Source organism: Mammaliicoccus lentus, assembly GCF_002902755.1.
GTDB lineage: Bacteria > Bacillota > Bacilli > Staphylococcales > Staphylococcaceae > Mammaliicoccus > Mammaliicoccus lentus.
Genome location: NZ_PPRS01000004.1, coordinates 1 through 57671 on the forward strand (window position 1 = coordinate 1; position 57671 = coordinate 57671).

Annotated in this window: 59 protein-coding genes, 1 pseudogene and 1 other annotated feature (1 of these 61 running past the window's edge); of the genes and pseudogenes, 48 read left to right on the plus strand and 12 right to left on the minus strand. The window is 34.6% G+C overall.

Going from position 1 to position 57671, the window contains the following annotated elements:
* Positions 1–129 precede the first annotated feature (129 nt).
* Both CD135_RS13125 and CD135_RS13130 read left to right on the plus strand, forming a co-directional pair.
* Positions 130–1296 (plus strand): FUSC family protein, encoded by a 1167-nt coding sequence (locus CD135_RS13125; RefSeq protein ID WP_239725038.1) that lies wholly within the window; start codon positions 130–132, stop codon positions 1294–1296.
* Between the two features lie 23 nt (positions 1297–1319).
* Positions 1320–2021, plus strand: coding sequence for an FUSC family protein (locus tag CD135_RS13130; RefSeq protein WP_258027581.1), 702 nt, complete (start codon positions 1320–1322; stop codon positions 2019–2021).
* Positions 2022–2176: 155 nt separating this feature from the next.
* Here the strand turns inward: CD135_RS13130 and pdxR are convergent, their stop codons facing one another.
* Positions 2177–3568 (minus strand): MocR-like pyridoxine biosynthesis transcription factor PdxR, encoded by a 1392-nt coding sequence (gene pdxR, locus CD135_RS01475; protein ID WP_103268653.1) that lies wholly within the window; start codon positions 3566–3568, stop codon positions 2177–2179.
* A gap of 107 nt (positions 3569–3675) precedes the next feature.
* Between pdxR and pdxS the strand changes: the two genes are divergently transcribed.
* Positions 3676–4563, plus strand: a complete 888-nt coding sequence (gene pdxS / locus CD135_RS01480; RefSeq protein ID WP_103268654.1) for a pyridoxal 5'-phosphate synthase lyase subunit PdxS — start codon at positions 3676–3678, stop codon at positions 4561–4563.
* A 1-nt stretch (position 4564) separates the two neighbouring features.
* Positions 4565–5143 carry a pyridoxal 5'-phosphate synthase glutaminase subunit PdxT gene (gene pdxT / locus CD135_RS01485; protein ID WP_103268655.1) on the plus strand — a complete coding sequence of 193 codons (579 nt, stop codon included), beginning with the start codon at positions 4565–4567 and terminating at the stop codon, positions 5141–5143.
* Between the two features lie 45 nt (positions 5144–5188).
* Here pdxT and CD135_RS01490 read toward each other — a convergent pair whose 3' ends face one another.
* Positions 5189–6409 (minus strand): NupC/NupG family nucleoside CNT transporter, encoded by a 1221-nt coding sequence (locus CD135_RS01490; RefSeq protein WP_064204252.1) that lies wholly within the window; start codon positions 6407–6409, stop codon positions 5189–5191.
* 175 nt (positions 6410–6584) lie between these two features.
* Here CD135_RS01490 and CD135_RS01495 point away from each other — a divergent pair, with 175 nt between their 5' ends.
* The 30 genes and pseudogenes from CD135_RS01495 to tuf all read left to right on the plus strand — a co-directional run bounded on the left by CD135_RS01495 (position 6585) and on the right by tuf (position 37617).
* On the plus strand, positions 6585–7046 hold the full coding sequence (locus CD135_RS01495) for a CtsR family transcriptional regulator (protein WP_016999399.1): 462 nt from the start codon (positions 6585–6587) through the stop codon (positions 7044–7046).
* Positions 7047–7060: 14 nt separating this feature from the next.
* Positions 7061–7597, plus strand: a complete 537-nt coding sequence (locus tag CD135_RS01500) for a UvrB/UvrC motif-containing protein (protein WP_016999400.1) — start codon at positions 7061–7063, stop codon at positions 7595–7597.
* A 1-nt stretch (position 7598) separates the two neighbouring features.
* Positions 7599–8606, plus strand: coding sequence for a protein arginine kinase (locus CD135_RS01505; protein ID WP_016999401.1), 1008 nt, complete (start codon positions 7599–7601; stop codon positions 8604–8606).
* 19 nt (positions 8607–8625) lie between these two features.
* Positions 8626–11091, plus strand: a complete 2466-nt coding sequence (locus CD135_RS01510) for an ATP-dependent Clp protease ATP-binding subunit (protein WP_103268656.1) — start codon at positions 8626–8628, stop codon at positions 11089–11091.
* 155 nt (positions 11092–11246) lie between these two features.
* A complete protein-coding gene (gene radA / locus CD135_RS01515) occupies positions 11247–12617 on the plus strand; it encodes a DNA repair protein RadA (protein WP_016999403.1) in 1371 nt (456 codons plus the stop codon).
* 21 nt (positions 12618–12638) lie between these two features.
* Positions 12639–13697: a PIN/TRAM domain-containing protein gene (locus CD135_RS01520; protein ID WP_103268657.1), complete on the plus strand. Its 1059-nt coding sequence runs from the start codon at positions 12639–12641 to the stop codon at positions 13695–13697.
* Between the two features lies 1 nt (position 13698).
* Complete coding sequence (gene ispD, locus CD135_RS01525) at positions 13699–14385, plus strand: 2-C-methyl-D-erythritol 4-phosphate cytidylyltransferase (protein ID WP_103268658.1); 687 nt, start codon at positions 13699–13701, stop codon at positions 14383–14385.
* Positions 14378–14857, plus strand: coding sequence for a 2-C-methyl-D-erythritol 2,4-cyclodiphosphate synthase (gene ispF, locus CD135_RS01530; RefSeq protein WP_016999406.1), 480 nt, complete (start codon positions 14378–14380; stop codon positions 14855–14857). Before ispD ends, ispF begins: the two co-directional genes overlap by 8 nt.
* A 16-nt stretch (positions 14858–14873) precedes the next feature.
* Positions 14874–16331 carry a glutamate--tRNA ligase gene (gltX, locus tag CD135_RS01535; RefSeq protein WP_103268659.1) on the plus strand — a complete coding sequence of 486 codons (1458 nt, stop codon included), beginning with the start codon at positions 14874–14876 and terminating at the stop codon, positions 16329–16331.
* A 250-nt stretch (positions 16332–16581) separates the two neighbouring features.
* Positions 16582–17223 carry a serine O-acetyltransferase gene (gene cysE, locus CD135_RS01540; protein ID WP_103268660.1) on the plus strand — a complete coding sequence of 214 codons (642 nt, stop codon included), beginning with the start codon at positions 16582–16584 and terminating at the stop codon, positions 17221–17223.
* A complete protein-coding gene (cysS, locus tag CD135_RS01545) occupies positions 17207–18610 on the plus strand; it encodes a cysteine--tRNA ligase (RefSeq protein ID WP_103268661.1) in 1404 nt (467 codons plus the stop codon). The genes cysE and cysS overlap by 17 nt, the downstream gene beginning before the upstream one ends.
* Before the next feature lie 13 nt (positions 18611–18623).
* Positions 18624–19013, plus strand: a complete 390-nt coding sequence (locus CD135_RS01550) for a Mini-ribonuclease 3 (RefSeq protein ID WP_037539268.1) — start codon at positions 18624–18626, stop codon at positions 19011–19013.
* Positions 19006–19752 carry a 23S rRNA (guanosine(2251)-2'-O)-methyltransferase RlmB gene (gene rlmB, locus CD135_RS01555; RefSeq protein ID WP_016999411.1) on the plus strand — a complete coding sequence of 249 codons (747 nt, stop codon included), beginning with the start codon at positions 19006–19008 and terminating at the stop codon, positions 19750–19752. Before CD135_RS01550 ends, rlmB begins: the two co-directional genes overlap by 8 nt.
* Positions 19752–20270, plus strand: coding sequence for an NYN domain-containing protein (locus CD135_RS01560; RefSeq protein WP_016999412.1), 519 nt, complete (start codon positions 19752–19754; stop codon positions 20268–20270). The genes rlmB and CD135_RS01560 overlap by 1 nt, the downstream gene beginning before the upstream one ends.
* Before the next feature lie 79 nt (positions 20271–20349).
* Positions 20350–20967 (plus strand): sigma-70 family RNA polymerase sigma factor, encoded by a 618-nt coding sequence (locus CD135_RS01565; RefSeq protein WP_103268662.1) that lies wholly within the window; start codon positions 20350–20352, stop codon positions 20965–20967.
* Positions 20968–21017: 50 nt separating this feature from the next.
* Positions 21018–21158 carry a 50S ribosomal protein L33 gene (rpmG, locus tag CD135_RS01570; RefSeq protein ID WP_081501334.1) on the plus strand — a complete coding sequence of 47 codons (141 nt, stop codon included), beginning with the start codon at positions 21018–21020 and terminating at the stop codon, positions 21156–21158.
* A 13-nt stretch (positions 21159–21171) separates the two neighbouring features.
* Positions 21172–21351: a preprotein translocase subunit SecE gene (gene secE, locus CD135_RS01575; RefSeq protein WP_016999414.1), complete on the plus strand. Its 180-nt coding sequence runs from the start codon at positions 21172–21174 to the stop codon at positions 21349–21351.
* A 14-nt stretch (positions 21352–21365) separates the two neighbouring features.
* Positions 21366–21914 (plus strand): transcription termination/antitermination protein NusG, encoded by a 549-nt coding sequence (gene nusG / locus CD135_RS01580; RefSeq protein WP_016999415.1) that lies wholly within the window; start codon positions 21366–21368, stop codon positions 21912–21914.
* 147 nt (positions 21915–22061) lie between these two features.
* Positions 22062–22484, plus strand: a complete 423-nt coding sequence (gene rplK, locus CD135_RS01585; protein WP_016999416.1) for a 50S ribosomal protein L11 — start codon at positions 22062–22064, stop codon at positions 22482–22484.
* Between the two features lie 115 nt (positions 22485–22599).
* On the plus strand, positions 22600–23292 hold the full coding sequence (rplA, locus tag CD135_RS01590) for a 50S ribosomal protein L1 (RefSeq protein ID WP_016999417.1): 693 nt from the start codon (positions 22600–22602) through the stop codon (positions 23290–23292).
* Positions 23293–23336: 44 nt separating this feature from the next.
* Positions 23337–23478 (plus strand) — a sequence feature (ribosomal protein L10 leader region).
* 43 nt (positions 23479–23521) lie between these two features.
* The gene (rplJ, locus tag CD135_RS01595) at positions 23522–24028 is read left to right on the plus strand and encodes a 50S ribosomal protein L10 (RefSeq protein WP_016999418.1); all 507 of its coding nucleotides are present in this window, start codon (positions 23522–23524) and stop codon (positions 24026–24028) included.
* A 42-nt stretch (positions 24029–24070) separates the two neighbouring features.
* Positions 24071–24433, plus strand: a complete 363-nt coding sequence (gene rplL / locus CD135_RS01600; protein ID WP_016999419.1) for a 50S ribosomal protein L7/L12 — start codon at positions 24071–24073, stop codon at positions 24431–24433.
* 82 nt (positions 24434–24515) lie between these two features.
* Positions 24516–25125 (plus strand): annotated as a pseudogene (locus CD135_RS01605) (class I SAM-dependent methyltransferase).
* Positions 25126–25332: 207 nt separating this feature from the next.
* Positions 25333–28887, plus strand: coding sequence for a DNA-directed RNA polymerase subunit beta (gene rpoB / locus CD135_RS01610; RefSeq protein ID WP_103268663.1), 3555 nt, complete (start codon positions 25333–25335; stop codon positions 28885–28887).
* A gap of 99 nt (positions 28888–28986) precedes the next feature.
* The gene (rpoC, locus tag CD135_RS01615) at positions 28987–32604 is read left to right on the plus strand and encodes a DNA-directed RNA polymerase subunit beta' (protein WP_103268664.1); all 3618 of its coding nucleotides are present in this window, start codon (positions 28987–28989) and stop codon (positions 32602–32604) included.
* Between the two features lie 135 nt (positions 32605–32739).
* Positions 32740–32994 carry a ribosomal L7Ae/L30e/S12e/Gadd45 family protein gene (locus CD135_RS01620; protein WP_064204243.1) on the plus strand — a complete coding sequence of 85 codons (255 nt, stop codon included), beginning with the start codon at positions 32740–32742 and terminating at the stop codon, positions 32992–32994.
* A gap of 91 nt (positions 32995–33085) precedes the next feature.
* Positions 33086–33508 (plus strand): 30S ribosomal protein S12, encoded by a 423-nt coding sequence (gene rpsL / locus CD135_RS01625; protein WP_016999424.1) that lies wholly within the window; start codon positions 33086–33088, stop codon positions 33506–33508.
* Positions 33509–33594: 86 nt separating this feature from the next.
* Positions 33595–34065 (plus strand): 30S ribosomal protein S7, encoded by a 471-nt coding sequence (gene rpsG, locus CD135_RS01630; protein ID WP_103268665.1) that lies wholly within the window; start codon positions 33595–33597, stop codon positions 34063–34065.
* A gap of 144 nt (positions 34066–34209) precedes the next feature.
* Positions 34210–36288 (plus strand): elongation factor G, encoded by a 2079-nt coding sequence (fusA, locus tag CD135_RS01635; protein ID WP_103268666.1) that lies wholly within the window; start codon positions 34210–34212, stop codon positions 36286–36288.
* 138 nt (positions 36289–36426) lie between these two features.
* The gene (tuf, locus tag CD135_RS01640; RefSeq protein ID WP_103268667.1) at positions 36427–37617 is read left to right on the plus strand and encodes an elongation factor Tu; all 1191 of its coding nucleotides are present in this window, start codon (positions 36427–36429) and stop codon (positions 37615–37617) included.
* 129 nt (positions 37618–37746) lie between these two features.
* On the opposite strand, the gene CD135_RS01645 is transcribed toward tuf, so the two are convergent.
* Genes CD135_RS01645 through CD135_RS01655 form a run of 3 tightly spaced genes read right to left on the minus strand, consistent with a single transcriptional unit; the run spans position 37747 to position 41278 of the window.
* Entirely contained in the window at positions 37747–38922 is a 1176-nt protein-coding gene (locus CD135_RS01645) for a M20 metallopeptidase family protein (protein ID WP_064204242.1), read from the minus strand.
* Positions 38906–40105, minus strand: coding sequence for an amidohydrolase (locus tag CD135_RS01650; protein ID WP_103268668.1), 1200 nt, complete (start codon positions 40103–40105; stop codon positions 38906–38908). The genes CD135_RS01645 and CD135_RS01650 overlap by 17 nt, the downstream gene beginning before the upstream one ends.
* Before the next feature lie 3 nt (positions 40106–40108).
* On the minus strand, positions 40109–41278 hold the full coding sequence (locus CD135_RS01655; RefSeq protein ID WP_103268669.1) for an amidohydrolase: 1170 nt from the start codon (positions 41276–41278) through the stop codon (positions 40109–40111).
* Between the two features lie 153 nt (positions 41279–41431).
* Here CD135_RS01655 and CD135_RS01660 point away from each other — a divergent pair, with 153 nt between their 5' ends.
* The 4 genes from CD135_RS01660 (at position 41432) to CD135_RS01675 (ending at position 45783) form a co-directional block, all read left to right on the plus strand.
* A complete protein-coding gene (locus CD135_RS01660) occupies positions 41432–42619 on the plus strand; it encodes a glycine C-acetyltransferase (RefSeq protein ID WP_016999431.1) in 1188 nt (395 codons plus the stop codon).
* A 216-nt stretch (positions 42620–42835) separates the two neighbouring features.
* Entirely contained in the window at positions 42836–43798 is a 963-nt protein-coding gene (locus tag CD135_RS01665) for an L-threonine 3-dehydrogenase (RefSeq protein ID WP_103268670.1), read from the plus strand.
* A 106-nt stretch (positions 43799–43904) separates the two neighbouring features.
* The gene (locus CD135_RS01670; RefSeq protein WP_103268671.1) at positions 43905–44999 is read left to right on the plus strand and encodes a branched-chain amino acid aminotransferase; all 1095 of its coding nucleotides are present in this window, start codon (positions 43905–43907) and stop codon (positions 44997–44999) included.
* Positions 45000–45069: 70 nt separating this feature from the next.
* A complete protein-coding gene (locus CD135_RS01675; RefSeq protein ID WP_103268672.1) occupies positions 45070–45783 on the plus strand; it encodes an HAD family hydrolase in 714 nt (237 codons plus the stop codon).
* Positions 45784–45910: 127 nt separating this feature from the next.
* On the opposite strand, the gene CD135_RS01680 is transcribed toward CD135_RS01675, so the two are convergent.
* Entirely contained in the window at positions 45911–46579 is a 669-nt protein-coding gene (locus tag CD135_RS01680) for a deoxynucleoside kinase (RefSeq protein ID WP_103268673.1), read from the minus strand.
* Positions 46569–47183, minus strand: a complete 615-nt coding sequence (locus tag CD135_RS01685) for a deoxynucleoside kinase (protein WP_064204238.1) — start codon at positions 47181–47183, stop codon at positions 46569–46571. Before CD135_RS01685 ends, CD135_RS01680 begins: the two co-directional genes overlap by 11 nt.
* Before the next feature lie 83 nt (positions 47184–47266).
* Here CD135_RS01685 and tadA point away from each other — a divergent pair, with 83 nt between their 5' ends.
* From tadA to CD135_RS01700, 3 genes are all read left to right on the plus strand, one after another.
* The gene (gene tadA, locus CD135_RS01690) at positions 47267–47734 is read left to right on the plus strand and encodes a tRNA adenosine(34) deaminase TadA (RefSeq protein WP_037539269.1); all 468 of its coding nucleotides are present in this window, start codon (positions 47267–47269) and stop codon (positions 47732–47734) included.
* A gap of 59 nt (positions 47735–47793) precedes the next feature.
* Complete coding sequence (locus tag CD135_RS01695) at positions 47794–48660, plus strand: Cof-type HAD-IIB family hydrolase (protein WP_016999438.1); 867 nt, start codon at positions 47794–47796, stop codon at positions 48658–48660.
* Positions 48661–48767: 107 nt separating this feature from the next.
* Positions 48768–49352, plus strand: coding sequence for an NADPH-dependent FMN reductase (locus tag CD135_RS01700; RefSeq protein ID WP_064204237.1), 585 nt, complete (start codon positions 48768–48770; stop codon positions 49350–49352).
* A gap of 101 nt (positions 49353–49453) precedes the next feature.
* Here the strand turns inward: CD135_RS01700 and folE2 are convergent, their stop codons facing one another.
* The 4 genes from folE2 to CD135_RS01720 all read right to left on the minus strand — a co-directional run bounded on the left by folE2 (position 49454) and on the right by CD135_RS01720 (position 52087).
* Complete coding sequence (folE2, locus tag CD135_RS01705; protein ID WP_016999440.1) at positions 49454–50332, minus strand: GTP cyclohydrolase FolE2; 879 nt, start codon at positions 50330–50332, stop codon at positions 49454–49456.
* A gap of 19 nt (positions 50333–50351) precedes the next feature.
* Entirely contained in the window at positions 50352–51020 is a 669-nt protein-coding gene (bshB2, locus tag CD135_RS01710) for a bacillithiol biosynthesis deacetylase BshB2 (RefSeq protein WP_064211524.1), read from the minus strand.
* 12 nt (positions 51021–51032) lie between these two features.
* Positions 51033–51392, minus strand: coding sequence for a YojF family protein (locus CD135_RS01715; protein WP_016999441.1), 360 nt, complete (start codon positions 51390–51392; stop codon positions 51033–51035).
* Between the two features lie 77 nt (positions 51393–51469).
* Positions 51470–52087, minus strand: a complete 618-nt coding sequence (locus CD135_RS01720; RefSeq protein ID WP_239705333.1) for a MurR/RpiR family transcriptional regulator — start codon at positions 52085–52087, stop codon at positions 51470–51472.
* 120 nt (positions 52088–52207) lie between these two features.
* On the opposite strand from CD135_RS01720, the gene CD135_RS01725 reads away from it, so the two are divergent.
* Genes CD135_RS01725 through CD135_RS01740 form a run of 4 tightly spaced genes read left to right on the plus strand, consistent with a single transcriptional unit; the run spans position 52208 to position 55602 of the window.
* Positions 52208–53743, plus strand: coding sequence for a PTS transporter subunit EIIC (locus tag CD135_RS01725; RefSeq protein ID WP_103268674.1), 1536 nt, complete (start codon positions 52208–52210; stop codon positions 53741–53743).
* 14 nt (positions 53744–53757) lie between these two features.
* Positions 53758–54426, plus strand: a complete 669-nt coding sequence (locus tag CD135_RS01730; RefSeq protein WP_064211522.1) for an N-acetylmannosamine-6-phosphate 2-epimerase — start codon at positions 53758–53760, stop codon at positions 54424–54426.
* Positions 54427–54428: 2 nt separating this feature from the next.
* On the plus strand, positions 54429–55163 hold the full coding sequence (nagB, locus tag CD135_RS01735) for a glucosamine-6-phosphate deaminase (protein WP_016999445.1): 735 nt from the start codon (positions 54429–54431) through the stop codon (positions 55161–55163).
* A 28-nt stretch (positions 55164–55191) separates the two neighbouring features.
* Positions 55192–55602 carry a hypothetical protein gene (locus tag CD135_RS01740; protein WP_228064689.1) on the plus strand — a complete coding sequence of 137 codons (411 nt, stop codon included), beginning with the start codon at positions 55192–55194 and terminating at the stop codon, positions 55600–55602.
* Between the two features lie 70 nt (positions 55603–55672).
* On the opposite strand, the gene thiD is transcribed toward CD135_RS01740, so the two are convergent.
* Positions 55673–56503 carry a bifunctional hydroxymethylpyrimidine kinase/phosphomethylpyrimidine kinase gene (gene thiD, locus CD135_RS01745; RefSeq protein WP_064204233.1) on the minus strand — a complete coding sequence of 277 codons (831 nt, stop codon included), beginning with the start codon at positions 56501–56503 and terminating at the stop codon, positions 55673–55675.
* A 106-nt stretch (positions 56504–56609) separates the two neighbouring features.
* Here thiD and CD135_RS01750 point away from each other — a divergent pair, with 106 nt between their 5' ends.
* The 3 genes in view from CD135_RS01750 to CD135_RS01760 are tightly spaced (at most 21 nt apart) and all read left to right on the plus strand, a layout consistent with a single transcriptional unit that may run on beyond the window.
* Positions 56610–57281, plus strand: coding sequence for a uracil-DNA glycosylase (locus tag CD135_RS01750; protein WP_257504544.1), 672 nt, complete (start codon positions 56610–56612; stop codon positions 57279–57281).
* Positions 57274–57612 (plus strand): DUF5327 family protein, encoded by a 339-nt coding sequence (locus CD135_RS01755; RefSeq protein ID WP_103268675.1) that lies wholly within the window; start codon positions 57274–57276, stop codon positions 57610–57612. The genes CD135_RS01750 and CD135_RS01755 overlap by 8 nt, the downstream gene beginning before the upstream one ends.
* A gap of 21 nt (positions 57613–57633) precedes the next feature.
* A protein-coding gene (locus tag CD135_RS01760; RefSeq protein ID WP_016999450.1) for a DUF423 domain-containing protein crosses the window boundary here: on the plus strand, positions 57634–57671 show its 5' end (the start). Its footprint extends 325 nt past the window's final position; the window shows 38 of its 363 coding nt (coding positions 1–38); it begins with the start codon at positions 57634–57636; the stop codon falls past the right edge of the window.

The window sequence follows — 57671 nt, forward strand, 5'->3', positions numbered from 1 at the left end:
GGGCTTACGTTCCGCGAGAGTAGGACGTTGCCGGGCAAATATTTATAAAATGGATGCGATGAGCCGCACTCGAGACCTGTTAGGTCTCTTTTTTTTGACTTAAAACTTAAAAGATAGGAGTTGTTATAAATGAAGAAATATTTCGAAGTGATGTTCAAAGTAAATATGCAAAATATAGCAATTAAAAAGGCAATTATGCAATCTATAATTGTTTTTACCATCTTGTCTACGAGTGTTATTGTCGGTCGATTTGATTTAGGTTTAACGGCTCTTTTAGGCTCATTTAGTCATATATACATTATAAATGGTTCATACCTATCGAGAATAAGAAAGGTTATTACTGTATCTATAATGTTAAGTATCTGTTTAATGCTAGGGAGCATTACTATTACAACGCCTTTCTTATATGCTTTTGTATTAGGTTTAATAGGCATGAGTGCGCATTTTATTCTTAAATCTTTACAAGTTCCAGGTCCATCATCGTTATTCTTTATATTAACTTATAGTATAGCTTCTATTATGCCCATAGCCCCTGAAGACTTCTTATTACGAGGTTCATTAGTTTTATGTGGTGGTCTAGTGAGTGCATTAGTAGTAATGGTTGATGCATTTTTTAATCATAAAAAGCCTGAAACTGAAAGTGTACTAAATATTTATAAAAACTTATCTTATTTAGTGGAGAATTTTAAAGGTGAACGATTTAATAAAGCAAGAAGTCAAACACTTAATACAATCAATCAAGCCTCGCTAACTTTAACTACTGCTAAAGCATTTTGGAATAATAAAAGAGATTATAATCACTTATTGTTACTTAAAGAAAAAGCTGATGAAATTTGGTCAGAATGCTTAGAATTATCATCAAGAGGTTATGAAAGTTTACCTAATGAAATAAGTGTCGCACTTAATTACATATGCGAAAGATTAGAAGGAAAATCAGACTTAAATTATGATATTAAGTATTATAACGGGGATGATCCTTATATTAATGAACTAGTTAAGCTTATCTATGATGCTGAAGCTTTGTTAAATGAAAATGAGCTTCAAATAGATAAGAAAATTATTCATCATAAACCTATGTATTCTAAAACAATTAAAGAAAATTTTTCTAAAGACTCTTTAGTTCTAATGCAATCTATGCAGTATGGTATTATCTTGTTCGTATCTGTTATTATAGCATTTGGGATAGGATTTGAACGTGCTTACTGGATTCCGGTATCATGTTGCTCAGTCTTATTAGGTACGTCTTCTTTATCTACGAACAAAGGGCATTTCAAAGAACACTTGGCACAATTATAGGTACATTAGTAGCTGTTGTTATATTGTATTTTGAACCAAGTACATGGCCTATTGTTATTTTAATAGCTATTCTTATGTCAGCAGCAGAATTGCTCATTGCAGTGAATTATACAATAGCTGTCACATTCATCACACCAAACGTATTATTAATGTCAGCAGCGATTACTAAACACTTTGATACTTATCTTATCTTGCCGAGAATAACTGATGTTATGATTGGTTCTGCTATTGGTTTGATAGGAGTGTTAATAGTAGGTAGAAAGCAAGCTTCCAAAAAGCTACCTAAAACAATAATTAATACATTAAGAATACAATCACAATTATTACATACACTATTTTCATCAAATAAATATCATATTAATTTAATAGATACTTTACTCATTAGAGAAATGCAAACAGAGATTATGAATACAAAAGCAATGTATCAAGCAGCACTAAATGAAATAGATAATGATGTTAAAAAAATTGAGTATGTTTATCCAATTATTTTCACAGTTGAACACTTAGCATTCACCCTCGAGCAAGCCTATAGAAGAGGTAATTTAAGCACCTTAACAGATGAAGAAATCGGCCTTTATTTAACAACTTATGAGAATATATGCAAAAAAGTAGAGTTTAATGTCAGATACGATATTATAGAACTTCCAAAATTAAAAGAATTCCAAAGCATAAGAAATGAACTCATGAAATTACAAAATTTAATAGGTTATAAAGCCGAGACATAAATACATGTCTCAGCCTCTCTTTCATTATAATGGCAGTAGCTGACTGGATTGAAAATGCGCTTATATCAAGCTTTTTTCAACCCTAGTCATCCTTGTCGGGGTGGGACTACGAAATCTTTTTATTAAAATGAGATTTCTGTCCCGCTCCTTTTTTATTATACTCCCATCAAACACTTTATTAATGCTTCAATATGTTCTTTAGCTTCGTCTATCTTAATCCCTCCAAAGCCTAATACAAAATGAGGAGTATGATCACTTTGTTTAAATCGATAGTGTGTTAAAGGTTTAATATCTATATCACATTTTTTTATACGGTGTAAGCATTCTTCTAAGGTTAAGCCATTAACTACCGTCAATATAAAATGCATGCCTGTTAATTCTCCTGACACTTTAAAATCATTTGGATATTTCATGAGTTCATTTAATATAATATCTCGCTTACTTCTATATATTTTTCTCATGCGATTTAGGTGTCTTTCAAAAAAACCTTCATTCATAAATCGGCTCAATATATATTGTGTATGTCTAGGCACAGTGCCACCTTCTATATTTGTTTTATTTTGATACTGTTGCATGAGTTTCTTAGGTAAGACGGCATACGCAACTCTTAGAGAAGGGGAAATCGACTTTGAGAACGTACTGACATAAATGACGCTATCTGTGTTGTCTAAGCTTTGTAATGCAGGCACAGGACGTCCACTATATCTAAATTCTGAGTCATAGTCATCTTCGATAATATATCGTGTCTGCTTTTCAGACGCCCATTTTATGAGTTGTGTGCGCCTCTTTAAATCCATAATGACGCCTGTAGGGAACTGATGACTTGGCGTAATATATACGACTTCTTTGTTTAATTTTTTAATTTGTTCAATATCAATACCGTTTTCAGTGACTGATATAAATTCGAAAGGTACGTGTTTTCTTTTCAATAAATCTCTTACTTGTTTATAAAGTGGATCTTCTATCATGTAAGTAGAGTTTGAAATAAGATCTGTGATGATAGAGAGTAATTGCTCAGTTGATGAACCTACAATAATTTGTTGGGGTGAACAATTAACACCTCTACTATGGAAGATATAGTGCCTGATTTCTTTTCTTAATTCATAATCTCCTTGCTTATGCCCACTGTCCAATAATGAAAGTTGTGAATAATCAAATGCCTCTTTAGAAAATTTCCTGAATTGATCTAGTGGAAAATGTTCTTTATCAATAGCACCTAATTTGAATGAATATTTGTATGTTTTTTCAGTTTGAATATCTTCGTCTGTAATTTTTGTTTTATATGTTACTGGCAAGTTCACAATGTCGTTTATGTAAAATCCTGAACGATTTTTACTATGTATATACCCTTCATCGCTTAAAAGTTGATATGCATGTTCTATTGTAGTTTGGCTAACAGATAAGTAATGACTGAGCTGTCTTTTTGAAGGTAATTTTTCATTATGTTGCATAACATTATTAATAATATTTTGTTTAATGTTTTCATAAAGTTGTTGATAAATAGGTACATCGATATTGCGATTTATATTAAACATTAGCATTTCCATAATAATCCCTCATTCTGACCACTTATATTTTTGTAAATCTGACACTTTTACCAGTTCAGAATTTAGTATAACCTACAAATAAGCGATTTAAAAGGAGGAAGTAATAAATGTCTAAGATTACAGGTTCAGATAAAGTTAAAAGAGGTATGGCAGAAATGCAAAAGGGTGGCGTTATCATGGATGTTGTTAACGCTGAGCAAGCTAAATTAGCTGAAGAAGCAGGAGCTGTCGCAGTTATGGCACTTGAACGCGTGCCTTCTGATATTAGAGCTGCAGGCGGTGTAGCAAGAATGGCTGATCCCCGAATTGTGGAAGAAGTAATGAATGCTGTATCGATTCCGGTAATGGCTAAAGGAAGAATTGGTCATATTACAGAAGCACGTGTATTAGAATCGATGGGTGTAGACTATATAGATGAATCAGAAGTATTAACACCAGCAGATGAAGAGTACCATTTGAAAAAAGATGAATTTACAGTTCCGTTTGTATGTGGTTGTCGTAATTTAGGTGAAGCTGCTAGAAGAATTGGTGAAGGTGCAGCAATGTTACGTACTAAAGGTGAGCCAGGTACAGGGAATATTGTTGAAGCGGTTCGTCATATGAGACAAGTAAATGCTGAAGTGCGTAAATTAATTGTTATGAACGATGATGAAATCATGACTGAAGCTAAAAACATTGGCGCACCATATGAAATATTAAAAGAAATTAAAGATTTAGGCCGTTTACCTGTTGTAAACTTTGCAGCTGGCGGTGTAGCAACACCTGCTGATGCAGCATTAATGATGGAACTAGGTGCTGACGGTGTATTCGTCGGTTCAGGTATTTTTAAATCAGAAGCACCAGAAAAATTTGCAAAAGCAATTGTTCAAGCAACTACTCATTATCAAGACTATCAATTGATTGCGGAACTTTCTAAAGAATTAGGACCAGCTATGCAAGGGTTGGATATTAATCAATTATCTTTAGAAGAACGTATGCAAGAGCGTGGTTGGTAAGATGAAAATAGGTGTATTAGGTTTACAAGGCGCTGTTAGAGAGCATTTAAAACATATTGAACAATCTGGACATGAAGGCATTACTGTTAAGACTGTTGATCAATTAAGTGGTTTAGATGGACTTGTATTGCCAGGTGGGGAATCTACTACAATGAGAAGGTTGATGGATTTATATGGCTTTACAGAAGCCTTAAGAAAAAGTGATTTGCCTATGTATGGTACATGTGCAGGACTTATTTTATTGGCTACTGAAGTAATAGGGCAAGAAAGCCATTTAAATAAATTAGATGTAACAGTAGAAAGAAATTCCTTCGGTAGACAAGTAGATAGTTTTGAAGAATACTTGGAAGTTAAAGGTATTGATGAGACATTGAATGCTGTATTTATAAGAGCACCTCATATTCAATCAGTACATAATGATGTAGATATTCTATCGACTGTTGAAGATAAAATTGTAGCTGTAAGACAAAATCAATACTTAGGTATTTCTTTCCATCCGGAATTAACAGATGATTATAAAATTATGAAATATTTTATTGAAGAAATTGTCGTTCAATATCATGCGCAAGTAATAAAATAAAAACAGGGTGAGACATTAATAAAAGTCTCACCCTGTTTCATTATATTATAAGAAAAATCCAGCGATAGTTGCTGATAAGAACGATACTAATGTCGCACCGTATAATAGTTTTAATCCGAAACGTGCAACGTTATTACCTTGTTCATCATTTAATGATTTAACAGCACCAGCGATGATACCGATAGAACCAAAGTTCGCAAATGAAACTAGGAATACTGAAATAATACCGTTTGCTCTTTCAGAAATTTCAGCTTGTGGTAAAATACCCATCGCAACAAACTCGTTTGAAAGTACTTTTGTTGCCATAATACTACCAGATTGGACTGCATCAGCCCACGGGATACCAGCTAAGAATGCAAATGGCGCAAATACGAATCCAATTAATGTTTGGAAGTCCCAAGAAATTGATCCGCCAGATACAAATGAGAAGATATTAGCAGTAACACCGTTTAATAAACCAATCATGGCTACATACCCGATTAACATTGCTGCAACAATAACTGCTACTTTAAATCCGTCTAAAATATATTCTCCAAGCATTTCAAAGAATGATTGTTTTTCTCCAGACTCTTCTATCATTATGTCGTCTTCTTTATCATCTACTGTATAAGGATTGACGATTGAAGCGATTATAAAACCGCCAAATAAGTTTAAGACGATAGCTGTAACCACATATCTAGGCTCAACCATTGTAAAATATGCACCGATAATAGATGCTGAAACTGTCGACATTGCTGAAGCAGTTAAAGTATACATACGGTGTTTAGGAATTAAAGGAAGTTGTTTTTTAATTGATATAAATACTTCAGATTGTCCTAAAATTGCAGAGGCAACTGCGTTATATGATTCTAGTTTACCCATGCCGTTAATTTTAGAAATAACGAACCCTAAGTATTTAATAATAAGTGGTAAAACTTTAATATATTGTAAGATACCAATTAGCGCTGAAACGAATACAATCGGCATCAGTACGTTAAGGAAATATACTGAAACAGGTTTGTTCGTTTTTGGATCGATATTTGCGACGCCTTCAAAGACGAAGTTAATACCCTCCATTGCTTTGTCAATGATATAACTAAAGCCGTTCGATATACCACCGATAACAGTTAATCCACCTGTTGTTTTTAATAGTAAGAATGCAAATAAAAATTGGATTACAATCATTAATCCTATGTATTGCCATCTTACTTTCATCTTATCAGAACTTACTACCCATGCTAGAAATAGGAATACTAATATTCCGATAATCCCGATAATAAAATGCATAACACACACACCTTTCCCAAGAATTATTCTCTTTAATAACCTATCTTATATCATAACTTATTTTTTATGAAAGCGGTACACAAAAATAATAATTTTTTTAAGAAACAAATTAATTGAAATAATAAACAGCAGAACATATAATATAGTCAAAGAAGGTCAAAAGAGGTGATGATTAATGCACAATATGTCGGATATCATTGAGCAATACTTAAAGCAGTTGCTTGAAGAAGCTCAAGGTGAGGTCGTCGAAATCAAACGTGCACATATTGCTGAGAAGTTTGATTGTGTACCTTCGCAATTAAATTATGTCATTAAAACACGGTTTACTAATGAACATGGTTACGCCATAGAAAGTAAAAGAGGTGGCGGTGGATATATTCGTATATCCAAAGTCGAGACAAATAGTCAGTCAGCGTTCATTAGACATTTAATAGATTTAGTTGGCGATGAAATCTCTCAAGCAAATGCATTTAGAATCGTTGATGGTTTGTACGAAAACAAATTAATAACAGATAGAGAAAAGAAAATGATTATACAAAGTATACACAGAGATACTTTACAAATAGAAATACCATTTAGAGATATTATTCGAGCAAATATATTGAAACGAATATTGGCAGTCATACATTATAATTAAAAAGGAGTGACAGTATGCTTTGTGAAATTTGTGGTAAAGAAGAAGCAACAATTCAATTAACATCTGCAGGAAAGAAGCATAAAACAGAGCAATGGATATGTAAAAGTTGTGCTTCAGAACATTTTTATTTTCAAGACGATCACGTAAATGATCAAAATTTAGACCAAGAATTTGTTGTGAATCAATTTTTACAATATCTTGTAGGTAAGCACGGTATAAACTTTAAAAAGGTTGAGCCTCAAGAAGAGAAGCGCTGTCCAACTTGTAGTATGACTTTAACTGATATAGCTAAAGTCGGAAAATTCGGTTGTCATGATTGCTATGAGACGTTTAAAGATGATGTTCCTCAAATCATCCGAAGAGTTCAAGCTGGTAGCGGTGAGCATACAGGTAAAATACCAGTTTCATCAAGAAGTAAAATACAACTTAAACAACAAATAGCTGAAAAAGAAAAAGTCTTACAAGGTTTGATAGAAGAACAAGCTTTTGAAGACGCAGCAGTTGTTAGAGATGAAATTAAAGCTTTGAAAGCAGAAGGCGAGGTCAAGTAGAATGGAAGAACATATAAATGAGCACATTAGTGATTGGATGAAAGAGAAGACAAATTCACCAATCATCATGAGCTCTCGTATTAGACTTGCTCGAAACCTTCAAGATGAAGTTCATCCGCTCAAATTTGAAGATGACAAAATAGGCAATAGGGTAATTGATAAAGTGAGCAAAGCTTTATCAGACTTAAAATTAGTTCGTTTATCAGATTTATCTGAACTTGAACAAAACAAATTGGTTTTTAAACATCTTATTAGTCCAGCATTAACGAAACAAGAATACGGTGCTGCTGTTCTATTAAACGAAGATGAATCGACAAGCGTGATGATAAATGAAGAAGATCATGTAAGAATCCAAGTGATGGGTAATAATCTTGTATTAAATGAACTATATGAAACAGCGTCTAAACTTGATGATGAGTTAGACAAGCATTTAACAATTTCATATGACGAACAACACGGTTTTCTAACAACTTGTCCTACGAACATCGGAACAGGTTTGAGAGCAAGTGTAATGTTGCATTTACCTGGATTGAGTATAATGAAGCGAATGAAAAGAATTGGCCAAGCGATTAATCGATTTGGTTATACAATTCGTGGTATATATGGTGAAGGTACAGGTGCTTTAGGCCATGTATATCAAATTTCTAATCAATTAACTTTAGGTAAAACCGAACAAGAAATAATAGAAGATTTGACGCAAATTGTAGAACAAATCATACACGAAGAAGAACAAATTAGAAATAGACTTAATCGCTTTAATCATATGGAAACAAAAGATAGAGTACATCGAGCAAAAGGTATACTCCAATCAGCACAATTAATGTCGGTTGAAGAAGCGTCACTTCGCTTAAGTGAAATGAAACTTGGTATTGATTTAGGTCATATCGAGAGGGAAAACTTTAATTTTGATCATTTAATGGTTACAATACAGACACCATTCTTTGAAAATGAAGAAGAAGACGTTTCAGTAAACGAAAAACGGGCAACATTTTTAAGAGAAAACATATAAATAAATAGGAGGTTAGTTTATGCTATTTGGTAGATTAACAGAACGTGCACAACGTGTTTTAGCACATGCACAAGAAGAAGCAATGAGATTAAACCATTCAAATATAGGCACAGAGCATTTACTTTTAGGTTTAATGAAAGAGCCTGAAGGTATCGCAGCAAAAGTATTAGATGCTTTTGGTATTACTGAAGAAAAAGTAACAAAAGAAGTAGAAAATTTAATTGGCCAAGGACAAGAGCAAGTTGGCGCAATTCATTATACACCTAGAGCTAAAAAAGTGATCGAACTATCTATGGATGAAGCAAGAAAATTAAATCACACATTCGTAGGTACAGAGCACTTATTATTAGGTCTTATTAGAGAAAATGAAGGCGTTGCAGCTCGTGTATTTGCTAATTTAGATTTAAATATTACAAAAGCAAGAGCACAAGTAGTGAAATCACTAGGTAGTCCTGAACAAGGCTCTAAAAACGCTCAAGCTACTAAAAATCAAGCAACACCAACATTAGATGGTTTAGCTAGAGATTTAACTGTAATTGCAGAAGACGGTACATTAGATCCAGTAATTGGCCGTTCAGATGAAATTACAAGAGTAATAGAAGTATTAAGTAGAAGAACTAAAAACAACCCTGTACTAATCGGTGAACCTGGTGTAGGTAAAACTGCGATTGTAGAAGGTTTAGCGCAAGCAATCATACAGAACGAAGTACCAGAAACATTAAAAGGTAAACGTGTCATGTCATTAGATATGGGTACAGTTGTTGCCGGAACAAAATATCGTGGTGAATTCGAAGAAAGACTGAAAAAAGTAATGGAAGTAATTCACCAAGCGGGCAACGTTGTGCTATTTATCGATGAGTTACACACGTTAATTGGCGCTGGAGGAGCAGAAGGCGCTATAGACGCTTCTAATATACTAAAACCTGCTCTAGCACGCGGTGAACTACAATGTATTGGTGCGACAACTTTAGATGAATATCGTAAATATATTGAAAAAGATGCAGCATTAGAAAGACGTTTCCAACCAGTTACTGTTGACGAACCTACTAATGAAGATTCAATTGCAATCTTGAAAGGTTTAAGAGATCGTTATGAAGCACATCACCGCATCAATATTTCAGATGAAGCAATTGAAGCGTCAGTAACTATGAGTGACCGTTATATCTCAGACCGTTTCTTACCAGACAAAGCAATTGATTTAATTGATGAAGCAAGTTCAAAAGTAAGACTTAGAAATTATACAACACCACCAAGTCTAAAAGAACTTGAAGCGGAATTAGAAACAGTTAAAAAAGAAAAAGATGCAGCTGTACACTCTCAAGAATTTGAAAATGCAGCTAATTTAAGAGATAAACAAACAAAACTTGAAAAACAATTAGAAGAGACTAAAAATGAATGGAAAAAAGTCCAAGGCGAGAAAAACACTTGCGTAACAGCTGAAGATATTGCAGTTGTAGTAGCAAATTGGACAGGTGTTCCAATTACGAAATTAAATGAAACTGAATCAGAAAGATTACTAAACCTAGAATCTATTCTTCATAATCGTGTAATTGGTCAAAATGATGCAGTACAATCTATCTCTAAAGCAGTTAGACGTGCGAGAGCTGGATTGAAAGATCCGAAAAGACCAATTGGTAGCTTTATCTTCTTAGGACCTACTGGTGTAGGTAAAACGGAACTTGCACGTACATTAGCGGATGCAATGTTTGGTGAAGAAGACGCAATGATTAGAGTAGATATGAGTGAGTTTATGGAAAAACACTCTGTCAGTCGTTTAGTTGGTTCTCCTCCAGGCTATGTTGGTCATGATGATGGTGGACAATTAACTGAAAATGTAAGACGTAAACCATATTCAGTTATATTATTCGATGAAATTGAAAAAGCTCACCCAGATGTATTTAATATCTTGTTACAAGTATTAGATGATGGTCACTTAACAGATTCTAAAGGACGTAAAGTGGATTTCAGAAATACAGTTATCATAATGACATCAAACGTAGGTGCACAAGAACTTCAAAATGCTAAATTCGTTGGCTTTGGCGCTGCTAAAGATAGTGGTCCAGACTATGAAACGATTAGAAAAACAATGATGGACGAATTAAAACAACAATTTAGACCAGAGTTCTTAAACCGTGTAGATGACATCATTGTATTCCACAAACTAGAAAAACCACATCTTAAAGAAATTGTTTCTAAGATGGCTAGCGATTTAACTAAACGTTTATCAGAACAAGGTATTCATATTAGCTTAACTGACTCAGCTCAAGAGAAAATAGCAGACGAAGGATTTGACCCTGAATATGGTGCTAGACCATTAACACGTTCAATCCAAAAAAATGTTGAAGATAATCTAAGTGAATTAATCTTGTCTGGTCAAGATTTAGTTGGTAAAGACGTTGTAGTAGATTATCGCGATGACGAATTTAAATTTGATTTATCAGATCATAAAGAAGATGAATCAGAAGAAGACACTTCAAAAGTATAAAATAGAAAATTTTAACTTAAATAATATAATGAGTCCGCAAACCATATATAATAAAGGTTTGCGGACTTTTATTGTTAGAAAAAAGTATATAAATTTGTTTTTCAAGTCTGCCAAGTTTAAAATATAACTATTCAATTAACACGGAGGTATCATGAATGGCGAAAAAGAAAGTAATATTTGAATGTTTAGCCTGTGGGTACCAATCGCCAAAATGGATGGGCAAATGTCCTAATTGTGGCGCATGGAATCAAATGGAAGAAACAATAGAACATAAAGAAACAAAAGGGCCTAAAAATACATTTAAATCAGATGTACCAGCACAAAAAATAGAAAAATTAAAAGACATTAAAGATGAAGACACACCTAGAATTTTAACGAAAATTAATGAATTTAACCGCGTATTAGGCGGCGGAGTAGTAGAAGGGTCGCTTGTATTAATAGGTGGAGATCCGGGTATCGGTAAATCGACACTATTATTACAAATTTGTGCCGCTCTATCACAACAGAAAAACGTACTTTACGTCTCTGGTGAGGAATCGGTAAGACAAACTAAATTAAGAGCAGAAAGACTCGTTGAAGATTCAGGCGAACTAAATGTATACGCTGAAACAAACTTAGAAATTATTCATAGTATGGTTCAAAAAGAAAAGCCAGATGTATTAGTAATAGATTCAATACAAACTATATACCATCCAGAAGTTACGTCGGCTCCTGGTTCAGTATCTCAAGTGAGAGAATGTACACAGAATTTAATGCATATTGCTAAGCAAATGAATATAGCAACATTCATCGTTGGACATGTTACGAAAGATGGACAAATTGCAGGTCCTAGATTGCTAGAACACATGGTGGATACCGTATTATATTTTGAAGGGGACACACATCACGCTTATCGAATATTAAGAGCAGTTAAAAACCGTTTTGGTTCAACAAATGAAATGGGTATATTTGAAATGAAACAAACTGGCTTAAACGAAGTGAAAAATCCTTCGGAAATGTTCCTAGAAGAAAGAACAAAACATGTGGCTGGCTCGACTATTGTTGCAACTATGGAAGGAACGAGACCGATATTAGTTGAAGTACAGGCATTAGTAACGCCAACAACTTTCCATAATCCAAGAAGGATGGCTACTGGTATAGACCATAATAGATTGAGCTTGTTGATGGCAGTACTTGAAAAGAAAGAAAATTTCTTACTACAGCAACAAGATGCATATATTAAAATCGCTGGTGGTGTTAAATTAAGTGAGCCAGCAGTTGACTTAAGTATTATAATAGCAATAGCATCTAGTTTTCAGGATAAACCAACAAAAGGAGACGATTGTTTTGTTGGTGAAGTCGGCTTAACTGGAGAAGTAAGAAGGGTTGCTAGAATTGACCAACGTGTTCAGGAAGCGGCTAAACTAGGTTTTAAACGCATCATCGTACCGAAAAATAATTTAAAAGGTTTAGAGTTCCCAGAAGGCACACAAGTTATTGGTGTTTCTACAACAAGAGAAGCATTGAAAATTGCCTTTAATGCATAGAAACCATTAGGAGGTTGACGTATGAAAATTTTAAAAGCCCTCATCATTCTATGTTATTTAGTTATAGGATCCTCGGTCGGTATTCTAGTTATTCCTGAGTTGATTAACGCTTTTAGTATACAACCTAAAGAGGTACTTACTAACCCATATATTGATGGTCTAATCGGGGCAGTCGTTATATTTCTGCTGTTTGGTTTTTTAATCGATAAAATTGTGTATATGGCTGATCAAGGTGAAAAATATTTGTTAAAGAGAAGTATTTTAGAAATATTTTTCGCAACTATTGGTGTTATGATTGGTCTAATGATTGCTGTAATGGTTTCGTTTATATTGGAAATGATTGGCGCTCCCGTATTGAAACATATATTACCTATTATTATTGCTGCTTTTTTATGTTATTTAGGCTTTCAAATTGGGTTACAAAAGCGTGAAGAAATTCTTAGGTTGTTCCCAGAGAATATTTCGAACTCATTAACAAGACAAACTACTGCGAGAAACGCTAAATTGTTAGACACTAGTGCCATTATTGATGGACGTATACTTGATGTCGTGAAATGCCAATTTTTAGACGGTGAAATATTAGTCCCTCAAGGCGTAATTGAAGAACTACAAGTTATTGCTGATTCAAAAGATAGTTTAAAAAGAGATAAAGGACAACGTGGTTTAGATATGTTAAATTCATTGAAGGATACTGATTTTCCTATTTCTATCATTGAACCTAATTCTACCCATAAAGATGTAGATGCACTATTGATTGTTTTAGCTAAAAAATATAACGCAAGTATTATTACGACAGATTATAATTTAAATAAAGTGTGTTCTGTACAAGGTATTAAAGTTTTAAATGTTAATGATTTGTCTGAAGCAATTAAACCAATTGTGCATCAAGGCGATCAGTTCGAATTACTTATTACTAAAATAGGAAAAGAAGATGGCCAAGGTGTTGGATATTTAGATGACGGTACAATGGTTGTTATTGAAAAAGGTAGAGAATATATCGGCAAAACAATAGTTGTAGAAGTAATGAGTCTATTACAAACGTCATCTGGAAGAATTATTTTTGCGAAGAAGGTGTCTTAGCGTGGGTTTTACAGTTATAATACCAGCTGCTGGTCAAGGGAAGAGAATGGGTAAGGATATTAATAAATTATTTTTAAAAATCAAAGGTGAAACGATTATAAGAAGAACAGTTTCAGTTTTTGAAAATATGAAGTCATGTGAACAAATCTTTATTGCTGCCCACCCTGAAGAGGTCAATATAATGGAAAAACATTTAAAAGACTTTCAAAAAGTGGCTGGTATTATACCAGGAGGTAAAGAACGACAGCATAGTATTTATGAAGTGTTAAAAGTATTAGTAAATACTGAAGTTGTTATTGTACATGATGGAGCTAGACCTTTTGTAACAGAAGAAAAAGTAGAACAACTATACGAAGATACTTTAGAGCATGGTGCTGTTATTTTAGCGGTTCAAGCTAAAGATACAATCAAAAAAGTGATAAATGGTATTGTAGAAGAAACTTATCAACGCGAAACGGTATGGCAAGTCCAAACACCTCAATCTTTTAAAAGAGAAATCATCTTAAAAGCATATCAATTAGCGGATTCGGAATCTTTTGTAGGTACAGATGACGCATCTTTAGTTGAAAGAGCTGGTTTTAAAGTCCACGTCCTCAGTGGAGATTACGATAATATTAAAATAACAACAACTGAAGACTTAGTGATAGCAGAATCAATAATAGAAAGACGAGGTATTCATGATGTTTAGAATAGGTTATGGATATGATGTACATGAATTCGATGAAAATAGACCGCTTATTATCGGTGGAATTGAAATAGAACATACTAAAGGGCTCAAAGGACATAGCGATGCAGATGTATTGTTACACGCTATTACAGATGCTATTTTAGGTGCTGCAAGTTTAGGTGACATTGGTAAGTTGTTTCCAGATACCGATCAAACATTTAAAGATGCAGACTCGAAAATATTATTAAAAGAGGCTTATCAACAAGTTTTAAAAAAGGGATACCAACTAGGAAATGTGGATGCTACAATAATTGCTGAGAAACCTAAATTTAGACCACATATTGATAACATGAGAGATAAGATTGCTACAATTTTCGAAGTATCAATAGAAGATGTTAATGTGAAAGCGACAACAAATGAAAAATTAGGATTTCTAGGAAGAGAAGAGGGCATACAAGCACAAGCTGTGGTATTATTAACAAATAAAGATTAAAAACAGGAGTGAGACGATGAGTAACAAAGTAAGAGTAAGATATGCGCCAAGTCCAACTGGTTACTTACACATCGGTAACGCAAGAACCGCATTATTTAATTATTTATTCGCTAAACATTATGATGGGGACTTTGTTATACGTATTGAAGATACAGATATAGCCAGAAACTTAGAGGACGGAGAGTCTTCACAATTTTCAAACCTTGAATGGTTAGGTTTAAATTGGGACGAATCTGTCAATAAAGACGGAGGATACGGCCCTTATCGTCAATCAGAACGTGGCCATATCTATAAACCACTTATTGATAAATTACTAGCTGAAGATAAAGCTTATAAATGTTACATGACACAGGAAGAATTAGAAGCAGAACGTGAAGAACAAATAGCTAGAGGTGAAATGCCACGTTATGGTGGTAAACACGCACACTTAACTCTAGAAGAACAGAAAGCTTTCGAAGCGGAAGGTAGACAAGCTAGTATTCGTTTTAGAGTACCTCAAAATAAAACATATACATTTAATGATATCGTTAAAGGTGAAGTATCATTTGATTCAAACGGTATAGGTGACTGGGTTATCGTTAAGAAAGACGGTATTCCAACATATAACTTTGCTGTTGCTATTGATGATCATTATATGGAAATTTCTCACGTAATCCGCGGGGACGACCACATTTCAAACACACCTAAACAACTTATGATTTTTGAGGCATTTGGATTTGAAACGCCAAAATTTGCTCATATGACATTGATTGTTAACGAAGAACGTAAAAAATTAAGTAAACGTGATGGACAAATTTTACAATTTATCGAACAATATAAAGATTTAGGTTACTTACCTGAAGCCTTATTCAATTTCATTGGATTGTTAGGTTGGTCTCCAGAAGGCGAAGAAGAAATTTTCTCTAAAGAAGAATTCATTAAAATCTTCGATGAAAAACGACTATCTAAATCTCCAGCATTCTTTGATAAGAAAAAATTAGAGTGGATCAATAACCAATACATGAAGGAAAAAGATTCTGAAACTGTATTTGAAATGACAATCCCTCACATGGTAAAAGCAGGATTATTACCAGAAAGTCCATCAGAAGCAGAATTGTCTTGGGCTAGAGACTTGGTTGCTTTATATCAAGAGCAAATGAGCTACGCAGGTGAAATTGTACCGCTATCTGAGTTGTTCTTCAGAGAATATTTAGATTTCTCTGATGAAGCTAAAGAAGTCTTAAACGGTGAACAAGTTCCTACTGTCATGACTGAGCTTATTAAACAATTTGAAAGTTTAGAGCCTTTTGATGAACCAGCTGAAATTAAGAAATCAATTAAAGCAGTTCAAAAAGAAACAGGTGTTAAAGGTAAACAGTTATTCATGCCTATTCGTGTAGCGGTAACTGGACAAACACATGGACCTGAATTACCTAATACAATAGCATTATTAGGTAGAGATAAAGTGTTAAGTAGATTAAAACGTATTATTTGATTTTTTGTAAATAAAAAACTATGATATTAAATACTTAAAGGCCAAGTAATTTAATAAATGTGAAATAAGAGAGCACATGGTTGGTGAAAATGTGCCACATTTATAAATGAATGCACCTTTATTGAATGAAAATTTATATATTTAAATGAGTGAGCATAGATATATGCTAAACAAGAGTGGAACCGTGCAAAAGGCACCTCTAGCAAAAATTGTTAGAGGTGCCTTTTTGATATCTGAGGGGGGGAAAGAGATGTTTAAAAGAGTCAAAGATGATATTCAAATGGTGTTTGATCAGGACCCTGCTGCAAGATCTTCATTTGAAATTGTTATGACTTACTCAGGGCTACATGCAATATGGAGTTATTTGATTGCTAATTGGTTTTTTAAGAAAAAAATGTATTTTATAGCTCGATCAATTTCACAAATTTCACGATTTTTTACTGGAGTGGAAATTCATCCTGGTGCTACGATAGGAAAGAGATTATTTATAGACCATGGAATGGGTATTGTGATTGGTGAAACATGTCGAATTGGTAACAATGTGACAATTTATCAAGGCGTTACCCTCGGAGGTACAGGTAAAGAGCGCGGAAAAAGACACCCAGATATAGGTGATAATGTATTGATTGCTGCTGGTGCTAAAGTACTGGGCAATATAGAAGTTGGCAGCAACGTAAACATTGGTGCCAATTCAGTTGTGTTAAAAGATGTTCCTGATTACTCAACAGTAGTAGGTATCCCAGGCAGGATTGTTAAGCAAGATGGTATGAAAGTTGGTAAAAACTTCAATCATACTAACTTACCAGATCCAATTTATGAACAATTAAAAGAATTAGAACGTCAACTTGAAAAGACGAAGAATGGAGAGATTGTTGATGATTACGTTATATAATACGCTAACAAGACAAAAGGAAGAATTTATACCAATTGAAGAGGGCAAAGTTAAGATGTATGTATGTGGCCCTACTGTTTATAATTATATTCATATTGGAAATGCAAGGTCGACAGTAGCCTTTGACGTTGTTAGACGCTATTTAGAATATAAAGGTTATGAAGTAGATTATGTATCTAACTTTACTGATGTTGATGATAAATTAATTAGAACAGCTAATGAATTGGGTCAAACAGTTCCAGAAATAGCAGATCGTTTTATTCAAGCATTTTACGAAGATACTGGGGCATTAAATTGTAAGAGAGGTACTTCAAATCCAAGAGTTATGGACCATATGGATGACATTATCGAGTTTATAAAAGTATTAGTCGATAAAGGTTATGCTTATGAAAGTGGTGGAGATGTTTATTATCGTACACGTCGTTTTGAAGGGTATGGCAAGTTGAGCCACCAATCTATTGATGACTTGAAAGTTGGAGCTAGAATTGAAACAGGTGAACAAAAAGAAGATGAACTAGATTTCACACTTTGGAAAAAAGCTAAATCTGGTGAAATTAAGTGGGACAGCCCATGGGGACCAGGACGCCCTGGTTGGCATATAGAATGTTCTGTCATGGCTCATGTACATTTAGGTGATACAATTGATATACACGCAGGAGGAACAGACCTTCAGTTCCCTCACCACGAAAACGAAATTGCACAATCTGAAGCACATAGTGATACAACATTTGCTAACTACTGGATGCATAACGGATTTGTAAATATTAATAATGAAAAAATGAGTAAGTCTCTTGGTAACTTTATTTTAGTGCATGATATTATTAAGGAAATTGATCCAGATGTTTTACGATTCTTTATGGTTGGTGCACATTATAGAAGTCCAGTTAACTATGATTTAGATTTAGTACAGGCAGCTAAAAAAGGTTTAGAAAGAATCAGAAACAGTTACAAATCTTTAGTGGATAGAGAAGAACATGCTTTGCTTAAAGAAGACGAAACGAATCAATATATCGAAGGTATCGACCAAGCGTTGAAAGATTTTGAAATGTATATGGACGATGACTTTAATACAGCTAACGCAATGACTGCTTGGTATGATTTAAACAAACTTGCAAACAAGTATTTATTAGAGAATGCGACATCAGTTAGAACGATTGAATACTTTAAAGAAGTTTACCAAATCTTTAGTGATGTTTTAGGTGTACCTTTATATGGTAAAGAACATGCTGAATTATTAGATGAAGAAATCGAACAACTAATTGAAGAACGAAACGAAGCTAGAAAATCTAAAAACTTCCAACGTGCTGATGAAATTCGAGATATGCTAAAAGAACAAAATATTATCCTTGAAGATACGCCTCAAGGTGTGAGGTTTAAACGTGGATAAGCAATCAATAAAAATGTTAAACCCCTTGTCATTAGCATATATGGGAGATTCTATACTAGATACTTATGTAAGAAAGTATATTATCCTGAAAATTAAAGGGAAGCCTAACCGTCTACATCAACTATCTAAACAATATGTATCCGCAAAAGGGCAAGCGTATGTTTTAAACGTTTTGCTAGAAGAAGATTTTTTCGATGAGGAAGAGTTAGCTATTATTAAACGTGGGCGTAATGCAAAAAGTTATACAAAAGCAAAGAATACGGATATACAAACATATCGTAAAAGTTCTGCGATAGAAGCGGTTATCGGTTATTTATATTTAAATGATGAGACAGAGCGTTTAGAATTGTTAATTAATAAAATGATAGAAATTACAGAAGAAAGGGTGAATACAAATGGATGATTCAATAATTGTCGGGAGACATGCTGTGAAAGAAGCGATTACTTCTGGCCATACAATTAACAAAGTGTTAATCCAAGAAGGTATCAATAAAAAACAAATTAACGATATTTTAAAGATTGCAAAATCAGAGAAAATCGTTGTTCAAACAGTACCGAAATCAAAAATAGACTACCTTACAGACGTCCCACACCAAGGTATAGCTGCACAAATAGCACCTTATCCTTATAAAGAATTAGAAGACTTTATATCTGAAACAAAAGATATTGAACATCAACCCTGTCTGTTAATGTTGGATGGATTAGAAGATCCTCATAATTTAGGTTCAATTATGAGAACTGCTGATGCAATAGGTATCGATGGAATTATTATTCCTAAAAGAAGGTCCGTTCAATTAAATGCTACTGTAGCTAAGGCTTCAACAGGTGCTATTGAGCATGTACCTGTTATTCGTGTTACGAATCTACCGAGTACAATGGAGCGTTTACAAGAAGTTGGTTATTGGATAGCTGGTACTGATGCTAAACATGCAACGGATTATCGACAAATGGATGTTAATATGCCATTAGTTATTGTGATAGGTAGTGAGGGAGAAGGTATGAGTAGGTTAGTTAAAGATAAGTGTGACTTCTATATTAAATTGCCTATGGTTGGGCATGTTAATAGCCTTAATGCGTCCGTTGCAGCCAGTCTTCTTATGTATGAAGTATATAGAAAAAGGCACCCGATAGGACAAGAATAATGAAAGATATCTATTTGATTATTGATGGTTATAATTTGATAGGACAATCAAAAGAATTATCCGAGACTGCGAAAGTCTCATTAGAAGAAGCAAGGGACAAATTGTTAATCACACTTATTAACTATAATACACAACATGACGGAGAGATGATTGTTGTCTTTGACGCTTATGGTGTTGAAGGAACAGAAACAATAGAAATAAAACACGGTGTCAAAATAGTATATACAAAAGGGAAAGAAACGGCAGATAGTTATATTGAAAGATTAACTTATGATTTGTATAGAAAGCATATTACACATATTACAGTTGTAACGAGTGATATGAGTGAGCAACACGCTATTTTTGGGACAGGTGCTTATCGGATATCATCGAGAGAGATGTGGTCAACAATAGCGAGGCAAGAATCTGTGGTAACGAAACATTTATCAGATATAGAAACAAAGACACCTAGAAATAGATTACATTTGCCTGATGAAGTACTACAACAATTCGAAAAATGGCGTAGAAACAATAAGTAATATTAAAAAATGCAGTTTGATTTAATAATAATTGAATCTGTAAAATGTGTTCAATACTTATGAACAAGGAATGAACAACATGCATGATACAATTAAAGAGAATCAAACTTTAAACTGGATTCAAACAATTCAAAGAGGCCAAGTCGATTGCTTTAATCAATTATTGGAAGTTTATGATCAAGATATAATGAAACGAATTAAAATGCTTAATATATCTAAAGAAGATTGTGAAGATATCGCACAGATAGTGAGATATAAATTGTATAAACAAGTGCTAACTTATGATATAGAGCAACCACAACCTTTTTCTCATTGTGTTAACGACATTATTAAAGATGCTAAAATAGATTTTATACGTAAAGCCACAAGTGAAAAGGAACAGTTTCATACAAAAATGCTCACAATTGATAGATCAAATAAATACGAAGTAGATTATTTAATTGATAAAGTTGTAGATAATAAACATCACTCATTTGAAGATATGATAATATTTAATCATTTTTGTTCGTCATTTATAAAAGAAATAGGGTTAAATGCTTTTGAATCTCGGATTGTAAACTGTACGATGCAAGGGAAAAGTAAAAAAGAAATATCGAAAGAGCTTAATGTACCTATCAAACACATATACAATGCACAATACCGGCTAAAAAATAGATTAAATAAGCAAGAAATCGTTTCTGTGTTGTTTGACAACTAGGTGTTTTGTTTTGTATATTAATCTAGGATTAGAATGAATAAGGTGAGAATATGAGAAAAGTCCCTTTAAATTGCGAAAAATGCGGAGCGAGAAATTATACAGTCCCTAAGAAAGAAACAGATAAACGATTAGAGCTAAAAAAGTTTTGTAAAACTTGTAATACGCATACATTGCATAAAGAATCCATATAAAGGAGGAAAATCAATGGCTAAAAAAGAAAACTTCTTTCAAGGCGTAAAATCAGAAATGCAAAAAACAAGTTGGCCGACTGGCAAAGAACTTGTTAAATATACAACAGTAGTAGTATGTACTGTAATCTTCTTCTTAATCTTTTTCTACGCATTAGATTTAGGAATTACAGAGTTAATTAATTTGATTAAATAGTAAGGAGTGGCAAAATGTCAGAAGATATAGGCGCTAAACGTTGGTACGCAGTGCACACTTATTCAGGTTACGAAAATAAAGTGAAAACAAACCTTGAGAAACGTGTCGAAACAATGAACATGGAAGAACAGATCTTTAGAGTTGTAATCCCTGAAGAAGAAGAAACATCAATTAAAGATGGTAAAGCTAAGACACAACTTAAGAAAACATTCCCTGGTTATGTATTAGTAGAATTAATTATGACCGACGAATCTTGGTATATTGTCAGAAATACGCCAGGTGTAACTGGCTTTGTTGGGTCAGCTGGCGCAGGTTCTAAGCCAAATCCTTTATTACCAGATGAAGCTAAATTCATTTTGAAACAGATGGGTATGTCTGAAAAAACCGTCGACGTAGAAGTAGAATTAGGAGAACAAGTTCGCGTTACAAGTGGACCATTTACGAACCAAATTGGTGAAATAAAAGAGATAGATGTTGAAAAGTATAAATTAACAGTACTTGTTGACATGTTCGGCAGAGAAACACCTGTTGAAGTAGAATTTGACCAAATTGAAAAGTTGTAAAAAAACACTTGAAAATTAATTATTTCAATGTTATTATTTAAAGGTCGCGCTCGGACTATGCGCAACCATTTCATTAGGAAATGAAGAGTGGGAGGGTAAAATATCATTACCCCATGACCACATCACGATATCAAGGAGGTGCACATCGTGGCTAAAAAAGTAATCAAAGTAGTTAAATTGCAAATACCTGCAGGTAAAGCAAACCCAGCACCACCAGTTGGTCCTGCATTAGGTCAAGCCGGTGTGAATATTATGGGATTCTGTAAAGAATTCAACGCTCGTACACAAGAGCAAGCAGGTTTAATCATTCCAGTTGAAATTACAGTATTTGAAGATCGTTCATTTACTTTCATCACTAAGACACCACCTGCAGCAGTATTACTTAAAAAAGCAGCTAAAGTAGAAAAAGGTTCTGGTGAACCTAACAAATCTAAAGTTGCTACAGTAACTCAAGACCAAGTACGTGAAATTGCTAACACTAAAATGCCTGACTTAAACGCAGCATCTGAAGAAGCAGCAATCCGTATCGTTGAAGGTACTGCACGCAGCATGGGAATTGTCGTAGAATAATTGAGATTTTAAAGTTTAAGCAGGCGGCTAATTCGCTGTCTGCTATTGCATTGTCTAATAGACGATGCACGTGGGAGGTAACATTCCGCTAAAACCACTAAAGGAGGAAAACAAAATGGCTAAAAAAGGTAAAAAGTATCAAGAAGCAATTGCTAAAGTTGATCGTTCTTCATTATACTCAGTAGAAGAAGCTATGAAATTAGCAAAAGAAACAAGCACTGTAAACTTTGATGCTTCTGTAGAAGTTGCATTTCGTTTAGGCATTGATACTCGTAAAAACGACCAACAAATCCGTGGAGCAGTAGTATTACCACACGGAACTGGTAAAACACAACGAGTATTAGTATTCGCTAAAGGCGATAAAATCAAAGAAGCAGAAGAAGCTGGAGCAGACTATGTAGGTGAAGAATACATCAGCAAAATCAACGATGGTTGGTTTGAATTTGATGTTATTGTTGCAACACCTGACATGATGGGTGAAGTTGGTAAACTTGGTCGCGTATTAGGACCTAAAGGTTTAATGCCAAACCCTAAAACTGGTACAGTTACAATGGATATCAAAAAAGCAGTCGAAGAAATTAAAGCAGGTAAAGTAGAATACCGTGCTGAAAAATCTGGTATTGTTCATGCTTCTATTGGTAAAGTATCATTCGATGAGCAGAAGTTAGTTGATAACTTCAAAACTATCCAAGATACATTAACAAAAGCTAAACCATCATCTTCTAAAGGTACTTATTTCAAGTCTGTTGCTGTAACAACAACAATGGGCCCTGGTATCAAAGTAGATACTTCAAACTTTAAATTATAATAATAAAAATATATTGACTTCACATCTGAAACGCGTTATAGTTTTGAATGTGTAATATTTAACCTAAGACAGTAGGAGTTCGTTTTTGGAACTTAAAAGGCTATCCTACCGAGGCTTAAATTGACTTGAACGTATAAATTTCAAGCACTTTTTGCCGTGGGTAAAAAGTGCTTTTTTGTTGAGATACCTCATCATAAAAGCACGATATAAATACTATGGAGGTGTAGAGATGTCTAATTCAAAAATCGTTGAAATCAAACAACAAAAAGTTGATGCTATTGCTGAACAATTAAAAAACTCAGTTTCAACAATTATTGTAGATTACCGTGGTTTATCAGTTGCGCAAGTTACAGAGTTACGTCAACAATTACGTGAAGCTGGTCTTGAATATAAAGTATACAAAAATACTTTAGTTCGTCGTGCTGCTGAAGCTGCTGGAATCGAAGGTTTAGAAGAATTCTTAACTGGTCCTAACGCAATTGCTTTCTCAAATGAAGAAGTTGTTGCACCAGCAAAAATTCTTGCTGACTTCGCTAAACAAAACGAAGCATTAGAAATCAAAGCAGGTGTTATTGAAGGAAGCGTAGTAAGTGCAGAACAAGTTAACACTATCGGTTCATTACCATCAAAAGACGGTCTTGTATCTATGTTACTATCTGTATTACAAGCTCCAGTTCGTAACTTTGCTTACGCAGTTAAAGCTGTTGGAGAACAAAAAGAAGAAAGTGCTGAATAATATCAGTACAAAATAAAAATTAATTATTGGAGGAAATATATCATGTCTAATGAAAAAATTATCGAATCAATTAAAGAAATGTCAGTATTAGAATTAAACGACTTAGTTAAAGCTATTGAAGAAGAATTTGGTGTAACAGCAGCAGCTCCTGTAGCAGCAGCTGGCGCAGCTGGTGGAGAAGCAGAAGCTGAACAAACTGAATTCAACGTTGAATTAACTGCAGCTGGAGATTCAAAAATTAAAGTTGTTAAAGCAGTTAAAGAAGTAACTGGTTTAGGCTTAAAAGAAGCTAAAGAAATCGTAGATAACGCTCCTAAAGTTGTTAAAGAAGGATTATCTAAAGAAGACGCTGAAGCTCTAAAAGAAAAATTAGAAGAACTTGGCGCATCTGTAGAATTAAAATAATTTCTGTATTAAATCAAAAACCCGTTATTATCATGATAACGGGTTTTTCTTTACTCATTAAATGTATTAAAGAGGTGGCATAATGAGTCATTATTATGATAATGATCCAAATGTGAAATCGGAAAGAAAACCTTTCGATTATCGCTATCGTGACATCAAACTCTCTCTTCAGACAGATCATGGCGTTTTTTTCAAAAGGAAAAATTGATTTTGGATCTGATTTATTGATTACTACATTTTTAAATTTAAATCCCCCAGGACCTAAAAAGAAAATATTAGACGTAGGCTGTGGATACGGACCTATTGGATTAACTTGTGCTAAAGTGCTACCACATAGTGAAGTAACGATGGTGGATGTAAATGAAAGGGCATTAGAATTGGCGAAAGATAATCGAAACTCAAATCAAATTAATAATGCCGAAATACAACAAAGCGATTGTATAGATGGTGTTATAGATTTACAATTTGATTTCGTACTAACTAATCCGCCGATTAGAGCTGGTAAAAATGTTGTACATCGAATATTTGAACAAAGTGATCAAGTTTTAACACACGGAGGAGAACTTTGGGTAGTCATTCAAAAGAAACAAGGTATGCCTTCTGCAAAAGAAAAAATGCAAAATATTTTTGGCAATGCAGAAATTATAGAAAAAAGCAAGGGTTATTACATTTTAAAAAGTGTAAAAGCTTGATTTTGCTATTTTGTTCTGATATAGTAATAGAATGTTAAAAAATTATATTCAATAAGTGTGTACTTTTGCGTCGCCCTTAATTGAATGTTAGAAATAAGTCGTACGAAATAGAAAATGGAATCATTGACTTTCCGTTTTCTTTTTGTCTTATTATCTTTGTTTTGTAAGACGCAAAGTTATATTCACAATATTTGAGGGGTGAATCTGTTGACAGGTCAACTTATCCAGTATGGAAGACATCGTGTTCGTAGAAGTTATGCGAGAATTTCCGAATCTTTAGAATTACCTAATTTAATCGAGATTCAAACGAAATCATATGAATGGTTTCTTAAAGAAGGTTTACTTGAAATGTTTCGCGACATTTCGCCAATCGACGATTTTACAGGTAACTTATCTTTAGAATTCGTAGATTATCGTTTAGGTGAATCAAAGTATGATTTAGAAGAATCTAAAAACCGTGATGCGACTTATTCCGCGCCATTACGCGTTAAAGTTCGTTTAATTAATAAAGAAACAGGCGAAGTGAAAGATCAAGAAGTATTTATGGGTGATTTCCCATTAATGACTGACACTGGTACTTTCGTTATTAATGGTGCAGAACGTGTAATTGTATCACAACTTGTACGTTCACCATCCGTATACTTCAACGAAAAAGTTGATAAAAACGGTAAAATTAGTTATGGAACAACTGTGATTCCTAACCGTGGTGCATGGTTAGAATATGAAACAGACGCTAAAGACGTTCCTTACGTAAGAATTGATAGAACGCGTAAGTTGCCAATTACAGTATTAGTCCGCGCTTTAGGATTCTCAACGGACCAAGAAATTTTAGATTTACTTGGAGACAATGAATATCTTAGAAACGCTTTAGATAAGGATAATACTGAAACTACTGATCAAGCATTGCTTGAGATTTATGAGCGTTTGCGTCCGGGAGAACCACCAACAGTAGAAAACGCGAAGAGTTTAATTTACTCACGCTTCTTCGACCCAAAACGTTATGATTTAGCGAGTGTCGGTCGTTATAAAATGAACAAAAAGTTACATCTTAAACATCGTTTGTTCAATCAAACATTAGCTGAACCTATTGTTGATGTTGAAACAGGTGAAATTGCAGCAGAAGAAGGAACGGTTTTAGACCGTCGTAATTTAGATAAAATTATCGATGTATTAGAATCTAATGCTAACATTCAAGTTTATGAATTAAATAGTAGCGTATTAGATGAACCAGTTGAAATTCAATCTGTTAAGATTTATATCCCTGGTGATGAAGAAAACCGTACGACAACAGTGATTGGTAATGCATTTCCTGATGAAGCAGTTAAATGTATTACGCCAGCAGATATCGTTTCATCATTATCATATTTCTTCAACTTATTACATGGTGTAGGTTATACAGATGACATTGACCATTTAGGTAACCGTCGTCTACGTTCAGTAGGTGAATTGCTACAAAACCAATTTAGAATTGGTTTATCACGTATGGAACGTGTTGTACGTGAACGTATGTCAATTCAAGATACTGATTCAATCACACCACAACAACTTATAAATATACGTCCAGTTATTGCTTCAATTAAAGAATTCTTTGGTAGTTCACAATTGTCTCAATTCATGGACCAAGCTAACCCATTAGCTGAGTTAACGCATAAACGTCGTCTATCAGCGCTTGGACCCGGCGGTTTAACTCGTGAACGTGCTGGTATGGAAGTACGTGACGTTCACTATTCTCACTATGGTCGTATGTGTCCGATTGAGACACCAGAGGGACCAAACATTGGTTTAATCAACTCACTTTCAAGTTATGCTAGAGTTAACGAGTTTGGCTTTATTGAAACACCATATCGTAAAGTTAATATCGAAACTAACCAAGTAACAGACAGAATTGATTATCTAACTGCTGATGAAGAAGATAGTTATGTTGTTGCACAAGCAAACTCAGTATTAGATGAAACTGGTAGATTCGTCGACGATGAAGTTCTTTGTCGTTTCCGTGGTGACAACACTACTAAACCTAAAGAACGTATGGATTACATGGATGTATCTCCTAAACAAGTTGTTTCTGCAGCAACAGCATGTATTCCTTTCCTTGAAAACGATGACTCTAACCGTGCACTTATGGGTGCGAACATGCAACGTCAAGCAGTACCTTTAATGAACCCTGAAGCACCATTTGTTGGAACGGGTATGGAACATGTTACAGCACGTGACTCAGGAGCAGCTATTGTTGCTAAACATAAAGGTAGAGTTGAACATGTTGAATCGAAAGAAATTCTTGTTAGAAGAATTGTAGAAGAGAATGGTAAAGAAATCGAAACGGAATTAGACCGTTATCCTTTATCTAAATTTAAACGTAGTAACTCTGGAACATGTTATAACCAACGTCCAATCGTTGCATATGGTGACATTGTTTCTAAAGGTGAAATTTTAGCTGATGGACCTTCAATGGAACTTGGTGAAATGGCACTAGGTAGAAACTTAGTAGTTGGATTTATGACTTGGGATGGTTATAACTACGAGGATGCTGTTATCATGAGTGAACGTCTTGTTAAAGATGACGTATATACTTCTATTCATGTTGAAGAATATGAATCAGAGGCTCGTGACACTAAATTAGGACCTGAAGAAATCACACGTGATATTCCAAACGTTTCTGATAATGCACTTAAAAACTTAGACGATCGCGGTATTGTTTATGTTGGTGCTGAAGTTAAAGATGGTGACATTTTAGTAGGTAAAGTAACGCCTAAAGGTGTGACTGAACTAACAGCTGAAGAAAGATTATTACATGCGATATTTGGTGAGAAAGCACGCGAAGTACGTGATACATCATTACGCGTACCTCATGGTGCTGGCGGTATCGTATTAGACGTTAAAGTCTTTAATAGAGAAGAAGGCGATGATTCATTATCTCCAGGTGTTAACCAATTAGTTCGTGTTTATATCGTTCAAAAACGTAAAATACACGAAGGGGATAAAATGTGTGGTCGTCATGGTAACAAAGGTGTAATTTCACGTATTTTACCTGAAGAAGATATGCCTTACTTACCAGATGGAACACCAATTGACCTTATGTTAAACCCATTAGGTGTACCTTCTCGTATGAATATCGGACAAGTTTTAGAACTTCATCTAGGTATGGCAGCTAAGAATCTAGGTATTCATGTTGCTTCACCAGTATTTGATGGTGCTAACGATGATGATGTTTGGTCAACTATTGAAGAAGCAGGTATGGCTCGTGACGGTAAAACTGTCTTATACGATGGTCGTACTGGTGAACCATTTGATAACCGTGTATCTGTAGGTGTTATGTACATGCTTAAACTTGCACACATGGTCGATGATAAATTACACGCACGTTCTACTGGTCCATACTCACTTGTAACGCAACAACCATTGGGTGGTAAAGCTCAATTCGGTGGACAACGTTTCGGTGAAATGGAGGTATGGGCACTTGAAGCATATGGTGCTGCGTACACATTACAAGAGATTTTAACTTATAAATCTGATGATACTGTAGGTCGTGTAAAAACTTATGAAGCTATCGTAAAAGGCGACAATATCCCTAAACCGGGTGTCCCTGAATCATTCCGCGTATTAATGAAAGAATTACAGAGTTTAGGACTTGATGTTAAAGTCATGGACGAACATGATAATGAAATCGAAATGCGCGATTTAGAGGATGAAGATATGATGGACAAAAAAGTTGATTTAGGTGTTTCACAAGATGCAGCAGTAGAAGGACAACAAGTAACTGAGTAAAAGTTAATCAAGCGCATTTGGTAATACATTTGCGCTTTCATTTGTTACACATTATCAATCAACCGGCACAACTAATTTAATTTGAAGGAGGTAGGCTCCTTGATTGATGTAAATAATTTCCATTACATGAAAATAGGACTTGCTTCACCTGAAAAGATTCGTTCTTGGTCATTTGGTGAAGTTAAAAAACCAGAAACAATTAACTACCGTACGCTAAAACCTGAAAGAGATGGTTTATTCTGTGAGAAAATTTTCGGTCCAACTAAGGACTGGGAATGTAGTTGTGGTAAATACAAACGAGTACGCTATAAAGGTATGGTCTGTGATAGATGTGGCGTTGAAGTCACTAAATCTAAAGTGCGTCGTGAAAGAATGGGACACATTGAATTAGCAGCACCTGTATCACATATTTGGTACTTTAAAGGTATACCTAGTCGCATGGGACTATTATTAGATATGTCTCCACGTGCGCTAGAAGAAGTAATTTATTTTGCTTCTTACACAGTAATTGATCCAGGTCCAACTGGATTAGAAAAGAAACAATTATTAACTGAAGGTGAATACCGAGAATATTATGATAAATTCCCGGGTAAATTCAGTGCAAAAATGGGCGCGGAAGCAATCCGTGATCTATTAAGTGATATAGATTTAGAAAAAGAATTAAAACAACTTCGTGAAGAATTAGAATCAGCTACTGGCCAAAGATTGACAAGAGCAATTAAACGTCTAGAAGTAGTTGAATCATTCCGTCACTCTGGTAATGAACCTTCATGGATGATTTTAGATGTATTACCAATTATTCCACCTGAAATCCGTCCAATGGTTCAATTAGATGGTGGTCGCTTCGCAACAAGTGACTTAAATGATTTATACCGTCGTGTTATCAACCGTAATAATCGTTTGAAACGTTTATTAGACTTGGGTGCTCCTGGCATTATCGTTCAAAACGAAAAACGTATGCTACAAGAAGCTGTAGATGCGTTAATCGATAACGGTCGTCGTGGTCGTCCAGTAACTGGTCCAGGTAACCGTCCGTTAAAATCACTTTCACACATGTTAAAAGGTAAACAAGGTCGTTTCCGTCAAAACTTACTTGGTAAGCGTGTTGACTACTCAGGACGTTCAGTTATCGTTGTTGGTCCTAGTCTGAAAATGTACCAATGTGGTTTACCGAAAGAAATGGCTTTAGAATTATTTAAACCATTCATTATGAAAGAATTAGTAGAACGTGAAATTGCTACAAACATCAAAAATGCAAAAGGCAAAATTGAAAGAATGGAAGAAGAAGTATGGGATGTACTTGAAGATGTTATTAAAGAACACCCAGTACTATTAAACCGTGCACCTACATTACACAGACTAGGTATTCAAGCGTTTGAACCTACTCTAGTTGAAGGTCGTGCGATTAAACTTCACCCACTTGTTACAACAGCTTATAACGCTGACTTTGATGGTGACCAAATGGCGGTTCACGTACCATTATCTAAAGAAGCACAAGCAGAAGCACGTATGTTAATGCTTGCAGCTCAAAACATCTTGAACCCTAAAGATGGTAAACCAGTTGTTACGCCTTCACAAGATATGGTATTAGGTAACTATTACCTTACATTAGAAAGAAAAGGTGCAATAGGTGCTGGTGACATCTTCAATGAAACTGACGAAGTTATTAAAGCTTATGCAAATGGTCATGTACACTTACATTCACGTATAGCTTTACATGCAAGATCACTTAAGAACCCAACGTTTACAGCAGAACAAAATAAAAAATTATTAATTACTTCTGTTGGTAAAGTTATCTTTAATGAAATTATGCCTAATTCATTCCCATATATTAATGAACCGACTAATTTCAATTTAGAAAAATCAACTCCTGATAAATACTTTGTTTCACCTACAGATTTACCAGAAGGTGGACTAGTAGAATATCTTGAAGACGTTGAGCTTGTTAAACCATTTAACAAAGTATTCTTAGGTAAAATCATTGCTGAAATATTCAACAAATTCCATATAACTGATACTTCAATGATGCTAGATAAGATGAAAGATTTAGGATTTAAATATTCATCTCGTGCTGGTATTACTGTTGGTGTATCTGATATCGTGGTTCTTTCAGAGAAACAAGAAATCATCGATGAAGCAGAAGTTAAAGTTGAAAAAGTTCAAAAACAATTTAGCCGTGGTTTAATCACTGAAGGCGAACGTTATGCAGCAGTTATCGAAATTTGGACAAAAGCTAAAGATGATATTCAAGCTAAATTAATGATGTCATTAGATAATCTTAACCCAATATTCATGATGAGTGATTCAGGTGCTCGTGGTAACGCATCTAACTTTACTCAATTAGCTGGTATGCGTGGTCTGATGGCTAACCCATCTGGTAAAATTATTGAGTTACCGATTAAATCTTCATTCCGTGAAGGTTTAACAGTACTTGAATATTTCATATCAACTCACGGTGCTCGTAAAGGTCTAGCCGATACAGCGCTGAAAACTGCCGATTCAGGTTACTTAACTCGTCGTCTTGTTGACGTAGCACAAGATGTTATTGTCAGAGAAGAAGACTGTGGAACTGATAGAGGTTTATTAGTATCTGATATTAGAGAAGGATCAGAATTAATTGAGCCATTTATTGAGCGTATAGAAGGTCGTTATTCTAAAGAAACATTACGTCATCCAAAAACTGATGAAGTAATTATCAAAGTTAACGAACTAATAACGCCAGAAATTGCTAAACAAATACTAGATGCTGGTATTACTGAAATGCACATCCGTTCTGCATTTACATGTAACACTCGTCATGGTGTATGTGAAAAATGTTACGGTAAGAACTTAGCAACTGGTGAACAAGTTGAAGTTGGTGAAGCAGTTGGTACAATAGCTGCCCAATCAATCGGTGAACCAGGTACACAGCTTACAATGCGTACCTTCCATACTGGTGGTGTAGCCGGAGCAGATATCACACAAGGTTTACCACGTATTCAAGAGTTATTTGAAGCGCGTAACCCTAAAGGTCAAGCAGTTATTTCAGAAATTAACGGTGAAGTAACAGAGATTACTATCGTTAAAGATCGTCAACAAGAAATTAAAGTTAAAGGCGAAAATGAAATTAGAACTTACCTTGCTTCAGGTACTGCAAGACTTAAAGTTGAAGAAGGACAATATGTTGAACGTGGCGAAGTAATGACTGAAGGTTCAATTGAGCCTAAAGGATTACTAGCTGTAGCTGGATTAAATGCTACTCAAAAATACTTGCTTAAAGAAGTTCAAAAAGTTTACCGTATGCAAGGTGTTGAAATTTCAGATAAACACGTTGAAGTTATGGTTAGACAAATGCTTCGTAAAGTAAGAATTATTGAAGCAGGAGATACGAAACTATTACCAGGTGCTTTAGTAGATATTCATACATTTACTGATGCAAACAGAGAAGTATTTGCTACGCGTAAGCGCCCAGCAACTGCTAAACCTGTATTACTTGGTATTACAAAAGCTTCTCTTGAAACTGAAAGCTTCTTATCAGCGGCGTCATTCCAAGAAACAACTAGAGTTCTTACAGATGCTGCAATCAAAGGTAAACGTGATAACTTACTTGGACTTAAAGAAAATGTTATCATCGGTAAATTAATCCCTGCTGGTACAGGTATGAGAAGATATACTGGTGTAGATTTCGAAAAAGTTGAAAAAGAAGTATCACCTGAAGAAACAGTAGTAACTGATTAACAGATATGAGCTGTTCTAGGGGTCTAGAACAGCTTATATTTTATTATAAAAACACTCCAAAAATTATTGACTTTATCAAAGTAGGATGTTATTATTGTTAAGGTTGATGCAAGCAGACGCTTTGGAGGATATCAAATGTCTAATGAAAAAGCCTTAAGCTTAAATCAAGACAATTATGTCATTGGTTTAAAACAAACCACTAAAGCATTGAAGAAGCATGATGTACGTAAAGTAATCATTGCTCAAGATGTAAATATTCATATTTTGTCTAAAGTGTTGAATTTAGCATTTGAGACAGGCGTTCCGATAGATTATAGTCCAACAAGACAAAAGTTAGGATCGCACTATGGAATAGAAGTAAATGCGACAGTAGTTGCATTGCTTAAATAAATGTGTAAGCTGTGCTTACTATTTTTATTTGCCTTAAAATGAACCACCTGGATGTGTGGAATTAAGAAAACAAGAGAGGAGGACATTAAAGATGCCTACTATTAACCAATTAGTACGTAAACCACGTACAAGTAAATCATCACACTCTACAGCACCTGCATTAAATAAAGGATACAATAGCATGAAGAAAAAAGTGACTACTGTATATTCTCCACAAAAACGCGGTGTTTGTACACGTGTAGGAACAATGACACCTAAAAAACCTAACTCAGCGTTACGTAAATATGCTCGTGTTCGTTTATCAAACAACATCGAAGTAAACGCGTATATCCCTGGTATAGGCCACAACTTACAAGAACACAGTGTTGTACTTATTCGTGGTGGACGTGTTAAAGACTTACCTGGTGTACGTTATCACGTAGTACGTGGTGCTTTAGACACTTCTGGTGTTGAAGGACGTATGCAAAGTCGTTCACTTTATGGTGCTAAAAAACCTAAAGCTGCTAAGAAATAATCTAATATTAAATTTCTGTGTTTAACAGATTTTTATGTGACGATAAACTAAATAAATTTTATAATTAAGGAAGGAGGATTTCGATTATGCCTCGTAAAGGTCCAGTTCCAAAAAGAGATGTATTACCAGATCCAATTCACAACTCAAAATTAGTAACAAAATTAATCAATAAAATCATGCTTGATGGTAAGCGTGGTACTGCTCAAAGAATTCTTTACTCAGCATTCGAACTTGTTCAAGAACGTTCAGGTAAAGATCCAATTGAAGTATTCGATGAAGCTATCAACAACATCATGCCTGTACTTGAAGTTAAAGCTCGCCGTGTAGGTGGTTCAAACTATCAAGTACCTGTAGAAGTACGTCCAGATCGTCGTACAACTTTAGGTTTACGTTGGTTAGTTAACTATGCTCGTCTTCGTGGTGAAAAAACTATGGAAGAGCGTTTAGCTAACGAAATCTTAGATGCTGCTAACAATACTGGTGGCGCAGTTAAGAAACGTGAAGACGTTCATAAAATGGCAGAAGCTAACAAAGCGTTTGCTCATTATCGTTGGTAAAATAGAACCTAGGACCCTAAGCGTTAAAATGATAAAGATTCCTTTTAATGGGTTATCTCTAGTTTTTTAAACACTTAGGGTATCTGCGTATCTATTGTAATAAAAAAACCAAATATCCAATATTTTGGAAGGAGTAAGAATACTATGGCAAGAGATTTCTCTTTGAAAAACACTCGTAATATCGGTATCATGGCTCACATCGATGCTGGTAAAACAACGACTACTGAACGTATTCTTTATTACACAGGCCGTATTCATAAAATTGGTGAAACACATGAAGGTGCTTCACAAATGGACTGGATGTCACAAGAGCAAGAACGTGGTATCACAATCACTTCTGCTGCTACAACTGCAGAATGGGATGGCCACCGTGTAAATATCATCGATACACCTGGACACGTAGACTTCACAGTTGAAGTTGAACGTTCTTTACGTGTACTTGATGGTGCCGTTACAGTACTTGATGCTCAATCAGGGGTTGAACCTCAAACTGAAACAGTTTGGCGTCAAGCAACAACATACGGTGTTCCACGTATTGTATTCATTAATAAAATGGATAAAATGGGTGCGAACTTTGAATATTCAGTTGGTACATTACATGAGCGCTTACAAGCTAATGCTCACCCAATTCAATTACCAATCGGTGCGGAAGATGATTTCAGTGCTATTATTGATTTAGTAGAAATGAAATGTTTCCAATACAATAACGATTTAGGTACTGAAATTGAAGAAATTGAAATTCCTGAGTCTCACAAGCAAAAAGCTGAAGAAACTCGTGAATCTTTAATTGAAGCTGTTGCAGAATCAAATGACGAATTAATGGAAAAATACTTAGGTGGAGAAGAAATCACAATTGATGAGCTTAAAAAAGCTATTCGTCAAGCTACTTGTGATGTTGAATTCTACCCAGTATTATGTGGTACAGCATTCAAAAACAAAGGTGTTCAATTAATGTTGAACGCAGTTATTGACTACTTACCATCACCATTAGATGTTAAACCTATTGTCGGACATAGATTCGAAAGTGAAGAAGAAGTAATTGCTAAACCTGATGATTCAGCACCTTTCGCTGCATTAGCGTTTAAAGTAATGACTGACCCTTATGTAGGTAAATTAACATTCTTCCGTGTTTATTCTGGTACTATGGAATCAGGATCATACATTAAAAACTCAACTAAAGGGAAACGTGAACGTGTAGGTCGTATCCTACAAATGCACGCTAACTCTCGTCAAGAGATTTCTACTGTATATTCTGGTGACATTGCTGGTGCGGTAGGACTTAAAGATACTGGTACAGGTGATACTCTATGTGACGAAAAAGATGACATCATCTTAGAAGCAATGGACTTCCCAGAGCCAGTTATTCACTTATCAGTTGAGCCTAAATCAAAAGCTGACCAAGATAAAATGACTAACGCATTAGTTAAATTACAAGAAGAAGACCCAACATTCCATGCACATACTGACCATGAAACTGGACAAGTTATCATCGGTGGTATGGGTGAATTACACCTTGATATTTTAGTAGACCGTATGAAACGTGAATTCAAAGTTGAGTGTGCTGTTGGTGCGCCAATGGTATCTTACCGTGAAACGTTCAAAACGCCTGCACAAGTACAAGGTAAATTTGCTCGTCAATCAGGTGGACGTGGACAATTTGGTGATGTTCACATTGAATTTACACCTAACGAACAAGGCGCAGGTTTCGAATTCGAAAACGCTATTGTTGGTGGGGTAGTTCCTCGTGAATATATTCCTTCAGTTGAAGCTGGTCTTAAAGACGCTATGGAAAACGGTGTATTAGCTGGGTATCCATTAGTTGATGTTAAAGCTAAATTATATGATGGTTCATACCATGATGTCGATTCATCTGAAATGGCCTTCAAAATTGCAGCTTCATTAGCACTTAAAGAAGCAGCTAAAAAATGTGATCCAGTAATCTTAGAGCCAATGATGAAAGTTGAAATCGTTATGCCTGAAGAGTACATGGGTGACATTATGGGTGACGTAACAAGTCGTCGTGGACGTGTTGAAGGTATGGAAGCACGCGGTAACGCTCAAGTTGTTCGTGCATTCGTTCCACTTTCAGAAATGTTCGGTTACGCTACAAACTTACGTTCTAACACTCAAGGTCGTGGTACTTATACTATGGTATTTGATCACTACGAAGAAGTACCAAAATCAATTTCTGAAGAAATTATCAAGAAAAATACAGGCGCTTAATCAAAACGCTTTAATAAATTGATTTTTTTCTCAAAATGATTTATAAATTAACTATAGGTTATCCTCATGATGGTGAGTAACCATCATGAGGCTTAATAAAAAAATATAATTTTTAATATGAATAGGAGAGATTTCATAATGGCTAAAGAAAAATTTGATCGCTCAAAAACACATGCCAATATTGGTACTATCGGTCACGTTGACCATGGTAAAACTACTTTAACAGCTGCTATTGCAACTGTATTAGCAAAACGTTCTGGTGACGGAGAAGCTCGTTCATACGCTCAAATCGACAACGCTCCAGAAGAAAAAGAACGTGGTATTACAATTAATACTTCACACATCGAATATGAAACAGCTACTCGTCACTATGCGCACGTTGACTGCCCAGGACACGCTGACTATGTTAAAAACATGATCACTGGTGCTGCTCAAATGGACGGCGGTATCTTAGTAGTATCTGCTGCTGACGGCCCAATGCCTCAAACTCGTGAGCACATTCTTTTATCACGTAACGTAGGTGTTCCTGCATTAGTAGTATTCTTAAACAAAGTTGACATGGTTGACGACGAAGAATTATTAGAATTAGTTGAAATGGAAGTTCGTGACTTATTAACAGAATATGACTTCCCTGGCGATGACACTCCAGTAATTGCTGGTTCAGCATTAAAAGCTTTAGAAGGCGACGAAGCTTACGAAGAAAAAATTGTTGAATTAATGGAAGCTGTAGATACTTTCATTCCAACTCCAGAACGTGATTCTGACAAACCATTCATGATGCCAGTTGAGGACGTATTCTCAATAACTGGTCGTGGTACTGTTGCTACAGGCCGTGTTGAACGTGGTCAAATCAAAGTTGGTGAAGAAATCGAAATTATCGGTTTAACTGAAGAATCATCTAAAACAACTGTAACTGGTGTTGAGATGTTCCGTAAATTATTAGACTTCGCTGAAGCTGGAGATAACATCGGTGCATTATTACGTGGTGTTGCTCGTGAAGACGTTAACCGTGGTCAAGTATTAGCTAAACCAGGTTCAATCACACCTCACACTAAATTCAAAGCTGAAGTTTATGTATTATCAAAAGATGAAGGTGGACGTCATACTCCATTCTTCGCTAACTACCGTCCACAATTCTATTTCCGTACTACTGACGTAACTGGTGTTGTAAACTTACCAGAAGGTACTGAAATGGTTATGCCTGGCGACAACGTTGAAATAGACGTTGAATTAATTTCACCTATCGCTATTGAAGACGGTACTCGTTTCTCAATCCGTGAAGGTGGACGTACAGTTGGATCAGGTGTTGTTACTGTAATCGAAGCTTAATTCGATTTCGTACACACTTAACCAAACGTATAATATCTAGCATATTTTACTAGATTTAAATAGAGCAGGGGAAATTCTTATTAACTTAAGAATTTCCCCTGTTTTTTTATGTTCATTAATATATAGAATTTATTTTTCTAATTCTTCACTATGTTCAATAATGGATAGGAAGAGTTTAACGCTATTTTGTAATGATTGTTCATCTAAATCGAATTTAGGGTGATGATGAGGGTAAGTTGCTTTTAATGCTTCATTGCCTACACCTGTAAAGAAATAAGTTCCTGGTACATGCTGTAAGAAGTAACCAACATCTTCTCCACCGAGTGAAGGCGGAAAATCAAAAGCTTCTTCGATAGTATCAATATTACTTGCTAGATTTTTAGCCCATTTTGTTTCCTTTTCATGGTTTACTACTGGTGGATATCCGTCTGTATAGTCTAAGTGACATTTCACACCATAACTTGATTCTATACCGTTTAAAATCCCATTTAAACGATCTTTGATTTGTTCTTTAACGCTAGGTAAATAACTTCTTATTGTTCCTGTTAATTTTACTTTGTCCGCTATAACATTAAAGGCGTTACCACCTTTAAATGTTCCAAATGTGACAACTGCTGACTCAAGTGGGTCAATAGTTCTTGATACAATACTTTGCGCCTGAACAATTAATGATGAAGCTGCGACAATTGGGTCTTTTGCGAATTGAGGCATTGCGCCATGCCCACCAAGCCCTTGGATTTCAATTTCAAATGAATCTGCAGCTGCATAAGCAGGTCCAGCACAAAATCCGACTTTATTTGCGTCTATATGGCTCGCTGTATGGGTACCGAATACATAATCAACACCATCTAATGCACCAGCTTCTATCATAGCTCTAGCGCCACCTGGAAGGACTTCTTCAGCATGTTGATGAATAAGTACGACATTACCATGGATAGCATCTGAATGTTCTTTTAATATTTTAGCTGTTATTAATAAGCTTGCTGTATGAGCGTCATGTCCACAAGCATGCATAACGCCCTCTACTGTAGACTTATAAGGCACTTCCTTTTCATCGTTGATAGGCAAAGCATCAAAGTCTGCTCTTAAAGCAATAGTAGGACCTTCTTTCCCGCCTTTAATATAGCCTAAAAGTCCGTTACCCCCGACATCTTTTTTTACTTCAATACCTAAATTTTCAAGATAATCTGCGATATACTTTTTAGTATTTTCTTCTTGAAAAGATAATTCAGGATGTTGATGTAAATGCCTTCTAATTTCGATTAATTCATCCATATGCTTTTCAACTTCATGCGTTAAGGTCATTTTTATAATCTCCTTCCATAAACTTAAATGTTGTTAATAAAAAGATGCGTACAGCATTGATTAACCCTTTTTCATCGATATCGAATTTTGGATGATGATGGGGAAAATCTGCTTTAAAATGCTCATTTCTAGTTCCAGTATAGAAGAAAGCACCGGGCACTCTTTGTTGGTAATAAGAGAAGTCTTCACCACTTAAACTTGCTTCTAATTCTACCAGTTCATAAACGCTATCAACTTCTTGAGTGGCTTCAAGAATGAGGTCAGTCTCACGTTCTGTATTAATGACAGGAGGATAACCTTTACTATATTTTAAATCGTAAGTAACATCTGTTGAAGTTGTTAAGCCTTCAAGTACTTTTTTGAAACCTTCTACAACGCTTGCTTGAATCTCTGAATCAAATGTTCTTATCGTCCCGCCAATTTTACATGTATCTGGTATAACGTTATTTGTTTCACCAGCATTAAACATTGTGATAGAAAGAACGGCAGGTGATAAAGCACTTGTTTTACGTGAAACAATATATTGTAAGTCATTACATAGTTGAATTCCGGCTGCTAATGGATCTATTAATTGGTCGGGATGAGCTGCGTGACCACCTCGACCTTTTAACGTAATCCAGAAGTCATCTGGAATGCCTGTTGTTGTTCCGTATTTATAACCGACTTTACCAACATCTATAGTACTTGATACATGTTGGCCAATGATAGCGTCCACACCTGTTAGGCATCCGTCTGCAATCATTTGTATCGCGCCGCCAGGGTCTACTTCTTCAGCATGTTGGTGAATAAAAACAACACGACCATTAATATCATCACGATGTTCAGATAAAATTTTTGCAGTCATGAGTAAGACAGCAGTATGCGCATCATGTCCACAAGCATGCATGACGCCATCTACAGTAGATTTATAAGGTACTTCTTTTTCGTCTTGTATAGGTAATGCATCAAAATCAGCTCTAATTGCTAGGGTAGGGCCTGGTTTATCTTTGTTTAATGTTCCAACTACACCTCTGCCACCAACACCTTCTCTAACATCTATGTCTAGATTACGAAGGTAATTTGCAATATAGGCTGGAGTTTGTACTTCTTCAAATGAAAGTTCAGGATTCATATGTAAATGCCTTCTGATTTCTATCATCTCATCATAATAATCTTCAACTTTTTGAAATAAAATATCTTTCATTTTTTATATTACTCCTTCAACTTCAAGAATTTTTAAAAACATTTCTGTTGTCGTTTTCATTGCATCTTCATCTAAATCAAACATTGGGTGATGGTGAGGGGCTGTTGAAGATTTTTCTTCATTACCACTACCAGTTAGGAAGAAGCATCCTGGACGCTCTAAAAGATAGTAAGAAAAGTCTTCACCAATCATCATTGGTTCGATATCTTCATAAGCAAGATCTAAATCTGTAGCTGCTTTTTTAACAACATTGTATTGTTCATCATGATTAATGACGGTAGGATAGCCTCTTCTATAATCGAAATCGTAACTTGCGTTATTTGCGATACAGATACCCTTTAAAAGGCGTTCTAGTTCTTCTTCGATTAAATCCTTCACTTTGGGATTAAACGTTCTGACAGTGCCTTCAATAGTCGCTGTGTCGCTAATAACATTAAAGGTGTTACCTGCGTCAATTTTTCCTACAGTAATAACACCTTGGTCGATAGGATCTAAATTTCTTGAAATGATTTTTTGTAAACTAGAAATATACTCTGAAACAATGACTATAGGATCAATGGAAGTGTGTGGTTTAGCACCATGACCACCTTTACCTTGAATTGTGATTTTGAAATAATCAGGAGAAGCCATCATTGCACTACTCTTAGTTTTAATTTCTGATGTTGAATGTCCACTCCAAAAGTGATTGCCGTATATTTTATCTACGCCATCTAAAGCACCATCATCAACCATTGGTTTAGCGCCACCTGGACTTAATTCTTCCGCGTATTGGAATATAAAAACGACATTACCTTTCAATTGTGATTGATGTTCATGTAGTAATTCACATAAAGTGAGTAGTGTAGCTGTATGCCCGTCGTGTCCACAAGCATGCATCACACCATCTACAGTAGATTTGTATGGAACGTCTTTTTCATCTTGAATAGGCAATGCATCAAAATCAGCACGAAATGCAATAGTCTGACCTGGCTCATTTCCTTTAAGTTTTGCTACTATACCATTTTGACCAACACGTTCTCTTATTTGTAACTTATCTAACTTTTTGAGTTCAGATAAAATAAAATCATGAGTTTTATCCTCATGATATGATAATTCTGGATTCATATGCATATATCGTCTTATTTCTACGAGACGATCAAATTTTTCTTCGATTTCTTTTTTCCAATTGACCATTGCTAAACCTTCTTTCAATTCTTTCGAAATATAATACGACTATTGTAGCAAAATTTATAGAAAATTTAAACAATTCAATTTACTATGATAACGCTTAATTCTTTGATTTTAGTATGTTATGATAAATAAAAAGTGCTAAAGGAGAAAGTGCAAATGGTACAAACATTAGAAACATTTTTAACAACAAATTTAAATGAATTGAAGGATAATGGTTTGTATAATGAAATTGATATTGTTGAAGGCGCAAATGGTGCTGAAATTAATATTGGTGGAAAATCATATATCAATTTATCTTCAAACAATTACCTTGGATTAGCAACAGACGAAGATTTGAAAAAAGCTGCTAAAGACGCAATCGATACTCATGGTGTTGGCGCTGGTGCAGTACGTACTATTAATGGGACACTAGATTTGCATAGAGAATTAGAAGAGACTTTAGCTCAATTTAAAGGGACTGAAAGTGCAATTGCTTATCAATCTGGATTCAACTGTAACATGGCAGCAATTTCAGCAGTTATGAATAAGAATGATGCAATTCTTTCTGATGAATTAAACCATGCTTCTATTATAGATGGTTGTCGTTTATCTAAAGCGAAAATCATTCGAGTGAATCATTCTGATATGGAAGATTTAAGAGCAAAAGCAAAAGAAGCAGTAGAGTCAGGTCAATATAACAAAGTAATGTATATTACTGACGGCGTATTCTCTATGGATGGTGATGTAGCTAAATTACCAGAAATCGTAGAAATCGCTGAAGAATTTGGCTTAATCACTTATGTTGATGACGCTCACGGCTCAGGTGTTATGGGTAAAGGAGCAGGCACAGTAAAACATTTCGGTTTACAAGATAAAATAGATTTCCAAATTGGAACGTTATCTAAAGCAATAGGTGTAGTAGGTGGATACGTAGCAGGTACGAAAGATTTAATAGATTGGTTAAAAGTTGCTTCAAGACCTTTCTTATTCTCAACTTCTTTAGCACCTGGAGATACTAAAGCAATTACTGAATCAGTTAAAAAATTAATGGCTTCAACTGAATTACACGATAAATTATGGGATAATGCGAACTACTTAAAAGAAGGCTTAAAAGCTAAAGGGTTCGATATTGGACATTCAGAAACACCAATTACACCAGTAATTATTGGTGAAGAGAAAAAGGCTCAAACATTTAGTAAACGACTAATGGACGAAGGTGTATATGCAAAAGCTATAGTATTCCCGACTGTGCCTAGAGGTACAGGTCGTGTAAGAAATATGCCAACTGCAGCACATACGAAAGAACAATTAGATCAAGCAATTGAAACTTACGAAAAAATTGGTAAAGAACTTGGATTGCTGTAAATAATGTGAAGTGACAGGCTGAGACATAAATAAATGTCTCAGCCTTATTTATGATATACTCCCTGTTTTTATGTAATAAGTGCCCTTTTTATTATAGAAATGTGTTTCTCAAGTATACAAATCGGCTTAAATAAGTTAAAATAACTATAAAGAAAGCGTTTTTGTACGTTCTAAAAAGACAATTGAACATTTCAATAGTACAGGAGGATTTTTATTATGAAAAAAGTCATCATAACTGGTGCACTAGGTCAAATCGGGACAGAATTAGTAATAAAATTAAGAGAAAAATTTGGTAACGATCAAGTTCTAGCTACAGATATAAAAAGACCAGAAAGTGACAGCGTTATATTAAATGGACCATTCGAAATACTAGATGTAACGGATAAAGACAGATTGTTTGAGCTAGTTGAAACATTTAAAGCAGATACAATTATGCATATGGCTGCTTTATTATCTGCAACTGCTGAAAAAAATCCTTTATTTGCATGGAATTTAAATATGGGTGGGCTTGTAAATGCTTTAGAAGCGGCAAGAGAATACAACATGCAATTCTTTACACCAAGTTCTATAGGCGCTTTCGGGCCTAATACACCAAAAGATATGACGCCACAAGAAACGATACAAAGACCGACTTCAATGTATGGCGTGAATAAAGTAGCAGGAGAATTGTTATGTGACTACTATTATACGAAATTTGGCGTAGATACAAGAAGTGTACGTTTCCCTGGGTTAATTTCTTATGTAAAAGAACCGGGCGGAGGCACAACAGATTACGCTGTGGAAATATACTTTAAAGCGATACGAGAAGGTAAATACAATAGTTATATCGCTAAAGGGACATATATGGATATGATGTTTATGGATGATGCTATTAATGCGATTATTCAATTGATGGAAGCAGACGGGGAAAAATTGGTTCATCGTAACGCATATAACGTAAGTGCTATGAGCGTAGAACCAGAAACAGTTAAAGCTTCAATACAAAAAATATTGCCTGAATTTGAGCTTAGTTATGATGTTGATCCTGACCGTCAAGCAATTGCAGATACTTGGCCAAATTCAATCGATACAAGTTGTGCTAAGGAAGAATGGGGATTCAATCCACAATATGATTTAGATAGCATGACAAAACTAATGTTGAAAGCAATTAAAGAAAAAGACCAATTAGCAAAAAGTTAAATATATTATGAGTATTTTTTAAATTTTCTAAAAACTTATTGAATAACCCCTCTATGACTGATATACTTGATAACATTAATTATTAATTAGCCTAGGAGGAATCATTATGTCAGAACCATTTTACGTAGAACAGCGTGAGCAGCTGAAAGAAAAACCGGATTTCCAAAAGTTAGCGTTCGGCGAAATCTTTACAGATTATATGCTATCTATGTCTTATAAACAAGGTGAAGGCTGGTCAGAGCCTAAAATTATTCCATATGGGCCAATTACTTTATCGCCAAGTGCACAAGGGCTTCATTATGGTCAAACAGTATTTGAAGGCATGAAAGCATATAAAGATGGAGATGAAGTAACGTTATTCAGACCTGACCAAAATTTCAAAAGAATCAATTTATCGTTAAAACGTTTGGAAATGCCACAAATCGACGAAGACAAAGTATTAGAAGGTTTATTACAGCTAATTGATATAGAACGTGATTGGGTGCCTAATGGTGAAGGCCAATCTTTATATGTGAGACCATTTGTATATGCAACTGAACCATACTTAGGTGTACGTTCGTCAACAGATTATGAATTTCTAGTGATTCTTTCTCCTGTAGGTGCATATTATGGTGATGAACAATTAAAACCAACAAGTATATATGTCGAAGATGAGTTTGTTCGTGCTGTTAGAGGTGGAGTAGGTTTTGCTAAATGTGGTGGAAACTATGCTGCTAGTTTAATTGCACAAACACGTGCTAATGAATTGGGCTTTGATCAAGTTCTTTGGTTAGACGGCGTAGAACAAAAATATATCGAAGAAGTAGGTAGTATGAATATCTTCTTTGTAATCGATGGTAAAGTAGTAACACCTGAATTAAACGGTAGTATTTTACCAGGTATTACAAGAAAAACTGTGCTCGAGTTAGCCCAAGAATTGGGTTATGAAACTGAAGAAAAACGAATTTCAATCGATGAAGTAGTCAATGCACATCATGATGGTCGTTTAACAGAAATATTCGGCACAGGAACTGCAGCTGTTATTTCACCAGTTGGCTTCTTAAAATATGATGAAGTTGAAATTACAATTAATGATAATAAGACGGGTCCTATCACAAATCATTTATTTGATGAGTACACAGCAATCCAAACAGGTAAGAAAGAAGATAAACATGGTTGGAGAGTAGTAGTAGGACAAGAAAGCCGTATTGAGACAGTATAAAGATATTTAAAATAAATCAGGCTGAGACATCTATTTGTCCCAGCCTGATTTTTTAAAGGAGAATACATATATGATTAATTGGCTATTATTTGATAAAGACGGAACATTACTAAAGTTTGATGAAACATGGTCTGAAATCTCTCTTGTGATGATCAATAAATTTATAGAACAATATCAAGTTGAAGAAGAACAATCATTACAAGAAGAATTAGGATATGTAGACGGGAAATTTTTAGCAAGTGGTATTTTAGCTTCAGGAACATTATCTGATATCGTAAAAAAATTTCAAAAATACGCTAATCACGAAAATAATAAAGAAGTAGAAGACTGGACAGTACAATTAAGCAAAGATTTAATTGCAGAATATAATCCAGAAACGGTCGTAATAGACGACATGCAAAATACATTAAAACATTTCAAAGATAAAGGATATCAAATAGCGATTATAACGAGCGACGATCAAGACGGAACAAAACGCTTTATCAAAGATGCAGGCGTCAGTCATTTAATAGACGATACAATTACCGCTACTATTAACGGTTATCAAAAGCCAGACCCTAAAATGGTAGAAGACTTTTATGCAAAATGGAACGTTGTACCAGAAGAAATAGCAATAATAGGGGACACCCCAACAGATATACAAATGGGACGAAATTCACATTTCGGTGTAGTAGTCGGTGTACTAAGCGGTACTGGCGAAAAATCAGACTTGGAAGAAGCGGATTATATATACAAAGACATAAATGAATTTCATGAAAAAGAAGCAGAATGGAATGGTAGATGATTGGAGCCTTACCTCAGTCAAGTATACATTTTCAAAATCAAAGACAACAAAAAAACCAACCTGAAAGATAATTCTAACGGGTTGGGATGTTTATTTTAGGAAAAGATTTATCCTACCTATATATTTCCTACTTCACTCTTGTATCGATAGCGCGATGTGTTTCAATGACGTGTGCTACTTTGTCGATGATTTTGTTGATTGATTCTGGGTCTTCGTATAAGTCATAATCATTTATATTTACACGAACAACTGGACACTCTGTAAAGTTGTTAATCCAATTATCATAGCGTGCGAAAAGTTTTTTCCAATATTGTTCGTCTGTTTCGATTTCCATTTGTCGTCCTCTATTTTTGATGCGTTGTATAACATCTTCATAGTCGCATTCTAAATAAATTAATGCATCTGGTTTAGGGAAGTATGGGGTCATAACCATTGCTTCAAATAGTTCTCTATAAGTTGCGTAGTCTTCTTGTGTCATTGTTCCTTGTTCTTCATGCATTTTTGCGAAAATATCAACGTCTTCGTAAATGGAACGGTCTTGTATAAAGCCACCGCCATATTCGAACATTCTTTTTTGTTCTTTAAAGCGTTCTGCTAAAAAGTATATTTGAAGGTGGAAGCTCCAACGTTCAAAGTCGTGATAGAATTTTTCTAAATATGGGTTGTTATCTACTTTTTCAAAAGATGTTTTAAAGTTTAAGCGCTCACTTAGAGCTGTTGTTAATGATGACTTTCCTACCCCAACAGTACCAGCAATCGTTATAATCGCATTACTGGGAATGACTTTATTGGTCATGTTTAATCTCTCCAATCAATGGTTGTAATAAATGTAAAACGTGTTGATAATCTGAGGTGTTATGAACGAAATCTAAATTTGAAGTATCTATTTGTATTGCATCGATTTCATTTTTTACTTCTTTATAAAACTGATTATAGTCGTGTTTTAATTGTGCTAAGTAGTCGTCTTCTATTTGAGCCTCATAGGATCTATTCCTATTGGCAATGCGTTCTTGAAGAACATCTAAGGAAGCATCGAGGAAGATTATTTGATCTGGCATGCGAATATCTTCAGTTAAGATATCGTAGATTCTACTGAATTTATCATATTCAAAATCGTTTAAAGTGTTTTTAGCGAAAATTTTATTTTTAAATATGTGATAATCACTTACGATGCCTTGCACATTTTGTAAATCTGTTAATTGTTTATAGCGATGACATAAGAAGAACATTTCAGTTTGAAAACTCCATTTTGAAATGTCATCATAAAAATCACTTAGAAATGGATTTTCATCTACAATTTCAAATTCTTCTTTATAATTCAAAGCTTTAGCAAGCTTTTTAGTTAAAGAACTTTTCCCGACTCCTATAGGTCCTTCAATTGCAATAAAGGTTTTTTTCATATTTATCTCTCCAGGTGTTAAAATAGACATACCTATTCTATCACAAATTAAACGGAGTGAAATAAAACGTGCATGAAAATTATATGAAACTTGCTATTGAAGAAGCGAAAAAAGCATGGAAAATGGACGAAGTACCAATTGGTGCAATTGTTGTGTATAAAGGAGAAGTAATTGGACGAGGGCATAATTTAAGAGAAAATGAACAAAGTCCTTCTGCACATGCTGAGATGTTGGCAATACAAGAAGCATCTGAATATTTAAATTCATGGCGTTTAGAAGATACTACTTTATATGTAACGTTAGAACCTTGTGTTATGTGCTCGGGCGCTATAGTAATGAGTAGAATACCTCATGTTGTATACGGCGCAAGTGATCCTAAAGGTGGATGTAGTGGTAGTTTAATGAATTTAATAGAAGATACAAGGTTTAATCATCGTTCTACAGTAGAAAGAGGAATATTAGCAGAAGAGTGTGGAGAGATGCTTCGTACGTTTTTTAAAGAAAAAAGAGCGAAAAAGAAGCAAAACAAAGAGAAGAGTTCAGATTCATAGAGTTTATACAGATAATTTGTTAGAATTTATGTTGAATATAAAGAAAAGAGGTCTCTCTAATGATAAAGTTAATCGCAACAGATATGGATGGTACTTTACTAAATGCAGCACACGAAATTTCTAATGAGAACTATGAAGCAATAAAATATGCCCAATCTAAGGGTATTACGGTAGTTATTGCTACGGGAAGAGCTTTTTATGAAGCGAATGGTCCAATTGCACCAACAGATTTGACTTTACCTTATATTTGTTTAAACGGGGCTGAATTAAGGGATGAAGAATTTAACATTATTCATACATCTAAATTAACACGTCCATTAATTGATAAAATTACAGGTGTCTTAAATAGTGAAGATATTTATTACCAAGTGTATACGAACTTTGGTATTTATACAGAAGACCCAGAGAAAGACTTAGAAATCTATGTGGATATAGCAGAAAAAGCTGGCCAAAAAGCGGATGTTAAGAAAATTAGAGCTAATATACAAAATCGTATAGATAATGGGACTTTGAAACAAGTTGATAGCTATGACGAAATTAGTAAACGTCCAGGCGAAATTATTTTGAAAATCTTAGCATTTGCGAGTGATTTAGAAAAAATCGATAGAGCTAAAGCAGAAATTTCTGAGTCTCAAAGTTTAGCTGTATCTTCTTCTTCAAGAGGGAATATAGAAATTACACATTCTGATGCACAAAAGGGAATCGCATTAGAAGCAATCGCTGAACAACTCAAAATACCAATGTCAGATGTTATGGCGATAGGTGATAATTTAAATGACATTTCTATGTTAGAAAAAGCAGGATACGCAGTTGCAATGGAAAATGGTGCACCTGAAGTTAAAGAAATGGCGGATTATATAACAGATACAAACGAAAATAGTGGTGTTGGTAAAGCCATCATACAAGCTTTGAAAAGCGAAGAGTAATTGTTAATAGTCCATTAGACTGATTTTTAACTGAGTATAAACTCTTAGTTATTCAGTATGTTATACTGTGAGGTATAATAAATATCATAGATTTTGAGGTGACAACAGTGAAAGTATTACTTATTGTAGGTAGCGCTAAACAATACTCTCATACACATGCACTGGCGCAATTTGTTCGCGGTAACTTAGAAGAACAAGAAGCAGAGGTAACATTGTTTGATTTATATGATAAGCCAGTCCCGTTCTTAGATGTATCTGGCCGACACTTAAATGATGAACGTATTAAAGCAAATGTTAATGAATTACGAGAACTAGCTGAAGAAGCAGATGCTATTATAATTGGTACACCAAATTATCACGGTTCATATTCAGGCGTAGTAAAAAATGCATTAGACCATTTAACGATGGACGAATTCAAAATGAAACCAGTTGGATTAATTTGCAATAGTGGTGGCATGCGTAGTACGGAACCATTATCACACTTAAGAATTATCATGAGAAACTTGTTAGGAATTGCTGTACCTGTCCAAATCTCTACACAAGATGCAGATTACGGAAAAACAGAAGACGGCACTTACTATGTGGATGTAGATGATATTAAATTACGCGTTAAACTATTTACAGAGCAAATCATTAAATTAATTCAGAATAATCCATGGGTTGAAACTGAAGAAGAAGAAGTGAATTTGTAATTAAGGAAAGTAACGAGTGGTTACTAGGGTTAAATAAAAATGAAAAACAGCCAAAATTCTTTTTTAAATAAGAATTTTGGCTGTTTTTTAGTTATATATGATTATTTTGAGTATTTTAATCTTGCGAATGCATCATGTTGATGTATTGATTCTTCATTACGGCATTCTATTTCGAAACCATTAATCCATTCTAATTCGACTAAATCTGCCGCTACTAATCTAATTAAGTCCTCTACGAAGCGAGGATTTTCATATGCACGCTCTGTAACTGCTTTTTCATCTGTACGTTTTAGTATTGGATAAAGCATAGAGCTCGCATTTGCTTCCATACCGTCTAAAATCAATTCTTTATAATTATCCGGTAAATCAGTCTCAGTGTCTAAATCAATTAGGACTGTAATAATACCGCGCTGGTTATGAGCAGAGTATTCACTAATTTCTTTAGAACAAGGACATAGTGTTGTAACCGGTACTTCGATACCTAATGATTTTTTAGTAAGTTTGTCGTCTGATACTGATAAAATGTAACGTATATCAGCGTTTCCAACAGCTTTTTGTTGAGTAATTGGACTGTATCGGTTAAAGAACCATTTAGCTGATACGTCTACAGAAGCTGTATTTTGGAACATTGCACTTTCAAGTGTATTGAGTAATGATTTTAAAGAATCAAAACTTAAAGGCACACCGTTATCGTAATGCTTTTCAACACTTTCGATGATACGGCTCATATTAATACCTTTTTCATCTTGATTTAAACTTGTCGAAAACTCAAAATTACCAATTGATTGAAAACCATCTATTTTAACAGGATAAACTAAATTTTTAATACCAACATGCTCAATTTCGAATAGGAAATCTTTTTTAGAACTTTGTAAATCAGGCATTTTTTCTTTTTCAGTAGGTTTGGTTCCTTTGATTGGATCTACTGAACCAAAATATTTCCATCGCGCTTCACGTGTTGATAAATCGATTTGTTTCATTAACATTGCCTCCAACTATCTATTCAATATGATATGTCCAGAAATGTTCTGACTTCAACCACATATCTTTAGCCGCTTCACTCTCTTGTGTATTTGAAGCGAGGTTTTGTAACATTGGTCCGGTTTGAGATGCATGAGCTTGAAGTACTTTCATTTTACGTTCCTCATAACCAGTTATATCTATATTTACATCGGGCTCTCCGAGATCGCTATACGTGTCATTACTAAATGCTACTAAATGTAATTTAGGACGTTCTGATTTTTCCATACGGCTTACTGTTCTTATCACTGCTTCTGCAGTTGCTTCATGGTCTGGATGTACAGAATAGCCTGGATAGAATGATATTATTAGTGATGGATTTAATTCATCTATTAATGATTTTACCATATTATCTATTTCATCTTTCGGTTCAAATTCAACAGTTTTATCTCTATAACCCATTTTACGTAAATCAGTAATACCAATTGCTTCAGCAGCTGCTTCTAATTCACGTTCTCTAATAAACGGTAAAGACTCTCTTGTTGCAAAAGGAGGGTTGCCGAGATTACGACCCATTTGACCTAAAGTTAAGCATGCATAAGTAACTGGGACACCGCTATCTATAAATTTGCTTAATGTACCCGAAGTTCCAAACGCTTCATCATCTGGATGTGGGAATATAACCAATACTTGTCTTTCTTTATCCATTGTCGTCACCTCTTATTCCTTAAACGGTTTACTACTAATTTCTAAACTAGCAGCAAGTTGCCCTTCATGATTTAATCCCGCTAATAATAATTCTTTATTTTCCGTTACTTCATAATGTGTCAAACCTTGTACATAAACCCAGCCATTATTGTCTAATTTAAGGCCCACACGGAAAGGCTCTTTAACGCCACCTGTTAAATGAGCATGGGTAAATGTAACTTGAATATTTCTTAAAAATGTACCAGCGTTGAACACTTTTTGATCAAAGTGATTCGCATACGCACCATTTGTTGTCTCTACATGAAGATAAACTGGCTTATTTTCATATTCTGATATTAAGGTTTGAACTTGATCTATTTGAATTAATTCCATGCCTTTCACTCCTCATAGTATATACTTTACTATTCTACTAAATTCTCGAGTGAATTTATATACATTCTGCTCACAACTCAGGAATTATTATCCTTTAAAATAACTTCTTTAGTATGGTCGTATTGTGTTAAATGACTTTCGTGTGATAAAAGCATGTAACTGACAACATCTATTAGAAAATGAGCTGAAATTTGAGTGTTAATAAATTGATGGTCATTTATTCTAGTTTGATCTATCGTCATAATCGTTATGTCTGAGAGAGCGGAAAGAGGGCTACCAGCATAGTTAGTAATCGCAATAATTGTGGCACCATGATCTTTAGCGATTTTAACAGCGTTAACCAATTCTTTTGTTTCTCCACTATTAGACAAGGCAATAAATGTATCTCGCTCAGTGAGCAAAGAAGCACCAATTTTTATTTGATGCACATCTGTCGCTGAATTTCCTTTAATACCCATGCGCATTGTTCTGTAATAGAACTCAGTGGCTGTTAAACCCGAGCTACCTAACCCTGCAAATAAGGCATGTTCACTTTCTATTAATACTTCGATCAATTGATTTATTTTTTTATTAGAAATAAATTCACCTGATTTTTGAATGATAGATTGATGATATTCATATATCCGTTGTATGAGAGGTACATTTTGAATATCTGTTCCATTATAAGATTGTTGAATACGATTTTCAAAATTCATGGTTAACACTCCTGTTTTCTATAATATGTGTATTATATTTGAAAAAGTTTTCCAAAACAACGAATGTTATTGACTAATCTTTTCATGGTGTTATATTTAGTTTCAATAGGAGGTGTGCCCATGAGTAAAATTTTTGATAAGGCACAACAATTCGGGAAATCATTTATGTTACCCATCGCTATATTACCAGCAGCAGGTTTGCTTCTGGGTATTGGAGGTGCGTTGAGTAACCCAAATACAATAAAAGCTTATCCAATCTTAGATGTGGATTTATTACAATATATCTTTATATTAATGTCTTCAGCAGGAGATATTGTTTTTGCTAATTTACCAGTAATATTTGCTATAGGTGTAGCGATTGGATTAGCGAGAAGTGATAAAGGTACAGCTGGTCTAGCAGCGATGTTAGGCTTTCTAATTATGAATGCAACTATGAACGCGTTATTGACGATTACTGACAATATTGCATCTCAAGATTCACTTGCTAAAGCAGGGCAAGGGATGATGTTAGGAATTCAAACAGTTGAAACAGGTGTATTTGGTGGTATTATCGTTGGTATTTTGACGTCATTTTTACATAATAAATATAACAAGATTACATTGCCACCATTTTTAGGGTTCTTTGGTGGTTCTAGATTCGTACCTATTATAACCTCTGTAGCTTCTATAGTATTAGGTGTTGTATTGTACTTTGTATGGCCGACCATCCAAGGTTGGATATTTGGTGCAGGTGGACTTGTGAATAAGACAGGTGTTATAGGAACTTTCATTTATGGATTTGTATTACGTATGCTTGGACCATTTGGACTGCATCATATATTCTATTTACCATTCTGGCAAACAGCTTTAGGTGGTACAATGGAAATCAACGGTAAAATTGTTCAAGGAACACAAAATATATTTTTCGCTCAGTTAGGCGATGCTAATTTAACACATTATTATTCGGGCATCTCGCGTTATATGTCTGGTCGATTTATAACAATGATGTTTGGCTTGTTAGGTGCTGCATTAGCTATTTACCATACAGCAAAGCCTGAAAAGAAAAAGGTCGTAGGTGGTTTAATGCTTTCAGCGGGACTTACGTCATTCTTAACAGGTATAACAGAGCCTTTAGAATTCAGTTTCTTATTTATTGCGCCAGTTTTATATGTTATCCATGCTATATTTGATGGATTAGCCTTTATGATGGCTGATATATTTAATATTACAGTTGGACAAACTTTTAGTGGTGGTTTTATTGATTATATACTGTACGGTGTGTTACAAGGTAATAGTAAGACAAATTATTTACTAGTGATTCCAATTGGTATAGTCTGGTTCTTACTGTATTACGTTACATTTAGATTTTTAATTACTAAATTTAACTTTAAGACGCCTGGCCGTGAAGATGAAGCGGCGGTTGAAACTGTTAAAGCAAGTGAACGCGCGCAAACAGTTATTAAAGGTTTGGGTGGCAAGGAAAACATTGATGCTGTAGATTGTTGTGCAACAAGATTGAGAGTGACCGTTAAAGATGGTGAACAGATTGATGAAGATTTGATTAAATCAACTGAATCACGAGGTATTGTTCAAAAAGGTACAGGTGTACAAATTATATATGGTCCTCATGTAACAACAATTAAAAATGAAGTTGAAGAAGCATTAGAAGAAAAATAAGGAGTGCATTTTAAATGTTACCGCAAGGATTAATTGTTTCATGTCAAGCATTACCAGAAGAGCCATTACATTCTTCATTTATTATGAGTAAAATGGCATTAGCCGCATATCAAGGTGGTGCTAAAGGAATTAGAGCAAATACGAAAGAAGACATTATTGCAATAAAACAAGAAGTCGACTTACCAGTCATCGGTATTGTAAAAAGAGATTACGAAGGTTCCAACGTATTTATCACAGCTACTACGAAAGAAGTCGATGAGTTGATTGAAAGTGGATGTGAGGTAATTGCTCTAGATGCGACTAAACAAGAAAGACCAAAAGAATCACTTGAAGAAATTGTTCAGTATATTAGAGATAACGCACCAAATGTAGAAATTATGGCTGATATATCAGATTTAGACGAAGCAATCAATGCTGATAAGCTTGGGTTTGACTATGTTGGTACAACATTAAGAGGTTATACATCATATACTAAAGGTCATGTATTATACGAAAATGACTTTCAATTTTTAAAAGATGTATTAAATAAAGTCGAAGCTAAAGTGATAGCAGAAGGAAACGTTGTAACACCTGAAATGTTGAAGCGTGTAACGGATTTAGGTGTTCATTGCACAGTTGTTGGAGGCGCAATTACAAGACCTTTAGAAATTACAAAACGATTTATTAAAGAAATAGAGGGATAATCATGAAATTTATAAATTTAGGTACTGAAAAAGAAGCTTGTCATTATGTTGCAAATGAGTTATTAAAGCAAATCATAACTGACAATAAGAGTGTGTTAGGTTTAGCTACTGGTGGTACAATGGTCGGCGTATATGAACAATTAGTTAATTTAATTAAAATAAATAAATTGGATTTAAGTAATATTACAACCTTTAATTTAGATGAGTATATAGGAATCGACTCTGATCATCCAGAAAGTTATTACACATATATGCACGATATATTATTTAACCATTTATCTAGTTGGAATGAAGAAAAAATACATTTACCACATGGATCAGCAAATGATTTAAATAGCGAAGTAGAACGCTATGAGAATCTAATAGATAAAGAAGGTCCAATGGACATACAAATATTAGGAATTGGTGAAAATGGTCATATCGGTTTTAATGAGCCAGGAACATCATTTGATAGTTTAACAAGTGTAGTTGATTTAACAGAATCAACAATAGAAGCTAACAGTAGATATTTTGAAACGAAAGAAGAAGTACCTAAACAAGCAATTTCAATGGGTATTCAATCTATTTTAAAAGCTAAACGCATCATATTATTAGCTTTTGGACCAAAAAAAGCAGAAGCGATTCAAAAGTTGTTGTCAGGTGAAATTACGACTGATCTTCCAGCTTCAGCATTGTACAATCACCCGAATGTAGAAATTATTGTAGATAATAGTGCTTATAGTAATAAAGAATCTTAAAGTACATATGTAAATATTAACTTGATAGATGATATCGTTTAAAGTACAATTACTACTACAAAGAATGAGCCTTAAGAAACGGCGGGTGAAAGTAGTGGAAAGAAAGCGTATTTCATTTAATGATGAAGCGGTTTTAGATTATTGTAATATCATGGGATATCAGTATTATGAAGAAGTGCCAGTTCAATATTTACTAAGTGTTCTTCGTGAATTTGATAGTTTTAAGCCTTATATGGGCAGTAACGTAAAACTAAAACAAATCAAAACCGAATTTGAACAAACTGAACGTATTATGACTTTAGAAAATTATGAAGCTGAAATCGTGTGTCTTAATGAAAGTAAATTAGATAATATGACGCTTTATGAATATGAAATGAAACTATTTAAAAAACAAAAAGTGATTGCCAAAATAAAAGCAGAATTTGGCATTGGACAATAATGAAAAGGCTACACGTAAAAAGCCTACAAAGTGAGATACTCTGTAGACTTTTTAAACGTGTAGTTTTTATTTATACTTCTTCAGTATAAACTTCGATTTTTTCAATACGGTTTGCTGCACCATGATCAACTGGACCGACGAATTCATTCATTCTCCAGCCATTTTTTATTGCAGATGCAACAAATGCTTTAGCGTGTTTTACAGCATCTTCTGGAGACTCACCGTTAGCTAAATTAGCAGTAGTTGCAGCAGCAAATGTACAGCCGGCACCATGATTATAACTAGATTGGAATTTATCAGTAGAAAGTAATACATGTTTTTTACCATCATAGAATAAGTCAAAGGCTTTATCTGATTCTAGCGCTTTACCACCTTTAATGATGACATATTGTGAACCAAGCTCATGTATTTTTTCAGCAGCTTTTTTCATATCTTCGATAGATGTTAATTTACCTAAACCAGAAAGTTGTCCCGCTTCAAATAAATTTGGTGTCACAATTGTTGCTTTAGGTAATAATTCTTTAATCATTGCTTCAGTATTTCCCGGGTTAAGTACTTCATCTTCGCCTTTACAAACCATAACTGGGTCAACAACAAAGATTTCAGAACCTGACTCGTCATATGCTTGGCGAGCACGTTTAATAACTTCTTCAGAACCTAACATACCAGTTTTAATTGCATCTGGACCGATAGAAATAGCTGTATTTAACTGCTTATCCAGTAAATCAAGAGGTAATGGCGTCACATCATGTGCCCAAGTTTTTGGGTCCATTGTAACAACAGCTGCTAATGCAACCATTCCATAAGTATTGTGTTCTTGAAATGTTTTTAAATCAGCTTGCATTCCAGCACCAGCACTTGTATCTGATCCTGCTATAGTTAAGACTTTTTTTAATGCCATCGGTAATTCCTCCCAATATATTCATATAAGATATCATATCATGTTTTTTAATTGTAAAAAATAGTTATGACCATTTCATGAAGGCTATGTTATCATTTTTAAAGAGGTGAAAAAAATGGATTGGCAAGAAATCTTTCACAATATAAAAGAGCAACATGATTTTTCAGAAATGGAAGCTTTTTTAGAAGAAGCTTATCAAAATACAACGGTGTATCCAGCTAGAGAAAATGTTTATCAAGCATTTGATTTAACACCGTTAGACAATGTTAAAGTCGTCATTTTAGGTCAAGATCCGTATCATGGGCCAAATCAAGCACACGGTTTAGCTTTTTCAGTACAACCTGATGCTAAGTTTCCACCTTCCTTAAGAAACATCTACAAGGAATTGGAGTCGGATATTGGTTGTAAGCGTACTAGTCCACATTTACAAGATTGGGCAAAAGAAGGTGTGTTATTATTGAACACAGTATTAACTGTGGAAGCACATAAAGCACATTCTCATAAAAATATCGGCTGGGAAATTTTCACGAATGAAATCATTAAAAGTATTTCACGTGAACTTGAAGATGTCGTCTTTATTTTATGGGGTAAACCAGCACAAGAGAAAATTAAACTCATTGATACAGAAAGACATCATATTATTAAATCGGTTCATCCAAGCCCATTGTCAGCTCATAGAGGATTCTTTGGATCAAAACCATTTAGTGAAACAAATCAGTTTTTAAAATCAAAAGGTAAAGAACCGATCAATTGGTGTGGAGGTGAGGTAAATGATTAGCAGAGATCAATTAATATCAGCGATTGAAGATGAATTGGTACATGCAGATAACGCGACAAATAATGAAACATTTAATAAACATATGCATGCAATTCACACTTTAAGTGGATTAATTGATGCAGAAGAGGGAGATAACCAAGGTATAGAAGTGAAACAACCTTATATGAAAACTTCTTCAACGCCAATTAAAAAGGAAAATCCTCAAATATCTAATGAAGAAATTAGAAAAATGGGTGGAAAAGTACCTGATAAATCAACGGTAAAACAAAATGAAAATACTTTAACGACTGATGATGGTATAGGAAATGGAGATTCAATTTTTGATTTTTAATAAAAGAAAGGAAGTAAGAAAATGAAATTATTTATCATTATTGGGGCAATAAATGCAAT

What these genes read in the sequence shown, in the direction of transcription:
- CD135_RS13125 (WP_239725038.1), top strand. Translation starts at nt 130, where the DNA reads ATGAAGAAATATTTCGAAGTGATGTTCAAAGTAAATATGCAAAATATA.
- pdxR (WP_103268653.1), bottom strand. Translation starts at nt 3,568, where the DNA reads ATGGAAATGCTAATGTTTAATATAAATCGCAATATCGATGTACCTATT.
- pdxS (WP_103268654.1), top strand. Translation starts at nt 3,676, where the DNA reads ATGTCTAAGATTACAGGTTCAGATAAAGTTAAAAGAGGTATGGCAGAA.
- pdxT (WP_103268655.1), top strand. Translation starts at nt 4,565, where the DNA reads ATGAAAATAGGTGTATTAGGTTTACAAGGCGCTGTTAGAGAGCATTTA.
- CD135_RS01490 (WP_064204252.1), bottom strand. Translation starts at nt 6,409, where the DNA reads ATGCATTTTATTATCGGGATTATCGGAATATTAGTATTCCTATTTCTA.
- CD135_RS01495 (WP_016999399.1), top strand. Translation starts at nt 6,585, where the DNA reads ATGCACAATATGTCGGATATCATTGAGCAATACTTAAAGCAGTTGCTT.
- CD135_RS01500 (WP_016999400.1), top strand. Translation starts at nt 7,061, where the DNA reads ATGCTTTGTGAAATTTGTGGTAAAGAAGAAGCAACAATTCAATTAACA.
- CD135_RS01505 (WP_016999401.1), top strand. Translation starts at nt 7,599, where the DNA reads ATGGAAGAACATATAAATGAGCACATTAGTGATTGGATGAAAGAGAAG.
- CD135_RS01510 (WP_103268656.1), top strand. Translation starts at nt 8,626, where the DNA reads ATGCTATTTGGTAGATTAACAGAACGTGCACAACGTGTTTTAGCACAT.
- radA (WP_016999403.1), top strand. Translation starts at nt 11,247, where the DNA reads ATGGCGAAAAAGAAAGTAATATTTGAATGTTTAGCCTGTGGGTACCAA.
- CD135_RS01520 (WP_103268657.1), top strand. Translation starts at nt 12,639, where the DNA reads ATGAAAATTTTAAAAGCCCTCATCATTCTATGTTATTTAGTTATAGGA.
- ispF (WP_016999406.1), top strand. Translation starts at nt 14,378, where the DNA reads ATGTTTAGAATAGGTTATGGATATGATGTACATGAATTCGATGAAAAT.
- gltX (WP_103268659.1), top strand. Translation starts at nt 14,874, where the DNA reads ATGAGTAACAAAGTAAGAGTAAGATATGCGCCAAGTCCAACTGGTTAC.
- cysE (WP_103268660.1), top strand. Translation starts at nt 16,582, where the DNA reads ATGTTTAAAAGAGTCAAAGATGATATTCAAATGGTGTTTGATCAGGAC.
- cysS (WP_103268661.1), top strand. Translation starts at nt 17,207, where the DNA reads ATGATTACGTTATATAATACGCTAACAAGACAAAAGGAAGAATTTATA.
- CD135_RS01550 (WP_037539268.1), top strand. Translation starts at nt 18,624, where the DNA reads ATGTTAAACCCCTTGTCATTAGCATATATGGGAGATTCTATACTAGAT.
- rlmB (WP_016999411.1), top strand. Translation starts at nt 19,006, where the DNA reads ATGGATGATTCAATAATTGTCGGGAGACATGCTGTGAAAGAAGCGATT.
- CD135_RS01560 (WP_016999412.1), top strand. Translation starts at nt 19,752, where the DNA reads ATGAAAGATATCTATTTGATTATTGATGGTTATAATTTGATAGGACAA.
- CD135_RS01565 (WP_103268662.1), top strand. Translation starts at nt 20,350, where the DNA reads ATGCATGATACAATTAAAGAGAATCAAACTTTAAACTGGATTCAAACA.
- rpmG (WP_081501334.1), top strand. Translation starts at nt 21,018, where the DNA reads ATGAGAAAAGTCCCTTTAAATTGCGAAAAATGCGGAGCGAGAAATTAT.
- secE (WP_016999414.1), top strand. Translation starts at nt 21,172, where the DNA reads ATGGCTAAAAAAGAAAACTTCTTTCAAGGCGTAAAATCAGAAATGCAA.
- nusG (WP_016999415.1), top strand. Translation starts at nt 21,366, where the DNA reads ATGTCAGAAGATATAGGCGCTAAACGTTGGTACGCAGTGCACACTTAT.
- rplA (WP_016999417.1), top strand. Translation starts at nt 22,600, where the DNA reads ATGGCTAAAAAAGGTAAAAAGTATCAAGAAGCAATTGCTAAAGTTGAT.
- rplJ (WP_016999418.1), top strand. Translation starts at nt 23,522, where the DNA reads ATGTCTAATTCAAAAATCGTTGAAATCAAACAACAAAAAGTTGATGCT.
- rplL (WP_016999419.1), top strand. Translation starts at nt 24,071, where the DNA reads ATGTCTAATGAAAAAATTATCGAATCAATTAAAGAAATGTCAGTATTA.
- CD135_RS01620 (WP_064204243.1), top strand. Translation starts at nt 32,740, where the DNA reads ATGTCTAATGAAAAAGCCTTAAGCTTAAATCAAGACAATTATGTCATT.
- rpsL (WP_016999424.1), top strand. Translation starts at nt 33,086, where the DNA reads ATGCCTACTATTAACCAATTAGTACGTAAACCACGTACAAGTAAATCA.
- rpsG (WP_103268665.1), top strand. Translation starts at nt 33,595, where the DNA reads ATGCCTCGTAAAGGTCCAGTTCCAAAAAGAGATGTATTACCAGATCCA.
- fusA (WP_103268666.1), top strand. Translation starts at nt 34,210, where the DNA reads ATGGCAAGAGATTTCTCTTTGAAAAACACTCGTAATATCGGTATCATG.
- tuf (WP_103268667.1), top strand. Translation starts at nt 36,427, where the DNA reads ATGGCTAAAGAAAAATTTGATCGCTCAAAAACACATGCCAATATTGGT.
- CD135_RS01645 (WP_064204242.1), bottom strand. Translation starts at nt 38,922, where the DNA reads ATGACCTTAACGCATGAAGTTGAAAAGCATATGGATGAATTAATCGAA.
- CD135_RS01650 (WP_103268668.1), bottom strand. Translation starts at nt 40,105, where the DNA reads ATGAAAGATATTTTATTTCAAAAAGTTGAAGATTATTATGATGAGATG.
- CD135_RS01655 (WP_103268669.1), bottom strand. Translation starts at nt 41,278, where the DNA reads ATGGTCAATTGGAAAAAAGAAATCGAAGAAAAATTTGATCGTCTCGTA.
- CD135_RS01660 (WP_016999431.1), top strand. Translation starts at nt 41,432, where the DNA reads ATGGTACAAACATTAGAAACATTTTTAACAACAAATTTAAATGAATTG.
- CD135_RS01665 (WP_103268670.1), top strand. Translation starts at nt 42,836, where the DNA reads ATGAAAAAAGTCATCATAACTGGTGCACTAGGTCAAATCGGGACAGAA.
- CD135_RS01670 (WP_103268671.1), top strand. Translation starts at nt 43,905, where the DNA reads ATGTCAGAACCATTTTACGTAGAACAGCGTGAGCAGCTGAAAGAAAAA.
- CD135_RS01675 (WP_103268672.1), top strand. Translation starts at nt 45,070, where the DNA reads ATGATTAATTGGCTATTATTTGATAAAGACGGAACATTACTAAAGTTT.
- CD135_RS01680 (WP_103268673.1), bottom strand. Translation starts at nt 46,579, where the DNA reads ATGACCAATAAAGTCATTCCCAGTAATGCGATTATAACGATTGCTGGT.
- CD135_RS01685 (WP_064204238.1), bottom strand. Translation starts at nt 47,183, where the DNA reads ATGAAAAAAACCTTTATTGCAATTGAAGGACCTATAGGAGTCGGGAAA.
- tadA (WP_037539269.1), top strand. Translation starts at nt 47,267, where the DNA reads ATGAAACTTGCTATTGAAGAAGCGAAAAAAGCATGGAAAATGGACGAA.
- CD135_RS01695 (WP_016999438.1), top strand. Translation starts at nt 47,794, where the DNA reads ATGATAAAGTTAATCGCAACAGATATGGATGGTACTTTACTAAATGCA.
- folE2 (WP_016999440.1), bottom strand. Translation starts at nt 50,332, where the DNA reads ATGAAACAAATCGATTTATCAACACGTGAAGCGCGATGGAAATATTTT.
- bshB2 (WP_064211524.1), bottom strand. Translation starts at nt 51,020, where the DNA reads ATGGATAAAGAAAGACAAGTATTGGTTATATTCCCACATCCAGATGAT.
- CD135_RS01715 (WP_016999441.1), bottom strand. Translation starts at nt 51,392, where the DNA reads ATGGAATTAATTCAAATAGATCAAGTTCAAACCTTAATATCAGAATAT.
- CD135_RS01720 (WP_239705333.1), bottom strand. Translation starts at nt 52,087, where the DNA reads ATGAATTTTGAAAATCGTATTCAACAATCTTATAATGGAACAGATATT.
- CD135_RS01725 (WP_103268674.1), top strand. Translation starts at nt 52,208, where the DNA reads ATGAGTAAAATTTTTGATAAGGCACAACAATTCGGGAAATCATTTATG.
- CD135_RS01730 (WP_064211522.1), top strand. Translation starts at nt 53,758, where the DNA reads ATGTTACCGCAAGGATTAATTGTTTCATGTCAAGCATTACCAGAAGAG.
- nagB (WP_016999445.1), top strand. Translation starts at nt 54,429, where the DNA reads ATGAAATTTATAAATTTAGGTACTGAAAAAGAAGCTTGTCATTATGTT.
- CD135_RS01740 (WP_228064689.1), top strand. Translation starts at nt 55,192, where the DNA reads ATGATATCGTTTAAAGTACAATTACTACTACAAAGAATGAGCCTTAAG.
- thiD (WP_064204233.1), bottom strand. Translation starts at nt 56,503, where the DNA reads ATGGCATTAAAAAAAGTCTTAACTATAGCAGGATCAGATACAAGTGCT.
- CD135_RS01755 (WP_103268675.1), top strand. Translation starts at nt 57,274, where the DNA reads ATGATTAGCAGAGATCAATTAATATCAGCGATTGAAGATGAATTGGTA.